Below are 57,671 nucleotides of genomic sequence, written 5' to 3' on the forward strand. Positions count from 1 at the left end.
CATAAATAATCAGGAGAAACAATAAAAATCATTTGCTCCGATTCAAATTTAGAACTTTGTGTAATTAAGACACGCGTAGTTACAAATAACAAACCATCTAATAAAATTACTTTATTTGGGTGTTCTTCATCACTCAACAATTTTATTAAAAAATCGTCTAATTTATTTTGATGAATAACCTTCTTAAAAGACTCTTGATACTTAATTCCATAGGTATTAAGCCATTGAGTGTTGTCATCATTTTTAGTAAAAATTATTTCAGAAATTAACGAAGTATTCGTTTTTTCGTAGTTTTTACTCGAATAATTAATAATAGATGATCTATTTAGAAATTCATTTTCCATTTGAATAATAATTGTAAATTTGATAGATAAAGGTACTTTTTAAATTGTAATAAATATAATAATTTATGCACATAGAACAATTAAGAGATTTCTGTATTGCTAAAAAAGGAGTAACAGAACATTTTCCTTTTGATGATGTAACCTTGGTTTTTAAAGTGATGGGAAAAATGTTTGCTTTAGTAGGTTTAGAAAGATGGGAAAAAGGTGAAACTAAAATAAATTTAAAATGTAATCCAGAAAAAGCGGAAGAATTACGTGGAGAATATGAAGGAATTGAGCCAGGTTTTCACATGAGTAAAAAACATTGGAATACTGTAATTATTAATTCTTCCGATGTTTCAGATGATTTAGTAAGAGAATTAATAAACCATTCTTACGATCTAATAGTAAGAGGATTATCCAAGAAGCTACAAGCAGAATTAGAAAGTTTATAAATGAAGTTAAAAAAAAGACTGTTTAAATGAAATTCTACTTCATTTAAACAGTCTTTTTATTTTTTTTATATTTATTAATGACAGCTACAAGTAGGAGTCGTAAAACTATTCGTTTTTAAATTCACAGGAAAACCTTGGTTATAATCTTGATTTTCGAAATAGAATTGCCCTCTCTTGTTGTCATAATTTCCAACTTCATTCATTGTGTTTATGTCATATAAACGTCCATTTATCATCGTGTAAATAACAGAATTAGAGTTTTGAATGTTATCTAAAGGATTTTTATCCATAACAATTAAATCGGCTAATTTTCCAACTTGTAAAGAGCCTATTTCATCAGCTGCACCAATATATTCTGCACCATTAATTGTAGCGGCTTTTAAAGCTTCTAAATTAGATAAACCTCCTTGCTGAAGCATCCATAATTCCCAATGAGCACCTAAGCCTTGTAATTGTCCATGAGCACCTAAATTTACTTTTACACCTAATTTAGATAAATCTGTAACCGATTCAGAAACTAAAATATGTCCGTTTTTATATTCTTCCTCAGGAACCATTGTTCTGTGTCTCGAACGAGAATCTACTACATATCTTGGTGTATATTTAAGTAAGGTTTTATTTTCCCAAACATTTGATTTTTGATACCATTCAAACTCACCATTCATTCCACCATAATTTACAATTAAAGTTGGAGTGTAACCAGTTTTACTATTTTTCCAAAGCGTTAAAACATCTTTATATAAAGGAGCAACTGGAATATTATGTTCAATTCCTGTGTGTCCATCAAAAATCATACTCATGTTTGCATAAAAGTTAGAACCACCTTCTGGAACTACATTTACGCCATATTCTCTTGCAGCTTGCATAATTTGCTGACGTTGTTCTCTTCTTGGCTGGTTGTAACTTTTAACAGATTTCGCACCAAATGCTTTTGTTCTTGAAATTGCAAAACGAGCATCTTCTAAATTATTTACAACTGCTTTAAAATCGCCTTCTGCTCCATATAAAATAAATCCTGTAGAAAACATTCTTGGTCCAACAAGTTTTCCGCTTTTTTGTAATTCCTCTAAAGTAAAAGCTGCAGCTGTATTTACTGATGGATCATGAGATGTTGTAACTCCAAAAGCTAAATTCGCATAAAATTGCCAATGTTTTTGTGTACTTAAACCATTCCTAAAAGCACCTACATGTGCATGAACATCTACAATTCCAGGCATAATTGTTTTGCCTTTCATGTCATATACTTTTGCATCACTTGGAACAGCTACTTCTTTGGAAGTTCCTATTTTTTCGATTTTATTTTTATGGATGATAATGGTTCCGTTTTCAATGATTTTATCACTATTCATTGTAATTAAACGAGCGTTTGTAAAAGCAACTCGTCCATCAGGAACATCAGATTTTGTTTGCAGACCAATTTTTACGCTTGTAGCTGTTGCAGCAGATAAATTTGTTTTTGCAAAAGGATCTGTGGTATTATTAACAATCGATTTAGAAAAATATTCGTCACCCAGAGTCCAATGAACTTTTTGGTCGTTAGAAGACCAATGTAAATTTATTCCTGCATTTTCCGATAAACTTTCTACATTAAACGATTTGGTGTTAGCATCTAAATTTATTTCACTTCCATTCATAACAAATGGTGCTAAATATAATTTATGTAGATGTATAAAAGCTACCCAATTATTGTCTTTACTTGGCACTAATCTGTTAGCTAATTTAGAGGAAAAATGACTTTTTTCGTCTTTTCCATTCAAATTTACACTCTTTAATTTCTTCGTTAATCCTCCGAAAAAAGACCCTCCAGTTTGAAAAAATACACGTTCGTCATTTGCTGAAAATATAGGGAATTCTCCACTATCACTTATTTTATTTGCTCCAGAACCATCTAAATAAGCTGTGTAAATTCCAGCTTTTTTAGTGTAATCGTATCCTTGATCTCCATTTCCATTTTCTTTTCTGTAGGTTATTCTTGTACCTGCATTATTATAAGCTGGAGTTCTGTATATTCCTTTTTCTGAAGTTAATTTAGTAACTCCTGTTCCATCTATATTTACCTTATAAATTGCACCTAAATTCTCATCATTCCAAGTAACAAAAATTACTGTATTTCCATCAGGAGAAAAACTTGGCTCTGCTTCGAAATCTTCTAAAGAAGTTATTCTAATTGGAGCACCACCTGGCAATTCTTTTTTGTAAATATGTCCTAATGCAGTAAAAATAACCATGTTTCCATTTGGAGAAGTTTTTACATCTTTAATCATTTTTGATGTAAAATTAGGTTCGAAAACCTTTCTTTTTACATGATGTGTTTGTGCTAATTTAATATCTTGATTCACTTCAAAAGGAATATTTACCATCTCTTTAGAATCGATATTAATTCTGTTAATTTTTCCCTCTGACCAAAAAATAATTTCTTTATTATTTGGCAACCAAGAAAAATGAGGGTAAACTCCAAAAACAGCCCAAGCTTCTTGCTGGTCTTTACTTAAATCATAATAAATTGGCCATTCCCTTCCAGTTTCTAGTTCATGTATGTATAAAACTGTTTTTGTTCTCACACGTTTTACAAATGCCAAGAATTTACCATCTTTAGAAACAACTGGTCTTGCAGCACCTCCAGGTCCACCTGTAATTTGTTCGGTTTTTCCAGTTTCAAAATCATATTGTTTTATCACATAAATCTGTTTGTTTGGATCTTTGTTATATTGGAAAAATCCTCCAGGATACATGTCTTCTGCGTAATATAAATATCTTCCATCAGGAGAAATCGAAGGATCATTTACATCTTGTTGATCATTTTTTCTAGTTGTTAATTTTAAACCAGCATCTCCAGAAAGTGGATATTGCCACATTTCTCCAGCTCCAACAGAACGTGTAGACGTAAAATGTTTTCTAGCAACTAAAGATTTTCCATCTGGAGTCCAAACTGCGTTATTTAACAATCGAAATTTTTCTTTTGTAATGGATTTTGCATCATTCCCATCAGCTCTCATTACCCAAATATTATTTCCTCCTTCTGCATCACTTGTAAAAGAAATATATTTTCCATTTGGACTAAATCTTGGTTGTACTTCGTATGCTAAACCAGAACGTAAAATTGTTGCAGTTCCTCCAGATACAGGCATTTTGTAAATGTCTCCTAATAAGTCGAAAACAATTGTTTTTCCATCAGGACTTACATCTAAATTCATCCAAGTTCCTTCATCTGTACTTAAATTAAAGGAGTTGTATAACCAACTTTCGTGTGGATTATTTACATCCCATTTTTCTGATTTCTCTTGTGCAATTAAGGTTGAAGAAATTGCAAATAATAAGAGATATATGTGCTTTTTAATCATTATAAAATAAATTTAACTGTTTTTGAATTATAAAAATAGGGTTTATATTTTAGTCAAGTTCATAAAGTTTTCTTTAAAAACTAATTTTAAGTAAAAAATAACTTCTTTAGCGTCTTTTTTAGAAAATATAATTGGAGGTTTTATTTTTAATACGTTATTATCAGGTCCATCTGAACTCATTAAAATTCCAAAATCTTTCATTCTATTGATTAGATAATTGGTTTTTTTTGTTAGCGGTTGTAAATCTTTATTAACTAGCTCGAAACCTAAAAATAAACCTTGTCCTCGAACATCACCAATTATTGGAAATTCTTCAGATAATTTTAATAATTCTGCCTTTAGATAATCTCCAACTATCAACGCATTTTCTTGTAAATTATTGTTTTTTACAGTTTGTAAAACTTGTGTTGCAATCGCACAAGAAACTGGGTTTCCTCCAAAAGTATTAAAGAATTCCATTCCGTTTCCAAATTTTTCTGCAACTTCTTTTGTACAAGCAACAGCCGCAATTGGGTGTCCATTTCCTAAAGGTTTTCCAATGGTAACAATATCTGGAATTACATTGTGTAATTGAAATCCCCAAAATGTAGTTCCCATTCTTCCAACACCAGTTTGTACTTCATCAGAAATACAAATTCCACCAGCCTTTTTTACTTTTTGATAAGTTTTTTCTAAAAACCCTTCAGGCAATTCTACTTGTCCTCCACAAGAAATTATGGGTTCTATAATAAAACCGCCTACTTTTTTGTTTTTTTGATGAATATTATCAATTAAAAGTTGAACTTCGTTTGCATATTTATCAGCGGTATTTTCTCCTCGATATTTTCCTCTAAACGCATTCGGAATTGGGAAAACATGGGTATTTTTTGGAGTACCTTTTCCGCCTTTTCCATCAAATTTATAGGATGAAATATTTACGGTTGCATTTGTGTTTCCATGATAACCAATTTCGCTTGCGATAATCTCTTCAGAATTTGTAACTGTTTTTACCATTCTTAGAGCAAGTTCATTCGCTTCGCTTCCAGAATTTACAAAATGTAAAACTGAGATTTCTTTTGGTAAAGTTTCAAGAATTTCTTTCGCCAAATGATTTATGTTTTCATGTAAATAACGAGTATTTGTATTTAAAACTGCCATTTGTTTTTGACCAGCTTTTACAACTTCGAAATTTTCATGTCCAACATGTGCAACATTATTAACAGTGTCTAAATATTTTCTTCCAGAATAATCAATTAAACATTGGTCTAAACCACGAACTATGTGTAAAGGTTTTTTATATTGAAGACTCATTCCTTTTCCTAAATGTGCTTTTCTTTGGTTAAGAATTTCATCAGAATTATCAATTAAATTCTCTTTAAAACCAGTAACTTTAAATAATAAATTTGGGTTCGGACAAATACTTTTCCAAACATCAATTTGATTGAAATACGCAACTCCTGGAAAGTCATTTTTATAATCTAACATCGATAAAAAAACTTGGAAATGTAAATGCGGCGCCCAATTTCCATTTTCTGGATAATTCGCTAAAACCGCAATTTGTGCTCCTTTTTTAATTTTATCACCAGTTCTATGTTTTAGAACGCTTTCTGCAGTGTTGTGTCCATATAAAGTATAAAAATGAAATTCTTTTTGTTGATGTTTTAAAATGATAAAACCACCATAATCTTTGTCGCTTGAATTATTATCAGCAATTACAACTTCACCATCGAAAAGTGCATAAACAGGTGTGTTTTCTGGTAACCAAAAATCGACTCCTAAATGAATTGTTCTGCTTTCTTTTCCATAATTACCCACTTTATCATACGAAGTAGAAGTGTATAAAGAGCGAGGTTCTAAATAACCACCAGCAATTATTTTAGTTGGAACTTCCTTTTGAAGTTGTTCGATTTTAAACTGAAATAAATCTAAATTGTTAAACTCTTTTTGGTGTCCAATCCAAGAACTAGAAACACTTAAATCTAATTGTTCAATTTTATTTTTGTTGATTGTTGGAAACAATTCAGCCAAAGAAAAATCTTGTTTTCTAGCCCAATTTTCAAATTTAAGTTGATTAGGATTTGCAGAAAAACCACATGCATTTCTAAAGCTATAATGTGCAAAATCTTCAGAAACTGTTTTCCATTTTTTTAGTAATTCCCATGCAGATTTTTCACTAATTAATAGATAGGTGTTATTTGGATTTTCTTTTTTGTTAATTGCAGATTTTGTTACAGAAACAACCAAACGAATTCCGATTAAAGTATATAAAAATTCTAACTCTTTTTCTTCTAATTTAAAAGTAGAATGATAGCCTTTTATAATTGATAAACTTGCTTCTAAAGGATCGTTATGATGCATAATTGCGTAACAGCAAGTAATAGCAACATCGTTAATTATTTGCGTTTTTATAGCGTCTCCAAAATCTATAATTGAAGTTACTATTGGATTCAATACATCTTCTGAAACTAAAATATTATTGTCATTCACATCATTATGAACCACACTTTTTCGAAGTTTTTTATAGTCTTTTTGAAAATTATTAAATTGATTTAAGAAGTAAGAAACCAATTCTTTGTCCTCATTAGAAAACAAATACAAATATTCTTTTACCCAGGAAGTTTGTGCAATGTCCCAAACAAATACTCTTTCTGCTTCTTTATCATTAAAATTTATAAGTTTTTTAGTGATTTCTCCTGCTTTTAGGCCTAAACTAAATCGTAAATCGTTTAATTGCGGATTTACTCCCGACCAAATTCTACCCTCCATCCAAGAAAGCAATCGTACTTTTCTAAAGGTGCTTTTTTCTGTTTCAACTTTAGAAATAAAACTTCCAGAATTGTTTTTTATCAATTGAGGAAGCTTAGTTTTTTTATCTGAATTAGAAAGATGTAACAAGATTTTTTCTTGAAAATCTAATTCAGATTCAGATGAGTTTTCATTTGCTATTTTTAAAATATAAGTCGGTTTGTCGTCAACTTTAATTTTAAAATTAGCATCCAATTCTCCCGGTAATTTTGATGCTTTACCTTTAATGGTGTATTGTTCAAAAAGAATTTTTTCAGCTTCAGTAATTTGCATCAAAAAAACTATTTTAAGTTTTTAAAAGTTTTATTTATTTCTATAAAATCGGTTTTATTTTTATTTGAAAACGGAATTAAATAAAATCCATAAGAATATGTTTTATCAGATTTAAATTGATATTTTTCTTGTGGTTTAGAATACCAACTATCATCTCCAGCAACTCCACGTTGACCTAAATCAATATTTAATTGAACTAAGTTTTTTTCTTTAATATCAATCGTATGTTTACTCATATTAGAGTTTTTATAATCCAAACCAGCAGTGGTGTCAAAATCTTCATTTTCCATATGAAGCGCACTAAAACTCACTAAATTTTTATCTCCAGAAACTACTAAAAGTCCGTTGTTAGAATTGTTAGAAACTGCCAACCAACGTGTGTCAGTTTTATAACCATTGTCTTGTGGACGAATGTAAGGTACATATTGGTCGCTCACTTTAGAATCGTATAAATCTACAAATGCAGAAGCTTTTCTATCTTGATAGTTTTCCCAAGGCCCACGTCCAAAATAAGTAAGATTATCGAATTCTTTTTGAACCTGCATTCTCATTCCAATTCTTGGAATATCTCCTTTATAATTCGATGAATTTAAAGTGTTTTCAATCTTAATAACACCATTTTCTAAGATAAAATAAGAAGAAACAAATGTGGTTTTTACGCCAGGTAAATTGTAAGTGATGTTTACCAAAGCTGTATTGTCTTCAAGCGTTTTTGTTTCTATGTTTTTTACAGTTGCATTTAAAGAAGCATTTTTCCACTCGATATTTTTCTTATCCATTGCATTTCCAAAATCGTTGTCGGTAACAGCTCTCCAAAAATTTGGTTTTGGTCCTTTTTGATTATTTAAAAGCTCTTTATTTTCAAAAAGATAAGAAGTAATCTGCCCTTTATTTTTATCAAAATTAATTTTGAAATTATTTCCAGAAACTACAATCGAATTTCTTTTTTCTGAAATTTTAATATTGCTATTGATAATTTTTTCAGAAGCTTTTGTTACATATTTTCTGTCTAAAGAAATTTGCTCATGAGCAACTTCGAAACCTTTAGGTAATAAACCCCAATCGTTTTTTGTAATGGCAGAAATCTCGACAAAATATTCTGTATTTGGTTGAAATTGAATGTTTTTTAAAAGTACTCGAATTATTTTTCCAGTATGGCTTTCAACAGAAATATCTGTTAAAGAATTTTCTTCTAAAATTTTTCCATCGGCTTTAATTTTAATGGAGAAATTGAATTTATCTAAATTGGTAAAGTCATATAAATTTTCAAGTAAAACTCTTAATTCGTTATGTCTATTAATTCCCTTGTCTTTAAAATTGATGAATTCATGCGCTTTTTTTACTTCATACAATCCTGGTTGTGGAGTTCTATCTGGAAAAACAATTCCGTTATTTAAAAAGGTATTATCTGTTGGCATATTTTTACCATAATCACCTCCATAAGCATAAAATTTCTCTCCTTTTTCATTTGTTTTCCAAATAGATTGATCTACCCAATCCCAAATGAATCCACCTTGAAGATTGTCATACAACTCAATAATATCCCAGTAATCTTGGAAATTCCCTGTGCTATTTCCCATTGCATGTGCATATTCACTTGGAATAAAAGGACGGTCTGTTTTCGATTTTCCTATCTCTTCAAATAATCTTGGAGAAGGATATTGAGGTACAATTATATCCGTATTTGAATCCATATCAAACAACGTACTATCGTAATCTTTATAAGGTCTTTCGTATTGAACTGGTCTTTTTGTGTTGTCATTTGCTTTGATTTCAGTATACCCTTTAAAGAAATTTACACCATTTCCAGCTTCATTTCCCATAGACCAAATTACTACAGATGGGTGGTTTTTATCACGTTTTACCATGCGAACCATTCTATCTACATGCGATTTCTCCCAATTTGGTTTTTTTGCCAAAGAATATTTTCCATAATACATTCCATGAGATTCAATATTGGCTTCATCAACCACATAAATTCCGTGAATATCACATAATTCATAAAAACGTTTTCCTCTTGGGTAATGGCTTAAACGAACTGCGTTTATGTTGTTTTCTTTCCAAAGTTTTATGTCTTTTAAAATTAATTCTTCCGACATTACATGCCCAGTTTCTGGGTCTGCTTCTTGTGTATTTACACCTTTTAAGGTAATTCTTTGTCCATTAACTAACAATAAACCTTGCTTGATTTCCACAGAACGAAAACCAATTTTTGTATTCGAAACCTCTAATGTTTTTCCTTTAGAATCTTTTACTTTTATTAAAAGTGTATATAGGTTTGGATGTTCTGCACTCCATTGTTTTACATTTGGAATTGTTGTAGAAAAATTAATTTTCCCTTTCGATTTTTTAGAAATATTAGCAGTTTTATTACTTGTTTTTACAGATTGATTATTATCATCTAAAAGTTGATATTCAATGGTTGTTTCTTGTGATTTATTTATATGATTTTCAACATCGATATCTAAACTTAAAACGCCATTTTTATAAGCATCATCTAAAATCGAGGTTACTTCAAAATCTTGAATTCTAACCTTTGGCTGTGCATACACAAAAACGCTACGTTCAATTCCGCTAATTCTCCAAAAATCTTGACATTCTAAATAAGAACCATCTGTCCATCTAAAAATTTGAATCGCCAATGTGTTTTTTCCAGATTTAGCAGCATCTGTAATGTTAAATTCTGCTGGTAATTTACTGCCTTGAGAATAACCAATATATTTTCCATTCAACCATACAAAACCACCAGATTTCATAGCTCCAATATGTAAAAACACTTCTTTTTTGTTCCAGCTTCTATCAATATTAAATTCCTTAACATAAGAACCAACTGGATTGTAATTATCTGGAACATCACCTGGATTTTTTGGGTATCTTGTGTCTACCAACTCCATATCATCTGCAATCATTGCTTTATAATCTGCAAATTCGTATTGGTGATTTACGTAAATAGGAATACCAAAACCCTCTACTTCCCAATTAGATGGCACTTTTATATCGCTCCAATTTTTAGTATTGAAACCATTTTTCATAAAAGTTGTAGGTCTATCTTTCGGGTTTTTTACCCAATTGAATTTCCAAATTCCATTTAAAGATTTATAAAATTCTGGATTGTTAGTAAAACTACTTTTTTCATTAGAAAAAGATGTAAATGAAGCATGGGCATCTAATTTATTTTCACTTATAACTTGCTCGTTTTCTATATAAGATTTGTAATCTTTAATAGGGTTTTTCTGTTGAGAATTTAATTTTGAAGTAAATGCAACAAAAACAATAAAAAGGGTAAAGAAATATTTCATTAGGTTAAATTTTGCCCTAAAAGTAGCTAATTCTTATCAACCCTCAATGATTATTTGTAATTTTGAATAAACATTTTTTATGATTGTAAAAGGAAACATTGTAGATATACAAAATCAACGAATTTTTAAAGGAGAGGTTGCTATTAAAAATGGGAAAATTTCTACAATTCGTGAAGCGAGTCATACTATAGAAAATTTTATTTTACCCGGTTTTGTAGATGCACATATTCATATTGAAAGCTCGATGTTAGTTCCATCTGAATTTGCAAAAATTGCAGTTGTTCATGGAACAGTTGCAACAGTTTCAGATCCGCATGAAATTGCCAATGTTTTAGGAGTAAAAGGTGTAAATTTTATGATTGAAAACGGAAATAAAGTTCCCTTAAAATTTAATTTTGGTGCGCCAAGTTGTGTACCAGCAACTTCTTTTGAAAGTGCTGGAGCAATTATAGATTCTGACGATATTAAATTAATGATGGAAAATCCAGACATTAAATATTTAGCAGAAATGATGAATTATCCAGGAGTTTTATTTGATGATGAAGAGGTTATAGCAAAAATAGAACATGCAAAAAATAACAATAAACCAATTGATGGGCATGCTCCAGGATTAAGAGGAGATGATGTTACCAAATACATCGCTGCAGGAATTTCTACAGATCATGAGTGTTTTTCTTATGAGGAAGGTTTAGAGAAATTACAAAAAGGCATGAAGGTTCTTATTCGTGAAGGAAGTGCCGCAAAAAACTTCGAAGCTTTAATAGATTTATTACCAGAACATTTCGAAAATATGATGTTTTGTTCAGATGATAAACATCCAGATGATTTGTTGTTAGGTCATATTAATCAGCTTTGTGAACGCGCAATTGCCAAAGGAATAGATGTTTTTAAAGTTTTACAAGTTGCTTGTGTAAATCCAGTAAAGCATTACAATTTAGAGGTTGGTTTGTTGCAAAAAGGAGATGATGCCGATTTTATAATTGTGGAAGATTTACAGCAATTCAAGGTTTTAGAAACCTACATTAATGGAGAATTGGTTGCCAAAAACGGAACGTCTTTTGTAAAAGATGTAGATTTTGGAGTATTGAATAATTTCAAAACTGATAAAAAGAAAAAAGAAGATTTTAGATTCGAATCTTCAGTAGAAAAAATAAGAGTTATTGAAGCTTTGGATGGTGAATTAGTTACCAACCAAATTGAAGCAAAAAGTTTAATTGTTGATGGAAATTTAGTTTCAAATATAACAACAGATGTTTTAAAAATGACGGTTGTAAATCGTTATAAAAATGAAAAATCAGCAATTGCATTTATTAAAAATTTCGGATTAAAAGAAGGTGCAATTGCAAGTTCTGTTGGGCACGATTCGCATAATATTATTGCTGTTGGCGTTTCTGACGAAGCAATTTGCAAAGCTGTAAACTTAATTATCGAAAATAGAGGAGGAGTTTGTGCTGTAAATTCATCCGAAGAAAAAATAGTTTCCTTGCCAGTTGCAGGAATTATGTCTGATAAATCTGCACAAGAAATTGGAAAATCTTATGCTGAATTAGATAAAATGGCGAAACAAATGGGAAGTAAATTACGAGCTCCATATATGAGTTTGTCGTTTATGGCGTTGTTGGTTATTCCTTCTTTAAAGCTTTCTGATAAAGGTTTGTTTGATGGAAATAGTTTTCAATTTACTTCATTAGAAATTCAATAAAAAAATATGTTTAAAAAAGAACTTCGAAAAATATATAAGGAAAAAAGAAAGGAATTATCTCCAAATCAAAAATTAGAATTAGAGCAAGATATTTACACTCAAATTTTTGAATTGGATTTTTCTGAAATTCAAGTTGTTCATCTTTTTTTAAGCATTAGAAAATTTGATGAAATAAATACACAACCCATTATCGATTTTTTAAATAAAAAAAATAAAACAATTGTGGTGAGTAAATGCGACTTTGGGAACAATACATTACAGCATTTTATTTTCGATAAAAACACGAAATTGGAAGTCAATTCTTGGGGAATTCCAGAACCAATTAATGCCCAAGAAATCGACCCAAAAGAAATTGATTTAGTTTTAGTACCTATGCTAATTTCCGATGAAAATAACTACAGAGTTGGTTATGGAAAAGGATTTTACGATGGTTTTTTATCCGAATGCAAACCTACAGTAAAAACAATTGGGATTAATTTTTTTAAACCCATTCAAAAAATTAACGACATTCATAAATTTGATGTAGCTTTGAACCAAATTATTTATCCAAGAAAATGAGTTTACAAGAAGAGTTAGAAAACAGAAGTGGAAATAAATGCGAATTATGTACAGCAACAGATAGTTTATCTGTTTATGATGTAAAACCAACCATAACTGGTGGTGGAGGAATGGATGGAAGTTTGTTGGCTTGTGAAACTTGTATAACTCAAATCGATAATCCAGAAGAAACAGATGCAAATCATTGGCGTTGTTTAAACGATTCTATGTGGAGTGAGTTTAGAGCTGTAAAAGTTGTTGCTTGGCGAATGTTGTCTCGTTTAAGAAACGAAGGTTGGCCAAAAGATTTGTTGGATTTGATGTATTTGGAAGATGACGATTTACGTTTCGCAAAAGAATCTGGAGATCATTTAGACGAAAGCGAAAAGATAATTCATAGAGATGCAAATGGTGCTATTTTACAGGCTGGAGACTCTGTGGTTTTAATAAAAGATTTAAAAGTAAAAGGTTCTAGTTTGGTTGCCAAGCAAGGAACAGCAGTTCGTAGAATTTCTTTAGATCACGAAAACGCAAAATATATTGAGGGAAAAGTTGGCCCAACGCAAATTGTAATTATTACAGATTACGTTAAGAAAATGGCGGAAAAAGAATAGAAAGCCCCTTTTGTCTTTCAGACATTTTCCCCAAAGGAGAAAACACTCTTGCGACTGACTTAAGTTTTCATATAATTATAAAGTAAGTTTAGAGATTATATAAAGGGAAATAAAAACACATAACAGTGTCTCCCTCCTTTGGAGGGATTATGGGAGGCTTTTTACAACATTTTTTGTTGTTTTTTATAAAAAGAATCGGCTTGCAATTTCATTAAATCGCGAGCCATTTTTTGTTTATAAGCATATATTTCTTCCTCTGTTGCAATATCTTCATACACTTTTTTGTTAACAGCAATGTCTGCTTGTAATAATTGGTTTCTTTGGTCTACTTGTTGTTTTACCCAAGTTTTTATAGCAGATTCATTATCTTCTAATTTAAAATCATATTCGCCTTTTGGTGAAATTAATTTAGCAAAAATTGGTGATGTTTCTATCGCTAAAAACAATAAGAAAATAAAGAAAGATGGCAACCAGGGTAATTTGCCTAAAGCATTAATTCTTGCCATTAATCCATCGAAATTTGCAATAATGGGCTGTGTTTTACTTTCGTAGTTTTTTTGGTTTTCTATTAAAGTAGCAATATCTGCTTCTTTGTTTTTAATTTTTTCTGCGTTTTCTTTTTTCAAATTATTTAAAGCCAATAAAGAAGCGTCGTGTTTGTCTCGTTTTTCTTTATAAACAGGTCCTTTACCTAATAATTTTGTTCCTTTTCTGCCTTCAGCTTCTGCGATGTATATTTCATATAAAGCATTTGTTTTTGCTTCTTGGGTATTAATTTCTTGTTTTAAGTCTTCAATTTCTGAATTTATGCTTGCAATTTCTGGCGTAAATTGTTCAGCAATTTGAGTTTTATTTTCTAAGGTCATTTGGTTTTTCTCTGTCAATAAAACCTGATTTATTTCCTTCTCAAACAATTTTAATTCTAAAGGTTTAGAAATTACAATCGCAATAATAACAGCCAATAAAATTCTTGGAGAAGCTTGCAGGAATTCTTTCCATTTAGAATCCGATTTTTTTATTGTGGAAACTATAAATCTGTCTAGATTAAATATTAACAATCCCCAAATTAATCCAAAGAAAATAGAAGCAAAAATAGTGTCGAAAACTGTAAAAAGCGCATAACTTCCAGCAATGGTTGCCATAACTGCAGTAAAAAATACAGTGGCTCCAATACCTGCATATTTGTTTTGTTCTCCATTAGAACAGTTTTCAATTAGGTTTTTATCGACTCCAGAACAGGTGATGAAGAAATTTTTAAGCACAGGTTATAGTTTTAAATATAGAAGTACAACGTATTAAAACAGAATTTGTTACATAAAAAAACCTCGAATTTCGAGGTTTTTGATATTTTATAGAGAAAATAATTATTTGATTGTTTTTACACCATTAGAATTAATAATTAGATTCATATTCTCATCTGAAGAACCACTAATTCCTTTCCATTTGGTTTTTTTGAAGCTTTTTATGTCAAATACACCATCTTTTTACATAAATATTAAGTGAAAACCTTTTCCTGAATTACTTGGATTAACTTCGTTTAAGCCTTTTTTGTTAACTAATTGCGGAATATTTTTATTTAGAGTAAACTTCAAGGTCTTACAATTGCAACCCTATAAACATTTCATGCTACATTTTATTATATTTGTTGAATTACAAAAGAAAAACGAAAGAAATAAAATGAGAAATAAATTAATTCTACTAGCAGGAATCATTCTATTTACATCTTGTGCAACAAACAAGTTCAAAGAAAAATGGCTAGAAAAAGAAGCACCAGCAACTTTTAAAGCAAGATTTGAAACAACGCAAGGTAATTTCGATATTGAAGCAAACAGAGAATGGTCGCCAAAAGGTGTAGATCGTTTGTATCAATTAATTAAATACGGCTATTATAACGATGTTGCGATTTATAGAGTGGTGCCAAATTTTGTGGCTCAATTTGGTATTCATAATGACTCTCTAATCAATAAAAGTTGGCAAAAAGGAATTGAAGATGAACCTGTAATTATAAAAAACGATTCTATGACTATTTCTTTTGCTAGAGGAGGAGTAAATACGAGATCGAATCAGATTTTTATCAATTTAAAGGAAAATCATAGATTAGATAAATTGGCATATTCTGGTGTAACTGGTTTTCCTGTCGTTGCAAAAGTAATTGCTGGCCAAGAAAATGTTTTAAAGTTTTACGATGGTTATGGAGACAAATTAGGAAGACAACAAGGCAAAATCAATAAATTGGGTAATGTCTTTTTAAGAGAAAAATATCCAAAGGTAGATTATATAAAAAAGGCTTATTTTATAAAATAAGCCTAAAATGTCTTTTCGAGAGTAATTAATAACTCTTTTAAGACTAGATAAATTAGTTTACAATTTCTCTCAAAAAGACAAATAAATAATTTATTTATTTTTTGTATAAATATAAAAATTAGGATCTGTTTTAAAATCGTTCTTTGTTGATTTTAAACTCCTTTTTTTCCAATTGGAAGTAGGTTCTAACCATTCTTCCTTATTATTAATTGTAACTTTTATTGGCATTTTAAAACCATCTACAACATCAATCCATCTGTAATTTAAATTATTATTTTTTATAGAATATTCTAATTTAGGAATTCTTATATCTCTTAAATATTGATTGAAAAATGGTGTTAAATCCATTCCTGTTTCTTTGCTTAAAAAAGCCTCAATTTGTTGTGTGGTAACTGTTTGATGGTAGAATACTTTGTTCATTTTTCTTAGAATCATTCTCCATTTTTCATCATTATCAACCAATTGTCTTAAAGTATGTAATAAATTTCCACCTTTTGGATACATATCTCCAGAACCACCACTATTTACAAGATAATCTCCAATAATTGGGCGTTTATTTCCAATTCCATTTCTTGTACCAATTACATATTCCGACGATGCTTTTTTACCATAATAATAGTCTAAAAACAAACTTTCGGAGTAGTTGGTAAAACTCTCATGAACCCACATATCTGCAATGTCTACATAAGTTATATTGTTCGCAAACCATTCATGGCCAGATTCGTGTATAATTATAAAATCGAACTTTAAACCCCAACCAGTTCCAGATAAATCTCTTCCTAAATATCCTTGCATAAATTTATTTCCATATGTAACAGAACTTTGGTGTTCCATCCCTAAGTATGGCACTTCTACCAATTTGTAACCATCTTCATAAAAAGGATAAGGCCCAAACCAATGTTCGAAAGCTTTCATCATTTTTGGAGCTTCTTTAAAATGTTCTTTTGCTTTCTCTAGATTGTCTTTTAATACATAATAATCCATATCTAAAGGTCCTTTTTCCCCATAAAAAACTTCAGAAAAATGAGCATAATCGCCAATATTAATATTTACTCCATAATTATTAATTGGATTGTCTACATACCAATTGTATGTTTTTGTAGCCCCATTATCTACAACACTTTCTAATCTTCCATTAGAAATATCTGTTAAATTTTCAGGTACAGTAACACTAATTCGCATGTTCTCCACTTCGTCATACATATGGTCTTTACAAGGCCACCAAACACTTGCGCCCAAACCTTGACAAGAAGTTGCTACAAAATGATTTCCGTTTTTATCTTTTTTCCAAGAAAAACCTCCATCCCAAGGAGCTCTAATTGCTTCTTTTGGGTTTCCTTTATAATAAACTACTATACTTTCTGTTCTACCAATTTGTTGCTTTTTTAGAAGTTGAACAAAATGAGCATTTCCATTATGAATAACTTCTAATTCTTTATCATCTTGTGTAACTTTAGTAATTTTTAAAGGTTCTTGTAAATCGATTTGCAATGTTTGATATTCATTTAAAACGGTATATTTAATCGTATTTTTTCCTGAAATAAATTTATCATCAGGTTTTACTTCTACATCTAAATGATAATAGGTTAAATCCCACCAAATTCTTTCTGGAGTTATGGAACCTCTAAGTGTATCTTGTTTTGTAAACTTGCTTCTTTCGCTAAGCAATCCTTGTGCTTTTGCAGATGAGAATCCTAAGAAAAGGAATATTATTAAAACTGTATTTTTCATTTATTTTAGTTTGAAGTCTTTGGCTGGTTTTGCATTTAAAAGATGTGTAACGAAATAATCCCAACGTTTTCTTGTCATATATTTTGTCATGTCTCCATATCCATGTCTTTTATTTGGAAATAAAATCATATCGAAATCTTTATTCGCTCTAATTAATGCCTCTACAACCAACATTGTGTTAGAAGGAGGTACATTGTTATCCATAGCACCATGTGTTATTAATAATTTTCCTTTTAAATCTTTTGCAATTAATTGGTTTGCTTGATTATCGTAATTTGTTGTACCTTTCTTATTGCCTTCTACCAAAAGTCCTTGCCATTTTTCACCCCAATCTGCTTCGTAATTTCTGTTATCGTGGTTTCCTGCACCTGAAACTGCAACATCATAAAATTCTGGATATGCAAAAACAGCTCTTGTAGATGCAAAGCCTCCACCTGAATGTCCCCAAATTCCAACACGATCAATATCCATTCCTTTATATTTTTGCGCTAATTGTTTAATAGCGGTAATATTATCTGGCAAACCATTATCGCCCATGTTTCCATAATAAGCATCATGAAAAGATTTAGAACGCATTGGAGTACCCATTGCATCTACAGCAACAACAGCGAAACCAAGTTCTGCTACTGCTTGAAAGTCACTCCAAACAGCTCTAAAACCATAATTTCCAACACTTCCAGATTGTGGTCCTGGATAAATATAATTTAAAACAGGGTATTTTTTATTTTCATCATAATTACTAGGTAAAAACAGAACTCCATAAATAGCTGTTTTTTTGTCCCTTGCTTTTACAGAAAATTCAATTGGTTTTTGCCAATTATTTGCTTTTAATTCAGAAATATCTGCAGTTTCTAAATCCATGATTTTTTCTCCATTTCCATCTCTTAAAACAGAAACTGGTGGAGTAGTGGTTGTAGAATATGTGTCTACTAATATAGAATAATCTTCAGAAAAAGTTACAGAATGTGTTCCTTTAGAAGGTGTTAAGTTGGTAAGATTTGTTCCGTCGAAATTTACTTTGTAAAAGTAATTATGGTAAGGATTTCCTTCTTCTTTTCCACCAGCTGAAAAATAAATTTGTCTATTTTCTTCATCAATATTTTTAACTTGTTTTACGAGCCAATTTCCAGTGGTAATTTGGTTTTTTAATTTTTTTGTTGCTAAATCATACAAATAAATATGACCCCAATTTGTTTTTTCTGAATACCAAATAAATTCGTTAGAATCGAATAAAACTTTCCAATTTTCTGTATTAACACCAGATTCGTAATATGTATCTACTACTTCTTTGTGAATAGATTTTACATTTCCAGAATTTGCATCTGCAATTTGTAAATGTGCAATTTTATGATCTCTAGAACCAGAAACAAAAGCAAATTTTGTTCCTTCTTTATTCCATTGAGCATCTAATAAAGTATTGTCCCAATCCGCAATATGGTCTGTAGTAGAACCTCTTTGGAAATCTTTATCCATTTTTAAACGAACCGTTTTTGGTTTTTTACCTAAATGAATTATTACTCTTTCGATTGTAAAAATTTTCTCATCTCCAGGAAGTGGGTGTTTCCATGCCTCTAATCTTGGATGCCCAACATTTGTAGAGGTTAAATACATCATTCCAACATCTCTTGCATCTTGTTGAAACGTAGCAATTTTATCAGAATTTGGAGACCATTTTAGTACAGCACCATCACTTTTAACCCAACCAGCATTGTTGATAGCATATCCATAATCTTCTTTACCATCGAAAGTAATTTGTGTTTTTTTATTAGTCTCTAAATTACGAATCCAAAGATTATTATTATCGATAAAAGCTACTAATTTCCCATTTGGAGATACATGTTCATTTCTGCCTGCTTTATTTTTTTTTGATGCTGTTTTAGATATAGTATTATCATCTAAATTGTAAGAATATTGTTCTCTATTTGCAGAAAATAATATCGTTTTTGAATCATTAGAAATAGAAACTCCATAAATTGGTAAATAGTCTGATTTTATTTCCTTATCGAATTCTTTAGAAAGTAAATTGGCTAATTTTTTATGATCGAAAGCATCTTCTTTCGTTTTAGAGTCTGTATTTACCAGTACAAATCTTTTTCCATCTTTATTCGTAGTAGCATATAATACTGAATTTTTTCCAACAAAAGACCCCCCAGAAACTTGATTGTATACAAGACTGTATAAACTCCTGTCCATATGTTTTGCAGCAGCTTCATATTCTGCTATTGTAAATTCTTTTTGTTTTTTTTCTTTTGTGCAGTTAAATATTAAAAGCGACAAGCAAGTTGCAACTGTAATTTTTAAAACTTTTATTTTCATATATGTTAATTTTATTGTTGTTGGTGTAGGTCTGTAAAGTAAGTATAAAAGTAAGGAATTGTTTCGATACCTTTTAAGTAATTCCAAACACCAAAATGCTCGTTTGGAGAATGAATAGCATCCGAATTTAAACCAAAGCCCATTAAAATAGTTTTACTTTTTAATTCTTGTTCGAAAAGCGCAACAATAGGTATACTTCCTCCACTTCTTTGTGGAATTGGTGTTTTACCAAAAGTGGTTTCGTATGCTTTGCTAGCAGCTTGATATGCGATATTATCTATAGGAGTAACATAACCTTGCCCTCCATGATGTGGAGTTACTTTTACAGAAACCGCTTTCGGAGCAATACTCTCGAAATGATTTTTGAATAATTCGGTAATTTCTTTCCAATCTTGATTTGGAACCAAACGCATCGAAATTTTAGCGTAAGCTTTGCTTGCAATTACTGTTTTTGCGCCTTCACCAATATACCCTCCCCAAATTCCATTTACATCTAAAGTTGGTCTTATAGCGTTTCTTTCGTTTGTAGAATATCCTTCTTCTCCATAAACATCTCCAATTGCAATAGATTTTTTATAGTTCTCCAAAGAAAATGGTGCTTTTGACATTTCTGCTCTTTCCTCGGTTGATAAATCTTCAACATTATCATAAAAACCAGGAATTGTAATACGATTGTTTTCATCATGCAAAGAAGCAATCATTTTTGTTAAAATATTAATTGGATTTGCAACTGCACCACCATACAAACCAGAATGTAAATCTCTATTTGGTCCTGTAACTTCCACTTCCACATAACTTAAACCACGTAAACCTGTAGTTATGGACGGAATGTCGTTAGCAATCATTCCTGTATCTGAAATTAAAATAACATCATTGGCTAATTTTTCTTTATTTCTTGGAACAAACCAAGCCAAACTTTCAGAACCTACTTCTTCTTCACCTTCAATCATAAATTTTACGTTGCAAGGTAAGTTTCCAGTAGAAGTCATATACTCCAAGGCTTTAACGTGCATATACATTTGTCCTTTATCATCACAAGAACCTCTTGCGAAAATGGCTCCTTCAGGATGAATTTCTGTTTTCTTAATTACAGGCTCAAAAGGTGGAGAACTCCAAAGTTCTATTGGGTCTGCTGGTTGCACATCATAATGTCCATAAACTAATATTGTAGGTAAATCTTTATCGATAATTTTTTCTCCATAGATTATTGGATAGCCTGGTGTTTCACACATTTCAACTTGGTCGCAACCTGCTTTTTTTAAGCTTTCTAAAACAAAATCTGCTGTATTTAACACATCTTTTTTGTATGCTTTATCTGCACTAATAGATGGAATTTTTAATAAATCGACTAATTCATCTAAAAAGCGTTGTTTGTTATTTTTTATATAGGAATTTATAGAATTCATGAGCATTTGTTTTATTTAACTCAAAAATATAAAAATTATAATGAACAAGTTTGTAGTTTCTAAGGATTGTTTATATTTGCATCCCGAAATCTTCGGAAAAGTTGCAGGCGTGGTGGAATTGGTAGACACGCTAGACTTAGGATCTAGTGCCGCGAGGTGTGAGAGTTCGAGTCTCTCCGCCTGTACAATATGAAAGCTGAAGTGAAAACTTCAGCTTTTTTTATTTTTAATTAATTTTTATTTTCATGAAATTACATCCATTAAAATTTTCGCCAGTATTTAGTTATAGATTGTGGGGTGGAGAAAAATTGAAAACAGTTTTAAATAAAGAATATTCAGAAAATAATATTGGAGAATCTTGGGAAATTTCTGATGTGGAAAATAGTGAAACAGTAGTTTCTGAAGGGCCTTTTACGGGCAAAACCTTAAGAAATCTAATTAAGGAATTTAAAGGAGATTTCTTAGGAAATAAAGTTTACCAACAATTCGGGACAGAATTTCCTTTATTGATAAAATTTATTGATGCAAAAACACCTTTGTCTATTCAAGTGCATCCAAGTAACGAAATTGCTAAAGAACGACACAATTCATTTGGAAAAAATGAAATGTGGTATGTAATGGAAGCTGATGAAGACGCAGAACTTATTGTTGGTTTTGATAAAGAATTAGATAAAGAAGGATATAAAAAACATTTAGATGAAGGTTCTATTTTAGAAGTTTTACACCATGAAAAAGTTTCTGAAGGTGATACTTTTTATATTCCTACAGGAAGAGTGCATGCCATTGGAGCAGGCGTTTTATTGGCGGAAATTCAGCAAACCTCAGATATTACATACCGAATTTACGATTATGATAGAGTAGATGCTAAAACTGGTAAATTAAGAGATTTACATAACGATTTAGCTATAGATGTTATCGATTTTAAATCTCATAAAGAGTATAAGACTTATTACGAAACAGCATCGAATATTTCTAATGAATTAGTGCATTCGCCTTACTTTAAAACAAATATTTTAATTGTCGAAAATACAATTACAAAAGACTTCTCAAATTTAGATTCTTTTGTAATTTATATTTGTGTAGATGGATCTCTTGAACTAAAATTCGATAACGAAATTTATCAACTTAAAAAAGGAGAAACAATTTTATTACCTGCTTCCATAGATAAAATAGAGTTAAATACAGTATCTAAAAACAGCAAGATTTTAGAAGTTTATCTATAATTACTTCATAGGAATAATCTCGAAATCTTCAGTTTTTTCAGCTGATAAAAATAAGCTTTCAGTTTCTTTTGGTGGTACTGTAAGTTTTCTTTTTGTTAAATCTATCCAAGCTCCATAGACTTTAATTATTGCAGATAACTTCCCAGCTTCATTAAAAACTTCGTGCACTAATTTCCAACGTTCGTTATTTTCGGAAATACCACATAATTTTAAATTTACAGTAATATTTTCTCCTAAATGAATTTCTTTTCGGAACGAAGTTTCTTCAGTAAATAGAATTGGACCAATATTGTGCTTTGTAAATTCTTCGATAGAAAAATTATGTGCTGCAAAAAAACGGACACGAACTTCTGCAGCATAATCATTATAAGCTGTATGGCGCATGTGTCTGTTAGGGTCGAAATCCGACCATTTTGTAGCAAATTCAATTTTAAAATTCATAGTTTGTAGTATAAAAAAACCTGATAAAATTTTAATTTTATCAGGTTAATAAGATTGTTTGTAATTTAATTTTTTACGATTTGTGTACCGTCTTTTAATTTTAGTTCACTTAACACATTTAATGCTTCTGCAACATATACATCCTTAGCAAGATTTTTATGCCAATCTTCTCTTTTTTGCTCCAAAATAGAATCCTTTTTTAGTGAAGGAAGCTCATATTTTGGAGAATTAAAAGTTAAATTCGATTTATATTCGAAAGCTGTCTTATATTTTTTTGCAGAATTTTCTTGTTTCTTACTATCATCTGAAAATTCTTTATAATTTAAAGAAAATGAAGTATTGTCTTGGTTTTTCTTTAGCCATTTTGCATAATCGTTAATTAAATTGAATTTCGGATTATTTGCAATTCTTTCTTTACTATTATTTACAACTTCAGAAAAATTTTGATATGAATTTGTTTGTGTATATTTTGCTTGTGGAACTTTATCCCAAACCAAAGCACCTTCTAAATCGCGCTCTCCGAACTTCATATAACTATATCTATCTGGCATTGCAATATCCGAATAAACACCTTCAATTTGTGTGGAACCACCATTAACTCTATAGAATTTTTGAATTGTCATTTTTATTGCACCTAAATCATCTTCAAATTTTGGGTAAAAATTATTAATGGGAATTACACTTTGCACAGTTCCTTTACCATACGTTTGATTTCCACCAATAATTACAGCCCTACCATAATCTTGCATTGCAGCAGCAAAAATTTCTGAAGCAGAAGCAGATAGTTCATTTACTAAAACCACAACAGAGCCATCCCATTGCATTTTTGGATCTACATCGTTTTTAACAACTGGATCTTGTCCACGATATTTCACTTGAACAACTGGACCTTCAGTAATAAATAAACCAGCAATTTCGATGGCAGTTTTTAAAGAGCCACCCCCATTATTTCTTAAATCTATTAATAAACCAGAAACATTTTCGCTTTTTAAACGTTCAATTTCTTTCTCCATATCTTTCGCAGAATCTCTTGCATTACTGTCAGAAAAATCGATATAAAATCTTGGTAAATCTATTAAACCGTATTTTTTACCATTTTTTTCTACAATGGTAGATTTTACAAAAGTTTCTTCTAATTCTACAACATCTCTAATAATTGAAATTATTTCTGTAGAACCATCTAATTTTTTCTTAACCGTTAATCGTACTTCAGTTCCTTTTTTTCCTTTGATAAATTTAATGGCATCATCTAAACGCATACCAACAATATCCAAAGGTTCTTCATCTCCTTGAGCAACTTCTAAAATAATATCTCCAACTTCTAAATCTCCTTGCTTCCAAGCAGGACCTCCAGAAACTAATTCAAAAATTTCTGTATAAATTCCTTTTTTTAATAAACGAGCTCCAATTCCTTCTAATTTCCCAGACATGTCTTGGTCGAAACGTTCTTTTATTCTTGGAGCCATATATGTTGTGTGTGGGTCAAAAGCGCCAACAACACTATTTAAAAAAGTAGAAAACCAGTCTTCGTGTTCTAATTCTTCGATTCTTAAATACAATTCGTTCATGTTTTTTAGAACTTCTGCTCTTGCTTCTTTTTCTAATTCTTTAAACGATTTTGTTTTGTGTTTTTTATCTTTTTTAAGTTTACTTTCTTGTTTTTCAAGTTTATCTTGAATTCTACTTAACGTACTTAATTTTAATTGCTTTCTCCAATAATCAATAAGTTCGCTTTCATTATTTGCAAATGGAACATTATCGTAATCGACGTCTATATTTTCATTTTTATTAAAGTTAAAAGACTTTGCTAATATATCTGCGTAATAAGATTTTGCATCTTTAATTTTTTCTGAAAAACGACCATACACTAAATTGTAAAAAGAAACATCATCCTTTAAAAGTTGATTGTCAATTTCGTATTTGAATGTAGAAAATTCTTTTAAATCTTCTTGTGTAAAATAACGTTTGCTAGGATCTAAACCGTCTATAAAATTTTTATAAACTTTTTCAGAGAAATCGTCATTCATATCTTTAACAACAAAATGGCCTCTGGTAAGAATGTTCTTTAAAACATAAATAAGAATTTTATCTTTATTGGGATCTTTAATGTTAATTTCGCTATTCGCTTGAAAACTTACGCTAGTTATTAGCATTAGGAAAGCTAATATAGAAATACTGATTTTATTTTTCTTGTTCATATATAATATGTCGTGATTTGTATTGTATAATTACTTCTTCTAAGTTTCTTGGTTACTAAAATAATGCCAAATATTTTTAAAAACGAATATTCTTCTTATTTTTATTTGGGTATTTTTAGAATCTAAAACTAATTAACACAATATTACGTAAAAAAAGACTTGGATATTCTTTACAAATTGTTAAAAAGAAACTCCAATAAATGAACTACATTTGTTTTCAAAATAACCAATTATGCAAGAAAAACCACTGATTTTAGTAACTAACGACGATGGAATAACTGCTCCAGGATTAAGAGCTTTAATTAATATAATGAATAAAATTGGCGATGTTGTAGTGGTTGCTCCAGATAGTCCACAAAGTGGAATGGGACATGCAATTACTGTAGATAATGTTCTTACTTGTAACCCAATTACGATAGACGATGGTCCACAATTAGAATATACCTGTTCTGGAACTCCTGCAGATTGTGTAAAAATGGCAGTTAATCAAATATTAAATAGAAGACCAGATTTATGTGTATCTGGTATAAACCATGGTGCGAATTCATCTATTAACGTTATTTATTCTGGAACCATGAGTGCTGCAGTTGAAGCAGGTATTGAAGGTGTTCCTGCAATTGGATTTTCTTTGTTAGATTTTAAATGGCATGCAGATTTTAAACCATCTGAAGAATTTGTAAAAAATATTACTTTAAATGCACTTTTAAACGGAATTCCAGAAGGTGTTGTTTTGAATGTGAATATCCCAAATTTAAAGAAAGAAGAAATCAAAGGAGTAAAAATTTGTAGACAAGCAAATGGTTATTGGAAAGAAATTTTCGACAAACGTAAAAGTCCGTTTGGAAAAGAGTACTATTGGCTTTCTGGCGAATTTGTAAATAAAGATAAAGGACAAGATACAGATATTTATGCATTGGAAAATGGCTATATTTCTGTAGTTCCTGTTCAATTTGATATGACTGCACATCATATGATTCAAAAATTAAATTCTTGGGAACTGTAAAGAAAGATATTTTAATTGGAGTTTTAGTATCGTTATTCGCCACTTTTGGAGGCATATTTTTATATTTAGAATACTTTTCTAGATATAATTTTAATGAAACTCTACAAATGATTCGTGAAGGAAATTTATATGGAAAAGTACTTTCTTTAGCTGCAATTCCGAATTTGTTTGTGTTTTTTGTTTTCATTAAAAAGAAACAAGATAATAAAGCAAAAGGTGTTTTAATTGCGACTATTTTAATTGCGCTAACAACACTGGTTTTAAAATTTTTCTAAAATGAAATACTACATAATTGCAGGTGAAGCTTCTGGAGACTTACATGGTTCTAACTTAATGAAAGAATTGTTTAAAGAAGATACAAATGCCGATATTCGTTTTTGGGGAGGAGATTTAATGCATGCTGTTGGTGGAACTTTAGTTACACATTATAAGGAACGTGCTTTTATGGGTTTTGTGGAAGTTTTAATGAACCTAAGTAAAGTTTTAGGCTTTATTAAATTTTGCAAAAAAGATATTGCAGCATTTAAGCCAGATGTAATTATTTTTATAGATAACTCTGGTTTTAATTTACGAGTTGCAAAATGGGCAAAAGAAGCTGGTTTTAAAACCAATTATTATATTTCGCCACAAGTTTGGGCAAGTAGAGCAGGAAGAGTGGAAGATATTAAAAGAGACATAGATAAAATGTTTGTAATTCTTCCTTTTGAAAAAGATTTTTATAAAAAATACAATTACGAAGTTTCTTTTGTTGGACATCCATTAATTGATGCAATTGCAGGTAGAACTCAAGTAAAAGAGAAGGAATTCCGAAAAATACATAGTTTAAGTAATAAACCCATTATAGCATTATTACCAGGAAGTAGAAAGCAAGAGATTTCGAAAATGCTGGCTGTAATGTTGTCTCTAACAGGAGATTTTAAAGATTATGAATTCGTAATTGCTGGAGCTCCAAGTCAAGATTTAAGTTTTTATCAAAATATAATTAAAGGTAAAGATGTAAAATTCATTAATAATAAAACACACGATTTATTAAGCGTTTCTTATGCTGCTATAGTGGCTTCTGGAACTGCAACTTTAGAGACAGCTTTGTTTAAAGTGCCACAAGTAGTTTGTTATAAAGGAAGCGCTATTTCTTATCAAATTGCCAAAAGAATTATAACACTTAAATTTATTTCTTTAGTAAATTTAATTATGGACAAAGAAGTGGTTAAAGAATTAATTCAGAACGATTTTACAACAAAAAATCTACGAAAAGAGCTAGCTAAAATTTTGGAAACAAAACATAGAGAAGAACTGTTTTTAGCATATTTCGATTTAGAGAAAAAACTAGGAGGAAAGGGAGCTTCTAAAAAAGTAGCCACAGAAATTGTAAACCAGTTTAATTAGATGAAAAAAGGTGTTTTCCTTGTTGTATTATTCTCTATGTTGATGAGTTGCTCGTCTTCGAAGAAAGTTGTTAAAACTTCGAATAAACCAATTTCGAAAGCTGATAAGATTGTTGCAAATGCCTTAAAATATCAAGGTGTTAGATATAAATTCGGAGGTACTACCAAAAGAGGAATGGACTGTTCTGGAATTGTATATGTTGCTTTTGGAGAAGAAAATGTTCAGTTGCCAAGAATTTCTAGAGATATTGCAAAAAGTGGAAAGAAAGTCCCTTTAAAAAAGGTTAAAAAAGGCGATTTATTATTCTTTAAAACCTCTAAAACTAAAAGAAGAATAAATCATGTTGGTTTAATTGTTTCCGTAAAAAAAGGAGTTATTCGATTTATTCATTCTACAACTTCTAGAGGTGTTATTGTTTCTTCATTATCAGAAAAATATTGGAAAAATGCCTTTGTAAAAGCAACTAATATTTTGTAATTTACTGTTTTATAGATGTTTGAAAAATATATAGTATCTTTAGCTAGCCATGAAAAAGCTAAAGAATTATTTACCCATGCACTTTACAGTGTTTTTAATTATTGGAATCCTTGTTCAATTTTATACGAAATTTTGGACATTTAATTTTCAAGAATCTTTCTCGATATTTTTAGTTCTTGCGCTTCTATTATTGATTAGAAATCGTTTTGTAACAACTATTTTAACCGCAATTATTTTCTTTAATATTGGAGTTTTCTCTGTTTTTATTACTGATGATACTAATTATGATAGTTATTACCAACATCATCTAAAAGCTGAGGAAAACGTTATACTTAAAATAAAAAAGATTTTAAAATCTGGAAATTATTCAGATAAATATGAAGCTGAAGTAATTCAAATTCAGCAACAAAAAACGATAGGAATAGTTTTATTAAATGTCCAAAAAGACAGTTTATATAATTCCTTAAAAGTCGATGATTTAATCGATTTAAAACCTGAGTTTTTAGCGATAAATCCACCATTAAATCCTCATCAATTTAACTATAAATGTTATTTAGCCAAACAAGGAATCCATCAACAAATATTTACAGAGAATAATCGTTTTTTAATATTAAAATCTCAAAGTACTACATTAGTGGGTTTGTCTGCAAAATTTAGAGATTTAGTACAAGAATCTTTAAAGAAATATTATTTTAAAGAAGACGAATTATCTGTAATAAATGCTTTGCTTTTAGGACAAAGACAAGGTATTTCAAAAGAATTAATTGCAAATTATTCTAGAGCAGGTGCAATTCACATTTTAGCAGTTTCGGGTTTACATGTTGGAGTAATATTGTTAATGCTTTCTTTTATCTTTAAACCTTTAGAAAGAATACAAAATGGAAAGTACCTAAAAACAATTATTATAATTTTTCTATTATGGGTTTTTGCATTTATTGCAGGACTTTCAGCATCAGTTGTAAGAGCAGTTACCATGTTTACTTTTTTAGCAGTTGGTTTAAGTTTTAAAAAGAAAAATGTTGTCTTCTTCTCGTTAGTTTCTTCATTATTTTTCTTACTAATTATAAAACCTATGTTTTTGTTCGATGTTGGGTTTCAATTGAGTTATCTAGCAGTTTTTGGTATTATTTGGGTGCAACCAAAATTGTATCAATTAATACAAGCAAAAGTGAAAATTTTAGACAAAATATGGCAATTATTTACAGTTTCAATAGCAGCTCAAATAGGAATTTTACCTTTAAGTATTTATTATTTTGAACAAATTCCAGGGTTGTTTTTGGCTTCTAATTTAGTAATTATACCTTTTCTAATGTATATTTTACTGGGTGGAATTTTAGTAATTATAACTTCGTTATTAAATATTTTACCACAATTTATGGCAGATTTATATGGAGTCGTAATTTCTTTGATGAACAATTTTGTAAGTTGGATTTCGCATCAAGAAGCTTTTTTATTCAAAGAAATATCCATCTCATTTTTATGGATGTTGGCTTGGTATGCTCTTATAGTTTTTAGTGTTGACTTTTTAATTCAAAAAAAACAAAAAAAATTAATAGCTGTTTTAATCGCGATTTTAGGAGTACAAAGTATTTATTTTTATGAAACTAAAAAAAATAAAAATAAAGAGGAATTAATTGTTTTTCATAAAAGTAGATCTTCTATAATTGGTGAAAGAACAGGCGAAAAATTATTATTACAACACGATTTAGATTCTATCGAATTTAAAGATAATTTTAGTATTAAATCTTACAGGGTTTCAGAAAGAATTTCGAAAACAAAAGCTGTAAACTTCAACAATTTCATTCAGTTTACAAACAAGAATATTTTACTGGTAGATAGTTTAGGAGTTTATCAATTTCGAGATTTAAAGAACCCAATTATTTTACTACAATATTCACCTAAAATAAATTTAGAAAGACTAATTAAAACAATAAAACCAAGTCAAATAATTGCAGATGGTTCTAATTATAAAAGTTATGTATTTAGATGGGAAGAAACTTCTAATAAACAAAAAACTCCATTTTTTTACACAGGTAAAAATGGAGCTTATATTCTAAAGTAATAACTATTTGTTCAATATTTATTCTGAAAATTCAAATTGAAATGTCTCTTGATATTTTACAAAATCTTCTTTACTTTTTATCTCTTTGTAAGCATCGCTTTTAAATAATTTTAAAAACAATTCTAATTGTTTTGGAGTTTTGTAACCAGGAATTGGAGCAATAAAATCGGCTTTTTCATCCAAGAAAACAATTGTTGGATATGCTCTCACTCCAAAATAAGCAGATAATTCGTGCCCAGAATTTCTGCCTCTTGCTTTTTTAGAATCGTAATTAGGGTTTTTATAGACCTTATCTTTAAAAGAAATTTCCTCATTTCCTTCAGCATTAAACTTTACAGCATAGTAGTTTTTATTTACGTATGCAGCAACACTTTTATTCTGAAAAGTATTTTTATCTAACATTTTACAAGGACCACACCAAACAGCATACATGTCCATCATAATTTTTTTAGGATTTGTTTTTTGAAGCTCCACAGCTTTTTCTAAAGTAATCCAATTTATTTTTTGAGCATTCGTTTGAAATACAAAGGCGGTTATTGCTATAATTGTTATTATTTTTTTCATATGAAGTAGTTCGCAAATGGTATGCCAAATTTACAAAGAATTTTAAAAATTAAATTTTAGATATTTTTAGCATAAAAAAAGCCTCACAATTTAACTTTGTGAGGCTTTTAAAATATTTTTTATTAATGAACGTTACCCATTAATTTTTTCATTAATGGAGAGAATAACAATACAATTGCTCCTGCTCCTAAGGCGTATAAAGCAATTAAGTGAAATCCATCTGTATAAACACTAAGTGTTTCAATCCCTCCAACATTTGCATCTGTACTCTCGATTGCTAATTGTTCAGAGATAAATCCTACAATTTGAAATGCGAAAGCAGATGATAAAAACCAAACTCCCATCATAAAAGCGACAATGTTTTTTGGAGATAAATCTGTAATTTTCGATAAACCTACAGGAGACATAAATAATTCTCCAATAGAAATAATAAAATACATTACTAATAAATAGGTAAAAGGAACCATCCCATTGGCATCTGCACTAGCACCACTTAAAGAAAGTATGTAAAAACTTGCACCAGCTAAAAGAAGTCCTAATCCAAATTTATAAGGAGTCCTTGGATTTAGTTTATTCTTAGCTAAATAACCCCATAAAAGAGAAATTGGAATTGCTAAAATTATAATAAACATTGAGTTTAAAGCATTTGTTTGACTTGCAGACATTATGCCATCTAAGGCAACATTTCTTGAGGCGAATAATGTAATTACACTTCCAGATAATTCATGAAAACCCCAGAATAAGGTCATAAAGAAAGTAATTAAAACTGCCATAAATAATTTCTTACGAGCAACAGAGTCTAGGCTATACATAATGTATCCTAAATACGCTAAAACTGCAAAACCAATAAACTTAAATATTCCACCAACATAATTTTGTTGCCAAGAAGAAAGTAAATATGCAATTACAGGTACAAATAATACTGCTATAATTGGGATTAATGTTTTTTGAGGTATTCCTATTATTTGTTTTTCATATATTTCCTTACTAGGTGGCATACCTTTATCTCCAAAAACGTTCTTTTTAATACCGCTCCAAAAGAAAATTAAACCTGCCATCATACCAATACCAGCCAATCCAAAACCATAATGCCATCCATATTCTGCAGCTAACCAACCACATAAAAGAGGTGCCACAAAACCACCAATGTTAATTCCCATATAGAAAATGGTAAAACCAGAATCTTTTCTAACATCTCCTTCTTCGTAAAGCGCACCTACAAATGTTGAAATATTTGGTTTAAAAAAACCATTACCAACAACAATTAAAGCAAGTGCTACGAAAAATGCAACATCATTTTCCACAGCCAACACAAAATGCCCAACTGCCATTAAAATTCCTCCTAAAAATATAGAGCTTCGCATTCCTAAAATTTTATCAGAAATCTGCCCACCAATAACAGTGGAAGCATACACCAAAGATCCGTAAGAAGCATATACAACAGCTGTTGCTGTGTCTCGCTCTGCAATTGCTTTAAATATTTCTTGAACCATGTATAGCGTTAACAACGCTCTCATTCCATAGAAACTAAAACGTTCCCATAATTCTGCAAAAAATAAGTAAAATAACCCTTTTGGGTGTCCAAACATTTGTGGATCTTCTGTAGTTGTACTAACTCCTTTGTCTAACATAATTATTATTTATTTCGGTTTGTTATTTTGTTTTATTTAGTAAATTTTCTTCTAAAAAGTTGGTCATTTTCGTATATAAATTCAAACGCATGTTTTTTCCTTTGTAAATTCCATGAGTTCTATCTGGTACAATAAATTGGTCGAATTGTTTATTGGCTTCAATTAAAGCGTTTGTCATTCTATAAGAATTTTGCACATGTACATTGTCATCTCCAGTTCCATGGACTAATAAATAGTTTCCTTCTAACTTATCTGCATAATTTATTGGAGAATTCTCATCATAACCAGCAGGATTTTCTTGTGGAGTTCTCAAAAAACGTTCTGTGTACACAGTGTCGTAAAAACGCCAAGAAGTTACTGGAGCAACAGCAATTGCAGTTGTAAAAATATCATTTCCTTTTAAAAGTGAATTTGTACTCATATGTCCACCAAAAGACCAACCCCAAATCCCGATATTATTTTTATCAATATAAGAACGTTCTGCCAACTTTTTAGCCGCTGTAATTTGGTCTTCAGATTCATATTTTACTAAATTTAAGTAGGTAGATTTTTTAAAATCACTTCCTTTAAAACCGGTTCCACGTCCATCTACACAAACCACAATCATTCCTTTTTGGGCTAACATATTATGCCAATAATCGTTACTTGCATTCCAGCGATTTGCTACTTGTTGCGAACCAGGTCCAGAATATTGAAACATTAATAATGGATATTTTTTATTTTCATCAAAATCCACAGGTTTAATCATCCACATATTCAATTCGTTTCCATTAATTTCAATGGTGGAAAATTCTTTCGGACTCATTTTATATTTCAATAAATCTTTTTGAAGTTTATTATTTTCTTTAATTGCTTTCAACATTTCTCCTTCAGCAGTATATAAAGAATAAATTGGAGGTGTTTTTGCAGATGAATAGGTGTTAATAAAATAATTTAAGTTGGTGCTAAAAGCAGCTTGATTTGTGCCATCTTTTTTACTTAATATTTTCTTGTTATTTCCATCTAAATCAATAGAATATACACCTCTATTGGTAGAGCCATTTTCTACAGATTGATAATAAATTGTTTTCTTGTCTTTATTAAAACCATAGTAATTCGTTACTTCCCATTTTCCTTTGGTAACTTGGTTGATTAGTTTTCCATAGAAATCATAGTGATAAATATGATTGAATCCGTCTTTTTCGCTCGTCCAAATAAAACTATTGTCTGCTAAAAAAGTTAAATTATCATGAATATCTACATAGGCTTTATCAGTTTCATTTAAAAGCAAAGTAGTCCTGCCATTTAAAGCATTTACTTTGTGTAATTTTAAATCATTTTGATGGCGATTCAAAGTCGTAGCAACTAAAATATTCGCATCATTAGACCATTTAATTCTTGGAATATATTCGTAATCGCCCAAAGCAATTTTCTTTGTTCTTTTTGATGAAATAGAGAACATGTGCAAAGTTACAACTGCATTTTTTTCGCCTGCTTTTGGGTATTTAAAAACTTGTTGCGTTGGGTAATTTCCAGTACCAACAATATCCATAGAAAAAGTTGGAACTTCGCTTTCGTCAAAACGTAAAAAAGCTAAATTTTTACTGTCCTTACTCCATTCAAAAGCTCTTACAAAACCAAATTCTTCTTCGTAAACCCAATCTGTAATTCCGTTAATAATACTGTTTTTTTTACCGTCTTTTGTAACTTTAATGACAGAATTATTCGCAAAATCTTTAATAAAAAGATCGTTGTTTTTTGCATAAGCAATCTTTTTATTGTCAGGAGAAAAAATAGGTTCTTGTATGTCTTTTCCAATTAAACTTAGTTTTTTGGAAGCAATATCATACGCATAAAAAGTACCTTTAAAAGAACGTCTAAATATCTTTTCGAAATTTGTTCCTAAGATTAATTTGGTTTCATCTGCATTAAAACTGTAAGAAGAAAAGCCGTCTAAATCTTGTAAATTTTTACTGTTTACAATAGTTTCTACTTTCTCTAAAGTTTGGTAACTATATTTATCTACTGTGGTTTCTTTGCTATCTTTATCGTAATTTAAAAGAGAATAAAAATCGCCATTCATGGAGTTTAAAGCGTTCATTCTATCTGTAGAAAAAGTACCATCCCAAATCTCTTCCAAAGAAATTTCTTTTGTTCCTTCACCTTCGTTAGAACTTGTTGTGTTCTTATCATTACAATTAGATAAAAGTAAAATAGTTGCTAAAATGAATAGTTTCTTCATCACAGACCTTAATATTTAATAAAAGTTTGCCAAGTTTACGGAAAAATCAACAAAAAAATGGTAAAAAAATGAGAAAAGTTGAATATAGTACGATGTTTTAGAGGATTCATTTATATTTGTTTAATATAGATTACAGAAAGATAAATGAGCAAAAAAATATCAGGTTTTTCCAAGTTTACAAAAGCGGAAAAAATCAATTGGCTAACAGAGAATTACTTAAACGAGAATCCAAATGCGAAATCTATTTTAGAACAATATTGGAATGAAGATGATGGTTTACAACAATTACATGACGATTTTATAGAAAACACCATCACAAATTTTTATTTGCCATTTGGAGTAGCTCCAAATTTTGTTATTAATAATAAAACCTATGTTTTACCAATGGTAATAGAAGAAAGTTCTGTAGTTGCAGCGGCTTCTTTGGTGGGGAAATTTTGGAGTACAAGAGGTGGTTTTACAACGGAAGTAATTTCAACAACCAAAATCGGACAAATACATTTTATGTATGCTGGCAAAAAAGCCGATCTAGAAACTTATTTCAACAAAAATAAAACAGAATTATTGGCATCAACAGCTTCCATTACTAAAAATATGGAAAAACGTGGTGGAGGAATTTTAAATATTGAATTAAAAGACAAAACCGATAAAATTGCCAACTATTATCAATTGCATGTAACGTTTGAAACCAAAGATTCTATGGGTGCAAACTTTATAAATTCCTGTTTAGAAGCGATGGCAAATGCTTTTAAAAATGAAGAAATTGAAGTGGTAATGAGTATTCTTTCGAACTACGTTCCAGAATGTTTGGTAAGGGCAGAAGTAAGTTGTAAAATAGAAGATTTAGGTGGAGAAAATCCAGAGAAATTTGCTGAAAAATTTCATCAGGCAGTACAAATTGCAGAAGTAGAACCTTATAGAGCAGTAACGCATAATAAGGGAATTATGAATGGAGTTGATGCGTTAGTTCTGGCAACTGGAAACGATTTTAGAGCTGTAGAAGCAGGAGTTCACGCATATGCTGCAAGATCTGGAGAATATACAAGTCTGTCTCATTGTTCTATTGAAAACGGAATTTTTAAATTTTGGATAGAACTTCCTTTGGCTTTAGGAACTGTTGGTGGATTAACAGGTTTGCATCCAATGGCGAAATTGTCTTTGGAAATGTTACAAAAACCATCTGCAAGAGAATTAATGCAAATTATGGCAGCAGCTGGTTTGGCGCAGAACTTTGCAGCTTTAAGAGCTTTAACTACGAAGGGAATTCAGCATGGACATATGAAAATGCACTTGCAGAATATTTTAAATCAGTTAGGAGCAAATGATACCGAAAAAGTAATTATTGAAAAATATTTCGATACTAAAACTGTTTCTCATAGTGCAGTTGTAAAAAAGTTGGAAGAATTAAGAGCTCCAAAAGTAAATTGGGTAAATTTTTTAAATTTTGAGAGTTTAAAAAACACACTTACGAACTTAAATGTGAATACGAAACCGCTTTTTGGAAAAATGAATGGACAACAAATGATAGAGCATTTGTCTTTTTTAATGAAAGTTTCTAACGGAAAAGTAAATGCAGATTTTTTTGTAGAAGATGGAAAATCGGCAAGAAGAAAAGCCTTTTTAAATACAGATGGCGAATTGAAAGTTGGTTTTAAAGCTCCAATGTTATCAGAAGAACCAATTCCTGCGAAATTTTCTACAATAAAAGAATCTATCAACGATTTATTTTTTCAAATTGAAGCTTTTCAAGATCATTTTAAAACCGCAAAAAATGAAAATCATCCTTTTTTTGGTGAGTTAGATTATGAACATTGGCAAAAATTTCATGTAAAACATTTTACACATCATTTTAAACAATTTGGGCTGGTTTAATAGTTTGTCATTCTTGTGTAGGCAGGAATCCAAAGTAAGTAAATTGATGAAAGAAAGTAGCTTATCAATATTGTAATAAAACAAATAAAATAAAAGGACATTATATTTCTTTTATTGTTTATAATTTGTATTAAATAATTTATGGTACAAATGATGATTAAAATGGGAGAATATAAAAACACCTATCTTTTTTAAAGATTGGGTTAGAAATATTTAAAGTATTAGTATGGATTCCTGCCTACTCAGGAATGACAAAAACAACTATCTTGAAAAACTATTATTCAAACGGAAAATTATTACTAACAGGAGAATATCTCGTTTTAGATGGTGCTAAATCCTTGGCTTTACCAACAAAATTCGGGCAAAATTTAATTGTTGAAAAAATTAAAGAACCAGAAATCATTTGGGGAAGTTTTACGAGCAAAGGCGAATGTTGGTTTGAAGCTATTTTCGATTTAAAAAAACTACGATTAATCTCAGCAACTTTTAATTCAGATAAAGAAGGAAGTGCAGATATAATTGCAGAAACTTTGTTAGATATTTTAAAGGAAGCCAAAAATATGAATCCAAAATTTTTGGAAACAGAAAATGGGTTTTTGGTAAAAACGGAACTCACTTTTCCAAGAGATTGGGGTTTAGGAAGTTCATCAACTTTAATAAATTCTATTGCGAGTTGGGCAAATGTAGATGCTTTTCAACTGTTATGGAATTCTTTTAAAGGAAGTGGTTACGATATTGCTTGTGCGCAAAATGATACACCAATATTTTATCAAATTAAAAGAGATTTCTCGACTTCGCTCGAAATGACACCGAAAGTAGAACAAGTTGAATTTAATCCGAGTTTTAAAGAAAATTTGTTTTTTGTGCATTTGAATCAGAAACAAGATTCTAAAGAAGGAATCGCAAAATTTAGAGAAAGTGGAGATGATTATCAGAAAGAAATAGAAAGAATTTCTGCTATTTCTGATGAGTTTTTAGAAGCAAAATCAATATTAGAGTTTAATAAATTAATTATTGAACACGAGCAAATTATCAGTTCAATTATCAAATTAAAACCAGTAAAAGAAAAATTATTTCCAGATTATTTTGGAGAAATTAAAAGTTTAGGAGCTTGGGGTGGCGATTTTGTAATGGTTACAGGAAATTCAACAACACCAGCTTATTTTAAAAATAAAGGATTTCAAACAATTCTTTCGTATTCAGAAATGATTAAGCCCACCTTAATCCTCCCAAAGGGAGGAAACTCAAACGTGAGTTAAAAACATATAAAAATTATAATTAAAGTTTTTGGTGGAGTTTTGATACAAAATCATAATATTTTTAATTGAAAGCATTCGTAAAACATGAAAATAGAAAATAAAGATAAAAGCAAGAGTGAATTTTCCCTTTTGGGGAATAAAAAGGGGCTCATTGTTATTATTGGAGGAGGAGCAGCAGGATATTTTACAGCAATAAATGCGAAAGAAAATAACCCAGATTTAGACATTATAATTCTCGAAAAAGGGAAAGATGTTTTACAAAAAGTAAAAATTTCTGGAGGAGGAAGATGTAATGTTACGCATGCATGTTTTGAACCAAAAGAATTGGTTAAATTTTATCCAAGAGGAGAAAAAGAGTTATTGGGTCCTTTTCATCAATTTATGACAGGAGATACTTTTGAATGGTTTGATGATAGAGGAGTTCCATTAAAAATAGAAGATGATAATCGTGTTTTTCCAGAAGCAAATACGAGTCAGGCAATTATAGATTGCTTCCAAAAAGCTGTTGATAAGTTGCAAATTAAAGTGTTGACAAACAATGGTGTAAATTCTGTTTATGAACAAGATAATCAATGGGTTGTTAACACAAAAGAGCAGGTTTTTAAAGCAGATAAATTAGTAATTGCTGCTGGAAGTTCCAAAAAAGTGTGGGAGTTATGTGAAACTTTAGATCATTCTGTAATTGAGCCTGTTCCGTCTTTATTTACGTTTAATATCAACGATAAAAGAATTGTAGATTTATTAGGAATCGCGGTTCCAAATGCAACTGTTAATATTGTGGGCACAAAATTAGAAGCGTCAGGACCTTTGTTAATTACACATTGGGGCATGAGTGGTCCAGCAGTTTTAAAATTGTCTGCTTTTGGCGCGAGAATTTTGGCAGATAGAAAGTACCAATATAATATTGAAGTAAATTGGCTCTCAAGACCCACTGATAAAATATTAAACGTTTTACTAAATTTAAAAAAGAAAGAACCTCGAAAAACGGTAATTTTAAAATCGCCTTTTGCAGAAATCTCAAAAAGATTGTGGGAACGTTTTGTAAAGTTTTCTGAAATCGATGCAAACCAAAATTGGGCAGATTTAAATTCTCGTCAATTAGAAAATTTGGCAAATCAATTAACAAAAGGGGTTTACAATGCAAATGGTAGAACTACTTTTAAAGATGAATTTGTTACTGCTGGAGGAATCGATTTAAAAGAAATAAACTTTAAACGTTTTGAAAGTAGAAAACACAAAAACCTCTTTTTCGTTGGCGAAGTTTTAAATATTGATGCTGTTACTGGCGGTTTTAACTTCCAAAATGCATGGACAGGTGGTTTTATTTGTGCAAAAGCATTGGCTGAAAAATAACGTCATTACGAAAGAGGTACGATTGAAGCAATCTGTTAATCTAATTAAAAGATTGCTTTGCACCTCGCAAAGACTTTAGAGATTACTAATACTTAAATCCCTAACCACTAAAAACTAATTATGGCATTAACAGAATCAAACAATTTTTCAATTGGAGCAAAAGCACCCGATTTTACTCTACGAAATACAGTAAACGATAAAATGGTTTCTTTAACCGAAGTAAAAGGCGCAAAAGGAACTGTAATTATGTTTATTTGTAATCATTGTCCGTTTGTAATTCATGTAAATGCTGAGTTGGTAAAAATGGCGAATGAATATCAACAAAAAGGCATTGGTTTTATAGCAATTAGTTCTAATGATATTGAAAATTATCCTCAAGATGCACCAAAATACATGAAGCAAGTTGCAGAAAAGCAAAATTATCCTTTTCCGTATTTGTTTGACGAAACTCAAGAAATAGCAAAAGCTTATGATGCAGCTTGTACACCAGATTTTTATGTATTTGATAAAAATTTAGAATCTGTTTATCATGGACAATTAGACAATTCTAGACCCAATAATGGAGTGCCAATAACTGGAAAAGATATTAGAAATGCTTTAGATAATTTGCTGGAAAATAAAGTTGTTATAGAAAACCAAAAACCAAGTGTTGGTTGTGGGATTAAGTGGAAGTGATTTTTGAGTTTCGTTAGCGTATTTATGTTTTGGAAAGTTGCGATTTTTAAGAACGGCTAATTTTCCGCAGAATAATTAACGTTTGCAAAAATGAAGCGACTTTTTGGTTAAGCTAAAAACAAGCAATTTTTTTACGGTGTTGTATGCAGTTTTTTTATTCGAAAATCAGTTTTAATTGTCCATTTTCAGGAATTAAATTCCACTTTTCGCATAGTTGGTCAAATTCCAATTTCATTTTTTCAATATCTGTTAAGTTCATTTGCGGAACTCTAATTCCGTTAATACTTTGAGCTTCCCAATTTATTAATTCAATAAATTGTTCAGTTTTCGCTGCACCAGAACCAACAGATTGAAGGTTTCTCGCCATAATTTCAGATAGCCAAGTTTCAGAGCCCAAATTTCGAATTATTTCTTTATCTGATAATTCTTCTATAGTCATTCCAGATTTAACCTTTCCGTAAAAACCTTTTTCCAATTTGAATTTTTTTTCAACAAGATAGTGAGCAATGTCGTGATTTGGAAAATCAGGTCCAAGATTCGCACTTGTTAATGTTCCATCCTTTCTTTTACAAGTTAGAGTATTTCTATTTTTACCTTTTGTGAATATTATTTCCATTTCTCAAATTTCACTTAACTTAAGACGATTATGACGTTGTTTTAATGTCTTAATAATCGGTCTTAGCGAAATTATAAGAAAATAAGTTTAGATACAAACTAAATTATTCTACTAAAACTCTCTTTTATACTTTGTAACTTTGTAATTCTGAAACTAAAAAAAATGAACATAGAAAACGCACAAAAACAAGTAGACGATTGGATTAAAAATCACGGAGTTCGTTATTTTAATGAATTAACAAACATGGCACAATTAACGGAGGAAGTTGGTGAAGTTGCTAGAATTATTGCAAGACGTTATGGAGAGCAAAGTGAAAAAGAATCGGACAAAAATAAAGATTTAGGAGAAGAATTGGCAGATGTGCTTTTCGTAGTTTTGTGTTTGGCAAACCAAACAGGAATCGATTTGCAAGATGCTTTTGAGAAGAAATTAGATATTAAAACGAAACGCGATCACGATCGCCATCATAACAATCAAAAATTAAAATAAAATGACTTTATTAGAAAAAATAAAACAACCATTATTCTGGTCTAATTTTGTAAAAGTTGCCATTCCTTTTTTTATTTTGGTAACTTTAATTTCGTTATTTATGAACTCTTGGCAAGAAATTTTTGCTGGCGATTTCGCAAAAGTGAATGAAATAAATTTCGCTGGCGATAAATGGAAAACTTTTTGGGGATTAAAAATTGTAATAAGTACTTTTTATGGTATTTGGGTTACGAATAAGAAGATGAAATAAGTAATTTGTCATTCCTGCGAAGGCAGGAATCCAAAGAGACTCTTCAAAATATTCAAAAAGTCACTTCAAAAAAAGGTAATTATTTTACAGAGGTTTTACAGCTTTATTTATTTACTAACTATGATTTCCTGCTGGAGTTTATCTTGAGCGAAGTCGAAAGGCAGGAATGACAGAAAAGAAAAGTCAGTTCTAAAAATTTAGAACTGACTTTTTTTATAAATTTATAATATAAATCCTAATCCAACTGAATCAAATCAATATCACTTTCTTTTACTTTTAGGTTTAACTCTCTCACTCCATTTACAAACAAAGCATTTAGTTTTGCCAATTCTGCATCAATGTCTTTGGTGATTGCATTTTTAAAATCAATGGCTTGTTGTGTTGGAGCATAATTTCCAATTCTGGTTAAAGAATTTAAATGAGCCAATTTATTATTCAAACGAATTGGGTAATTTAAAGGGTCTTGTCCGCTTTTAGATTTTGTTTGATACAATGTTTCTTCAATTTTGGTCATGTCTTTTACTAAAGTATCAGCATAGTCTAATAAAGCTTTGTGCTTTTCTTTATCTTTAATAGATTTCTTTAACAACCCAACTTGACTTCTAATTTTCTTTACATTTTTTAATGCTTTGTGTATTTCCGTCATTTTTGTGTTGATATCGTTAATGAAATCGAACTGAGCTTTCATATCACTTTCTGTAGCTTCCGAAGTTGGGTTTCTCAAAATATTAAAATCTTGAGTCATTTTTTTATCATTCACAGCCAATTCCACTTTGTAGTTTCCTGGCAAAGCCATTGGTCCGCTTAAAGATGCCCACCAAAGAATCATTCCTTTTACAGATTCAGCTCCAGGATACATCATGTTCCAATAGAAAATATTATTTCCGTCTTTTACATTTAAATTTTCTTCCTTCTTTTCTTTATCTGGTTTTGTAGAATATTTTTTGATAAGGTTATCATTTGTGTCATAAAAAGATAAAGAAACTACCTCTTTTTCTCCTTTTTCTTTAATAAAATAATTTACAGCAACACCTCCTGGATGATTCGTTCCAGCAGTTCTCGAAGTTCTTCCACGACCACCACTCATATTATAAGCATCTTTTGGCTTGTATAAAACAATTTCTTCTTTTAAAGTTGATGAATTTAGTTGATGAATTGGTGTTAAATCGTCAATAATCCAAAGCGAACGACCTTGAGTTGCAGCAATCAAATTATCATTTTTAATCGCCAAATCTGTAATAGGTACAATTGGTAAGTTTTGCTGAAAAGATTCCCAATCTTTTCCATCATTAAAAGAAATATACATACCTTTTTCTGTTCCAGCATACAACAAATCTTTACGTTTTGGGTCTGCTCTTAAAGCTCTTGTAAAAGCTTCGTTTTCAATTCCATCTACAATTAATTTCCACGATTTTCCGTAATTTTCTGTTTTGTAGATATAAGGTTTGTAATCTCCAGACTTGTATTTCGTTCCTACAATATAAGCCCCACCTTTTGTAAAAGGATCTACTTCAATGCAGTTAATCATCATCCATTCTGGCATTTTATTCGGAGTTACATTGTCCCAAGAAACGCCATTATTTTTAGAAACGTGCACCAAACCATCATCTGAACCCGTCCAAATTAAGCCAGCTTCATAAGGCGATTCTGTTGCTGCGAAAATAGTTCCATAATATTCTACACCAGTATTATCTTGTGTAATTGGTCCACCAGAAGATTTTAAAGTTTCTGGGTCGTTTCTTGTTAAATCCGGACTAATTAATTTCCAAGATTGTCCTTCATCTTCTGTAACGTGTAAATGGTTAGAAGCCGCATACAAACGTTTTTTATTATTTGGCGAAAAGAAAATAGGAAAATTCCACTGGAAACGATATTTAAAATCTTCGGCTCCATGTCCCATAGGATCGTCTGGCCAAACATTTATCGCTCTTGTCTCTCCAGTTTTATGATTTTGTCTTGTTAACAAACCTCCATAACTTCCTCCGTAAACAATATCATTATTTAAAGGATCTACAGCAATATGAGCACTTTCTCCACCAGCAGTAGATTCCCAATCCGATTCTGTTATAAATCTTCCAGCAGTTCTGTGAGATATTCTAACGGTTGAATTGTCTTGTTGCGCGGCTAAAATTCTATATGGAAAATGATTATCTGTAGTAACTCTGTAAAATTGAGAAGTTGGCTGATTCATATATGTACTCCAATTCTCTCCAGCATCAAATGAAACTTGCGCTCCTCCATCATCTCCAATAATCATTCTTTGGTTGTCTTCTGGTGCAATCCATAAATCGTGATGATCTCCATGAGGTGCATTATAAGTAGAATATGTTTTTCCTCCATCTGTAGATTTATGGTAGCGAACATTCAACACATATAAAATATCTTCATCTTGTGTATCTGCATACAAACGTGTGTAATACCAAGCTCGCTGACGTAATTTTCTTTCAGAATTTATCAAACGCCAATTTTTTCCAGCATCTGTAGATTTGTAAATTCCACCTTTCTCATTTTCAATTAATGCCCAAACAATATCGGAATTTACAGGAGAAACTGTAACACCAGAAATTCCCCAAATGCCTTTTGGCAATCCTTTATTTGTAGAAATGTTTGTCCAAGTTTCTCCTTCGTCTGTACTTTTAAACATGGCAGAGCCTTTACCTCCTGAAGATAAACTGTAAGGAGTTCTGCGAACATCCCAAGTAGTTGCGTATAAGATCCTTGGATTATTTGGGTCGATAATTAAATCGATAACTCCAGAGTTTTCATCCGAAAACAACACTTTTTTCCAGTTTTCTCCACCATCAATAGATTTGTAAACACCTCTTTCTTGGGTTGGTTTGTATAAATCTCCCATAACTCCTGCAAAGACGATATCTGGGTTTTTAGGATGAATTCTCATTCTTGGAATATGGCGTGAATTTTTTAAACCCATGTGTTTCCAAGTTTTTCCTGCATTTTCCGATTTCCAAATTCCATCTCCAGAAGAAACATTTCCACGAACGGTTTTTTCTCCCATTCCAACATACATTACATTATTATCCGATTCAGAAACTGCTACAGAACCAACAGAACCTCCGAAAAATCCGTCGGAAATATTCTGCCAAGTATTACCAGCATCTGTAGTTTTCCAAACGCCACCACCAGTTGCGCCCATGTAAAAAAGATTCGCTTTCCCAGAAACCCCAGTAACAGCAGCACTTCTTCCTCCTCTAAAAGGGCCAATATTTCGCCATTCTACTGCGCTAAAATATTCGTTAGAAACTTTGTTAGCATTTTTTTGTGCATTAACTTTGGCGTTCACAGAGAAAATCATGCAAATTGCCAGAAAAAGATATTTTTTCATGTTTGGTAAGTTGTAGTTTTGAGGTTTAAAAATAAGAATTAAAATCAAGTTTTAGAATGGACATATTGTTAAATGTTTTAAAGGATAAAAAAATAAAGGAAGAAATAACAATTTCTGGTTCTAAAAGTGAATCTAATAGATTACTTATTTTACAAAACTTATTCCCTGAAATTACAATTGAAAATTTATCAGATTCAGACGATTCTATTCACATGCAACATGCATTATCAACAAAAAAAGAAATTGTAGATATTGGGCATGCAGGAACAGCAATGCGCTTTTTAACATCTTATTTTGCAGTAAAGGAAGGTAGAGAAACTGTGCTTACAGGTTCCGAAAGAATGCAAAACAGACCTATCGAAATCTTGGTAAATGCACTTAAAGATTTAGGCGCAGATATTTCTTACGAAGATAAAGTTGGCTATCCACCAATTCGTATTAAAGGAAGAAAATTAATAGCGGATAATGTCCAAATTAATGGAAATGTTAGTAGCCAATATATTTCTTCTTTATTATTGATTGCTTCAAAATTAGAAAACGGATTAACTATAGAATTGGTAGGCGAAATTACCTCAATCCCATATATTAATATGACATTGAGTTTATTACATCAATTAAATATTGAAGCAAATTTCGAAGGAAATATTATAAAAGTATTACCAAAGAAAGAAATTGAAAAACAAACAGTTGTAGTAGAAAGCGATTGGTCTTCTGCAAGTTATTTTTATTCGATAGTTGCATCTGCTGAAATTGGTTCAGAAATAAAATTATCAGCATATAAAAAAGAAAGTTTACAAGGCGATTCTTGCTTGGCAGAAATCTATCAACATTTTGGGGTTTCAACAACTTTCGGTGAGAATTTTATCAACCTTAAAAAAGAAAAAGCATCCAATAAAGAAGTTTTAGAAATCGATTTAAGAGATGCACCAGATATTGCACAAACAATTGCAGTAACATGTTTTTCTGAAGGAATTTCTTGTAATTTAACAGGTTTACACACCTTAAAAATTAAAGAAACAGATAGGTTAGAGGCTTTAAAAGAAGAATTAACCAATTTAGGCGCTTCAATATCTGTAACGAACAAGAGTTTGCGTTTAGAGGAATCAGTAGAGATTAACGAAAATATTTCTATAAAAACCTATAACGATCATCGAATGGCAATGGCATTTGCACCTTTAGCATTAAGAGTTCCTATTAATATATTAAATGCGGAAGTTGTTACAAAATCGTTTCAGAAATTTTGGGATGATATGCAACAAATTGGTATTAAAATAGATAAACTGTAAATTAATAGACGAAACACTTGACAACGCCTATTCGCATATCGTATATTTGCAACCTTTATAGCAAAATATATATATGAAATTATCACATTTTGAATTTGAGTTACCAGAAGAGTTACTAGCAGTTTATCCAGCAGAACACAGAGACGAATCTCGTTTAATGGTTTTGGATAGAAAAACTCAAACTATAGAACACAAACAATTTAAAGACGTTATAAATTACTTCGATGAAGGTGATGTTTTAATGTTAAACAATACCAAAGTTTTTCCTGCAAGAATGTTTGGTAACAAAGAAAAAACAGGAGCAAGAATAGAAGTTTTCTTATTAAGAGAATTAAATGCAGAAAATAGATTGTGGGATGTTTTAGTAGATCCAGCAAGAAAAATTAGAATTGGAAACAAATTATTTTTTGGAGAAGACGATAGTTTAGTAGCAGAAGTAATAGATAATACTACATCAAGAGGAAGAACTTTACGTTTTTTATTCGACGGTTCTTACGAAGAATTTAGAGCAAAACTATTAGAATTAGGTCAAACTCCATTACCTAAAGAAATAAATAGAGAGGTAGAAGCAATCGACGAAGAGCGTTACCAAACTATTTTTGCGAAGCACGAAGGAGCTGTAGCTGCACCAACTGCAGGTTTACATTTTTCGAAACATTTAATGAAGCGTTTAGAAATTAAAGGAGTCGATTTTGCAGAAATGACGTTACACGTTGGTTTAGGAACTTTTAGTGCAGTTGAAGTAGAAGATTTATCGAAACACAAAATGGATTCTGAGCAAATTGTAATTCCAGCAGCAACTGCAGATAAAATTAACAAAGCGAAGAAAGAAAAAAGAAGAATTTGTGCTGTGGGTACTACTGTTATGAGAACTGTAGAATCTTCGGTTTCTTCGAAACAAGAGTTAAATGCGTTCGAAGGTTGGACCAATAAATTCATTTTTCCACCACACGATTTTAGTATAGCAAACGCGATGATTACAAATTTTCATCCACCAAAATCTACTTTAATGATGCAATCTGCCGCATTTGCAGGATACGATTTCTTAATGGATGCTTATAAAGAAGCGATAAAAGAAGGTTATAAATTCTCGACTTACGGAGACGCAATGTTGATAATCTAATTTATTCTATAAAAGAATAATATAAAATTTAAAGACTGACGATGTATAATTGTCAGTCTTTTTGTTATTTGGGCGTTCCCTAAAAAGGTCACGCTTTCCATTATATCTTTTTAAATAAGTTATTGCGAATAAAGCTTTTTTTGCTTTATGTGGCAATCTCATTATAAAATACACCAATTATTTCCTCATTTAAAAAGGATGCCATTTCAATCGCTAACGCACCTATTTGCAAGCTTTAGCCATAACTTCAAATTATATGCGTATTTTTGCAACTGTAATATTTTAACTTTTCAAAATTATAGAAAACTTGACTAAAAAGAAAGACATAAGAGCCTTAACAAAAGAACAATTAAGAGATTTTTTTGTGGAAAATGGCGACAAAGCATTTCGTGGAAATCAAGTTTATGAATGGCTTTGGAGCAAATCTTTACATACTTTTGAAGCAATGACAAACATTTCTAAAGAAACCAGAGAAATGTTAGAAGCAAACTTCGTAATCAACCATATTAAGGTAGATTCTATGCAGAAGAGTAAAGATGGAACCATAAAAAACGGAATTAAATTACACGATGGTTTAGTGGTAGAATCCGTTTTAATTCCAACTCCAAAAAGAACAACAGCTTGTGTTTCGAGCCAAGTTGGTTGTAGTTTAGATTGTAAATTCTGTGCAACTGCACGTTTAAAAAGAATGCGAAATCTAAATCCAGACGAAATTTACGATCAAGTTGTAGTTATCGACAAACAAAGTAGGTTATATCATAATAAAAAACTGACCAACATTGTTTTTATGGGAATGGGAGAACCATTAATGAACTATAAAAACGTGCTAAAATCTATTGAGATGATTACCTCGCCAGAAGGTTTAGGTATGTCGTCTAAAAGAATAACAGTTTCCACTTCTGGGGTACCAAAAATGATTAAAAAAATGGCCGACGAAGAAGTGAAATTCAATTTAGCAGTTTCGCTACATTCAGCAATAGATGAAGTTAGAACTTCAATTATGCCTTTTAATGTTAATTTTCCATTAGCAGATTTAAGAGAATCTTTAGAATATTGGTACGAAAAAACACAACGTGCAATTACGTATGAATATATTGTTTGGGGAGGAATTAACGACCGAAAAGAAGACATAAAAGCATTGGTAGAGTTTTGTAAATATGTGCCTTGTAAAATTAACTTAATAGAATATAACCCAATTGACGATGGTGAGTTTCAACAAGCAAGTCCATCTGCAATAAATAATTACATTTCAAATTTAGAAATGAATGATATTACTGTAAATGTTAGGCGTTCTAGGGGAAAAGATATAGATGCCGCTTGTGGACAGTTAGCAAATAAATCGTAAAAATAAAATAATTACTTTTACTCTGTGAAACCAGTAGAACTTATAAAACTTCCCATAAAAAACGAAATGGAACTCTTTGAAGAAAAGTTCAAAGAATCTATGCTTTCTAAAGTTCCGTTATTAAACAGAATTACATATTATATTGTTCGTAGAAAAGGAAAACAAATGCGACCAATGTTTGTTTTTTTAGTAGCAAAAATGGTTTCTAATGGTGGTTTCGACGAGCGAACTTACAGAGGAGCATCTGTTGTAGAATTAATACACACAGCAACCTTGGTACATGATGATGTTGTAGATGATTCTAACAGACGAAGAGGTTTCTTCTCTATAAATGCACTTTGGAAAAATAAAATTGCTGTATTAGTGGGTGATTTTTTGTTATCTAAAGGGTTATTGCTTTCTATAGATAATGAAGATTTTGACTTGTTAAAACTTATTTCTATTGCAGTTCGTGAAATGAGTGAAGGGGAATTACTTCAAATTGAAAAAGCTCGAAAATTAGACATTACAGAAGCTATTTATTTTGATATTATTCGTAAGAAAACAGCTACTTTAATTGCCGCTTGTTGTGGAATTGGAGCCGCTTCTGTTGGTGCAAACCAAGATTGTGTACAACAAATGCGAAAATTTGGAGAATATATTGGTGTTGCTTTTCAGATTAAAGACGATTTGTTCGATTATTCTGATGAGAAAATAGGAAAACCAACTGGAATTGATATTAAAGAGCAAAAAATGACATTGCCTTTAATTCACACTTTAAATAATTGTTCTAAAAAAGAAAAAGCGTGGTTAATTAGCTCTATAAAAAAACATAATAAAGATAAGAAACGTGTGAAAGAGGTTATAGCTTTCGTAAAAAAGAATGGTGGTATTGAATACACAACCAACCAAATGAACGACTACAAGAACAAAGCAATTGCTATTTTAGAAAACTACCCAAATTCCGAGTATAAAAAATCGTTACTTACTATGATTGATTATGTTGTAGAACGTAAGATTTAATTACCTGTTTAGTTTACCTAATTTTTCAATTTTGTATAACCAATTTTCCCTATAACTATCTTTAGAATTTCTTAAAGAACCAATTGTTGTAAATTTCACAGGTTTTATGCCCACAAAATCACAAGTCAGTTTTTTGATTGAATTGTAACTTGGTTGATTGTTTATCCATCTGTAATACCAGGCAGGTTGGTCTAAAGTAGAAATAACTCTTGCAGATTTTCCAGTTAAATATTTATCCCACCAAACTGAATTTTCTCTTTTTTTGAAAGCAAAATTGGGCAGAAATACACGATCTATAAAACCTTTTAAAATTGCAGGATAAGAACCCCACCAAACAGGATACACCCAAACAATATGGTTTGCCCATTTAATTAATTTTTGAGCTTTTAGCAAGTCTGGCTCTAATTCCATTCTTTTTCGATAACCAAATTCTAAATTCGGATTAAATTCTAAATCACGAATATGAATCTCTTCAAAAATAGCATTAGAATTTAGTACCCCTTTTTTATAAGCTTCAGCAATACCAAAACAAAAACTTTTTTTATCTGGATGTCCATTAATAAGTAGAATTTTCTTTTTTACCATTGAAATGTTTTTCTACATCAAAGGTATTTCACAAATAATAAGTTCTACTTGACAATTGTCAAGAAATTACTTTGCTCTAATTCTGCTAAAAGTTTCTGGGGTCATTCCTAAATAAGAAGCGATGTGTTTAGAGGCGACTCTTAAGAAAAGTCGAGGTCTTTTCTCTAATAGAATTTCATAACGTTCATGTGCCGTTTTTAGTTGTAAATCGTCTATTCTTTCTACCAAATCAATATAAATTTGCTGTAAAAATAAACGTCCAAAACGTTCGAATTTTGGATTCGATGCAAATAAGTTTTCTAAATCTGAATGTGCTATTTTAAAGACTTCTAAGTCCTCTAAAACTTCAATATTATATTTGCTTGTTTTACGCTGAATAAAACTATCTATTGCAGTAATACTTTCTTGTTCTGAAGCAAAATGACATGTAATATCTTTATCTTCTTTATAATAAAAAACTCTTGCAACACCAGAAATTATAATATACATATGGTTACAAATTCTACCACTTTCGTGTAAAATATGTTGTTTTGGATATTTTTCGAAAGTCATTATTTTTTGAAAAGCCTCAGCTAATTCTGGGTTTTCTAATAATAATGATGCATTTTTTTCGAAGAAAGCGTGCATTTTAAAGTTTTAAAAGTTCCTCTACAAACTCTCTAGAATTAGAAAGTCTTGGTACTTTGTGTTGGCCACCCAATTTTTTCTTTTTCTTTAACCAACTGTAAAATAACCCTTCTTTTGCTTTGTGAACTTTTGGCGCCATCAACGTCATGTTTTGATAACGTTTCGCTTCATAATCAGAATTTATTGCCTTTAATGCATTGTCTAACATTTCTGTAAAAAAGGAAAGATTTTTTGGTGTTTTTTCAAATTCTATAATCCATTCATGTCCACCTTTTTCTTTTCCTTCCATAAAAATTGGGCCGACTGTGTAATCTTTAATAGTTGCTTCTGTTTTCTCACAAGCCAACCTTAAAGCTTCTTCTGCATTTTCGATAATTAACTCTTCACCAAAAACATTTATATGATGTTTTGTACGCCCAGTAATTTTAATTCTGTGTGGATCTAAATTTGTAAATTTCACAGTATCACCAATTAAATAACGCCACAAACCACCATTTGTAGTAATTATTATGGCATAATTTACATCTTTTTTTACTTCAGAAAGAGGAATTGCAACAGAGTTTTCTCCATTATAAGTATCCATAGGAATAAACTCATAGAATATTCCGTAATCTAACATTAACAATAATTCTTTAGAACCATTTCTGTCTTGAATTGCGAAAAAACCTTCGGAAGCATTGTAAATTTCGTAATATTTAAATTCCTTTTTTGGAATTATTTTTTTGTATTGTTCGCGGTATGGATTAAAATTTACACCACCGTGAAAATAGACTTCTAAATTTGGCCAAACTTCCAGGATATTGTCTTTTCCTGTTCGTTCTAAAATTCGGTTTAATAAAACGAGCATCCAACTTGGCACACCTGCCAAACTAGTAATGTTTTCGTTGATTGTTTCATCGATAATGGCATCCATTTTGGTTTCCCATTCGCCCATTAACGCAACTTCTTGACTGGGAGCAGAACTAAAATCCGCCCAAAAAGGCATGTTTTCTATAATTATTGCAGACAAGTCTCCAAAATAAGAATCGTTATCTCTGTAAACGTCGGAACTTCCTCCCAAACGCAATCCTTTTCCAGTAAATAACTGCGTTTTTGGGTTGTTGTTAATGTACCAACACAACATGTCTTTTCCTGCTTTCATGTGGCAATATTCCAAAGCCTCGTCACTCACAGGAATAAATTTACTTTTCGAATTTGTAGTTCCGCTCGATTTTGCAAACCATTTTATAGGCGAAGGCCAAAAAACATTTTGTTCTCCTCTTCTGGAACGTTCGATTAATGGCTCAAAAGTTTCGTATTTCTGAATGGGAACTTTATCTGAAAAATCTCTGTAGTTTTTTATTGATGAAAACTCTTTTAGTTTTCCAAATTCGGTGTTTTTAGAGGAACTAATCAGTTTTAATAAGAGTTCGTTTTGAACATCAATTGGATATTTAAGAAACAGCTCTATTTGATGTTTTCGTTTCTTTAAAAACCAAGAAATAATAGAATTGATAATTTGAAACGCCATAGAAATTCGTAAGTTTGTTTAGTTGGATTTTAAAAATAAGCACTTTAAAACCGAAGTTTAAAAATACTAAAATTTGTGAGATGACATACCAAGGAGTTTTAAAAAAAATGAAAACGGAAAATGCTGAAGAAATTCAGTATTATTTAGATATGAATTCCGATTTTTTAAACATGAATCAGCTGTTAAATAAGGAATTTACGATTTCTTTCGTGAAATACGAATGTTTAAACTGTCATTTAGAAAAAGAAATTTACAGACAAGGTTTCTGTAAATCTTGTTTTTTTGACATTCCTTCTGCTGGAGATTGGATTATGAGACCCGAATTAAGTACAGCACATTTAGATCAAGAAGACCGTGATTTGGTATATGAAAAATCGGTGCAATTACAACCACATATTGTGTACTTGGCAAATTCGAGCAACGTAAAAGTGGGTGTTACAAGAAAAACACAAGTCCCAACTCGTTGGATAGACCAAGGTGCACATGAAGCCATAGAAATTGTAGAAGTGCCAAATAGGTATTTAGCAGGAATTACAGAAGTTGCATTAAAAGAGCATGTTGCCGATAAAACCAATTGGCGAAAAATGCTAAAGAATGATGTAGATGATGAAAATTTGGTCGAATGGCGAAATAAATTAGAACAATATATTCCTGAGGAAGCCAAAGAATATTTTATCAATAGTAATTCGGAAACCAATTTAAAATTTCCTGTTGTAAAATATCCAGCAAAACCCAAAAGTCTAAATTTGATAAAAACACCAAATTACAAAGGAAAGTTAGTCGGAATAAAAGGACAATATTTAATTTTTGATGACGAAACCGTTTTTAATATTAGAAGTAATGAAGGTTTGGTGGTGAGTATTGAAGTGTAGAAAAGAAAATTATTAAAGTTTTTTTGTTTCTATAGATAAATTATATTTTTATGAAAAACAACTTATTAAAAGTAGCATTAGCACAAATTTCTCCAGTTTGGTTAAATAAAGAAAAGACAATTCAAAAAATTGAGAAATCAATTTTAGATGCATCTAAAGAAAACTGCGAACTCATTGTTTTTGGAGAGGCATTATTGCCTGGTTATCCATTTTGGATTTCAATAACAAATGGTGCAGAATGGAATTCTAAAACTCAGAAAGAAATTCATGCACATTATGTAAGAAACTCAATAACAATAGAAAAAGGCGAATTAGATTCCATTTGTAAATTGGCAAAAGACAACAAAATTGCTATTTATTTAGGAATTATGGAACGCGCACAAAATAGAGGAGGACACAGTATTTATGCTTCTTTAGTGTATATAAACGAAGAAGGAGAAATAAAATCTGTCCATAGGAAATTACAACCAACTTTTGACGAACGTTTAACTTGGGCTCCAGGAGATGGAAATGGTTTACAAGTGCATCCATTGAAAGAATTTACTTTGGGTGGTTTAAATTGTTGGGAAAATTGGATGCCTTTACCAAGAACAGCTTTATATGGTTTAGGCGAAAATTTACACATTGCAGTTTGGCCAGGAAGCGATTATAACACCAAAGATATTACACGTTTTATCGCGAGAGAATCGCGTTCTTTTGTAATTTCTGTTTCCAGTTTAATGGCAAAAACAGATTTCCCAAAAGATATTCCACATTATGATAAAATTGTAAAAGATGCACCAGAAGTTTTAGCAAATGGAGGTTCTTGTATTGCTTCTCCTGATGGAGAGTGGTTAGTAGAACCAGTTTTACATAAAGAAGGTTTAATTATAGAAACGTTAGATTTTAATCGTGTTTTAGAAGAAAGACAAAATTTTGATGTTGTTGGACATTATTCAAGACCAGATGTAACCAAGTTGCATATAAATAGAGAAAGACAAAGTACGGTTTCTTATGAGGATTAATTTTTCCTGCAAGGTTTTAAAAAGCTTATAGGTATTGGTAACTTACAATATTTTCAACCCTTTAGGGTTCTTAGAGAAAACCTCTGTGAATCTCTTTGTAATAACTATTTCTTAATTTGAACCAACTCCTCCAAAACTCTCTCAACACCAAGATCATTATTGCTTTTTGTCTCGTAATTTGCAATTTCTTTAATGTCTTTATGTGCATTTTCCATCGCAAAACTAAACTCAGCTTCTTGTAGCATTTCAATATCATTGTGGTAATCGCCAAAAACCATTGTCTCTTCCTTCGTTACATTTACCATTTTTTGAACTTCTCTTAAGGCGTTTCCTTTATTAGCTTTACCTGTAGATATATCCAACCAATTTTGTCCGGAAACTTTCAGTAAATAATCGTTTTTTAAATGCTTTATTTCTGGATAAATAAAATCTTCTGAAGAATTAAAATGATATACTGCAATTTTTAAAACAGGAGTTGTTTTTGCAACTTCAATCAAATCGTCTACAACTTGATAACTGTAATAATATTCTTGAAATAAGTTTATAAATCGAGCATCTTTACTTTCTATATATGCTGAATCTTGCGAACACAAGACCATATTTGCTCCATCAATTTTTCTTAAAGTTGGAATGATGTCAATGATTTTATCTGAATCTAAAGAATTTAAAAGCAAAACTTCATCCCCTTTTTTAGCAATTGCACCATTTTCTGCAATCACATAAATTTCATCTTTAATAGGTGCTAATTTATCTACAATACTATTGTATTGTCTTCCACTTGCTGCGCAAAAATGAATTTTTTTTTCTTTTAGTTTCTGAAAAAGTTCAAAAAAAAGTGGACTTACTTCATTATTAGAGTTTAGTAACGTTCCATCCATATCAGAAACGACTAACTTTATTTTTTCTAAATTCATAAATGGAATTCTTGTCGATAAAAAGTGGTTGGAATTATCCTTTTTTTGTAGAATTACGCTCTACTAAATCGGTTTTAATAATAACGGTTTGTGGTGCTTCTTTTGTATCGGATTTATCTTCCAATCTGTTAATTAGCATTTCTGCAGCAGTTGCTCCCATGATTTCTCCATGCTGACTTACAGTTGTTAATTTTGGGCTTGAGTGTCTTGCCAGAATTCCGTTAGAAAAAGAAACTACAGAGAAGTTTTCTGGTATTTTACGCCCATTTTTCTGTGCAACTTTCATTGCTGCAATTGCAGAAGATTCGTCTGTTGCAATTACAGCATCAATTTTATTAGTATCGAAAATTGGTTTTAGAATACTTTCGTAGGTTTTATAATCTTCATTAACAATATTAATAATTATATTGTTATCGACTGCTAGATTAGCGTCTTCTAAACCTTTTAAATATCCCTGATGTCTTTTTTTACCAACCTTTAAATTACTAATGGTAGAAATAAAAGCAATGTTTTTGCTTCCCGTTTTTGCTAAATATTTAACGGTTTTTGCAGCTCCATCAAAATCGTCTGTAATAACTTTATCACATTTTATAGATTCTGCAACTCTATCGAACATTACAATTGGAGTACCATTATCTATTAAATCCTCTAAATGTTTAAAATTGTTTTTTAAAACTGTTTCCTCTGCAAGGGATAAAATAAAACCATCGATACTTCCATTGGAAAGCATTTCTATAGTTTCCACTTCTTTTTTAAAAGATTCATTGGAAATACAAGAAATAATTTTATAGCCTTTTTCATTGGCTACTTTTTCCATTCCATTAAAAACTTGTGCGAAAAAATAGTTTAACATGTTTGGAATTAAAATTCCAATTGTTTTCGTTTGCCTATTTTTTAAGCTTAACGCGTTAAAATTAGGTTTGTAGTTGTTCTCTTTAGCGTATTTCTGTATTTTCTCTTTCGTACTTACACTAATTTCATAACTATCATTCAACGCTTTAGATACAGTTGAAATGGAAACATCAAATTCTTTAGCAATGTCTTTTATGGTAAGTCTTTTCATATATGATAAAATATAAGCTACTAAAATACAAAAATCTCATCAGAAATAGAGAATACTATAAAGATTTTACAATTTCTTTATTTTATAATTTCGCTGAAGCTCATATATTAGGTAGGAAAAAACAACTAAATATTCTAAAGCCACAAACCATAAATTTTCTTTCCATGGATTATTTCCATACGCTTGGTAGGTTAAAACGATTACAAAGGTCCAAACTATTGGAAATTTATATTTTGTAAAAACTGATAAAATTAAAGGGGTAGCTAAATACCAAGGATGAACAGTTGTAGCTGTAAAATAGTAAAAACACAAACCAAATAACATGGCAGTTATCAATTGTTTTAGATGGCTGTTTTTTCTGAAAAATGTGATGAAAATTAGAAATAAAATCGTTAAAATCGGAGTGATTTTGCCAATAATTGCAATTTCATTATAACCTCGAAATAAGTACCCAATTTCTCTAAAAATATAGTAGAAACTTGCATTAAATTCAAAATTTCGAAACCACAAACCAACCGAATTGGAATAATTTGCGATTAATTCTGAAGAATAAAAAGGTAGAAATAGTAGGAGCGTGGTTGCTAAAATTATGGTGTAAAAAGCAATTAGCTTTAGTAAATGTTTCGTTCTCGACTGTTCTTGAATTAAAGTTGAATTTTTCTCTTTTTTCAAGTTGAAAAGCGGAACAAACCATTGAAAAAATAAGGGCAAAAATAACAGTGGAATCAATTTAATGGAAACAGAACAAGCGATTAAAACTGCTGCCCAAATCCATTTTTTTTGATGTAATTTATACAAACCCCAAACCAAGAAAAACAACATTACAGATTCGAAATGTAAATTACCAGTCATTTCTATGATTATGAAGGGATTCAAAACATACCAAAAGATATTTTTAATAGGTAAGTTGAATCTTTCCAACAGTTTTTTTCCGAAGTATAAAATACCAATATCAGCTAAAATAATAATACTTCGAAGCACAATTACAGAACCAAAAATGCTTTTACTCACAAAAATTGCTGCAATTAAAAAACACAACTGATTTAATGGTGGGTAATTCGTATAATGGCTTCCATTTAATTCGCCCATTCCACGATACAATTCCACAGCATCTGTAACTGGTATTAGGTTTTGTTGCATAAAGGTTTCTGGCAATGATAAATATGGGTTAAAACCATTAAAAATCATGCGACCATCCCAAATAAAACGATAAAAATCTTGTGATAAATTCGGAATAGAAAACAGGAAAACAATCCTGAAAAGCACCATTATTCCTGCGTAAGTGGAAAAAGGAATGCTTTTATTTTTCAATAAAAAATAGAAACAACCGAATAAAGAAAACCAAAGAAATAAAAGCGGATAAAAAGCAGTTCTTTCTAAAAAATAAGCAAAGAAAAAATACAGAATTACACTAATGCTAATTAAAAAAATGGCTTTATTTTTTTCTGACAAAGGCATTATGCTTTAGAAAAAATAGATTTGAAAAAGACGTAACTAAAACCAATAAAAAGCATTAAATGGAAAGGAAAAAGACCGAAATCGCCACCTTCATTTCCAACAATAAATGCGCTGTACATTCCATATGCAAAATAAATGGCTAAAATACCCTCGATAATTACATGTCCAGAAGGTTTTTGCTTGATGTATTTATTGGTTTTCCAAGCATCTTTTATGTTTTTTATGTTGAATTTTGGGGTTCTTACAAATTCACTTTTCTTACCAAAATGACCTTCCAAAACTGCAATTGTGTTGTGTAAAGAAAAGCCCATTGCAATTGAGAAAAATGTAAAAAATGCACCAATATATTTTATGAAATTTAAGAATCCACCTCCATAAATGTTTTTGTACATGTGCCAATAGCAGATAAAAAATATAAAAGAACTAATTATGAAAAAGCTCATCACATAAAAATAAATTTTTAAATGTTCGAACTCATTTTTAATGTATAACATTGGAATACTTAAAACTGCAACTAAAAATATACAGGTAAACATAGAGCTATTTAGCAAGTGTAAAACACTGTGTATTTTTGTTTTAAAAGAAATGTTTTTGCTACGAATTACGCGACGCATCATTTTTTGAAAATTCTCTGCACCACCTTTGTTCCAGCGAAATTGTTGCGATCTTGCAGCGCTAATAACAATTGGTAATTCTGCAGGCGTTTCTACATTTTCTAAATACTTAAATTCCCA

The 57,671-nt window shown here is 30.5% G+C and carries 45 protein-coding genes, 1 tRNA gene and 1 pseudogene (2 of these 47 cut by a window edge); 25 read left to right on the plus strand and 22 right to left on the minus strand.

Going from position 1 to position 57,671, the window contains the following annotated elements; all coding sequences use genetic code 11:
* Positions 1-344 carry the 5' portion of a CorA family divalent cation transporter gene (locus tag H9I45_RS13430; protein ID WP_088353969.1) on the minus strand. It extends 637 nt beyond the left edge of the window, so only the first 344 of its 981 coding nucleotides appear in the window; the start codon lies at positions 342-344; the stop codon falls past the left edge of the window.
* A gap of 65 nt (positions 345-409) precedes the next feature.
* On the opposite strand from H9I45_RS13430, the gene H9I45_RS13435 reads away from it, so the two are divergent.
* The gene (locus tag H9I45_RS13435; RefSeq protein ID WP_088353970.1) at positions 410-778 is read left to right on the plus strand and encodes an MmcQ/YjbR family DNA-binding protein; all 369 of its coding nucleotides are present in this window, start codon (positions 410-412) and stop codon (positions 776-778) included.
* A gap of 74 nt (positions 779-852) precedes the next feature.
* On the opposite strand, the gene H9I45_RS13440 is transcribed toward H9I45_RS13435, so the two are convergent.
* From H9I45_RS13440 to H9I45_RS13450, 3 genes are read right to left on the minus strand one after another with little or no spacing between them, the layout of a single operon-like run.
* Positions 853-4,119, minus strand: a complete 3,267-nt coding sequence (locus tag H9I45_RS13440; protein ID WP_088353971.1) for an amidohydrolase family protein — start codon at positions 4,117-4,119, stop codon at positions 853-855.
* 42 nt (positions 4,120-4,161) lie between these two features.
* Positions 4,162-7,176, minus strand: a complete 3,015-nt coding sequence (locus H9I45_RS13445; protein WP_088353972.1) for an aminotransferase class III-fold pyridoxal phosphate-dependent enzyme — start codon at positions 7,174-7,176, stop codon at positions 4,162-4,164.
* A gap of 8 nt (positions 7,177-7,184) precedes the next feature.
* Positions 7,185-10,475, minus strand: a complete 3,291-nt coding sequence (locus H9I45_RS13450) for a glycoside hydrolase family 2 TIM barrel-domain containing protein (protein WP_088353973.1) — start codon at positions 10,473-10,475, stop codon at positions 7,185-7,187.
* A 79-nt stretch (positions 10,476-10,554) separates the two neighbouring features.
* Here H9I45_RS13450 and ade point away from each other — a divergent pair, with 79 nt between their 5' ends.
* Genes ade through H9I45_RS13465 form a run of 3 tightly spaced genes read left to right on the plus strand, consistent with a single transcriptional unit; the run spans position 10,555 to position 13,328 of the window.
* A complete protein-coding gene (gene ade / locus H9I45_RS13455; protein ID WP_088353974.1) occupies positions 10,555-12,177 on the plus strand; it encodes an adenine deaminase in 1,623 nt (540 codons plus the stop codon).
* Positions 12,178-12,183: 6 nt separating this feature from the next.
* Positions 12,184-12,735, plus strand: a complete 552-nt coding sequence (locus H9I45_RS13460) for a 5-formyltetrahydrofolate cyclo-ligase (protein WP_088353975.1) — start codon at positions 12,184-12,186, stop codon at positions 12,733-12,735.
* The gene (locus H9I45_RS13465; RefSeq protein WP_088353976.1) at positions 12,732-13,328 is read left to right on the plus strand and encodes a PhnA domain-containing protein; all 597 of its coding nucleotides are present in this window, start codon (positions 12,732-12,734) and stop codon (positions 13,326-13,328) included. Before H9I45_RS13460 ends, H9I45_RS13465 begins: the two co-directional genes overlap by 4 nt.
* Before the next feature lie 161 nt (positions 13,329-13,489).
* Here the strand turns inward: H9I45_RS13465 and H9I45_RS13470 are convergent, their stop codons facing one another.
* Complete coding sequence (locus H9I45_RS13470; protein ID WP_088353977.1) at positions 13,490-14,590, minus strand: DUF4407 domain-containing protein; 1,101 nt, start codon at positions 14,588-14,590, stop codon at positions 13,490-13,492.
* A 415-nt stretch (positions 14,591-15,005) separates the two neighbouring features.
* Here H9I45_RS13470 and H9I45_RS13475 point away from each other — a divergent pair, with 415 nt between their 5' ends.
* Positions 15,006-15,632: a peptidylprolyl isomerase gene (locus tag H9I45_RS13475; protein WP_088354046.1), complete on the plus strand. Its 627-nt coding sequence runs from the start codon at positions 15,006-15,008 to the stop codon at positions 15,630-15,632.
* 90 nt (positions 15,633-15,722) lie between these two features.
* Here H9I45_RS13475 and H9I45_RS13480 read toward each other — a convergent pair whose 3' ends face one another.
* Genes H9I45_RS13480 through H9I45_RS13490 form a run of 3 tightly spaced genes read right to left on the minus strand, consistent with a single transcriptional unit; the run spans position 15,723 to position 21,085 of the window.
* Entirely contained in the window at positions 15,723-17,363 is a 1,641-nt protein-coding gene (locus H9I45_RS13480; protein ID WP_088353978.1) for a M1 family metallopeptidase, read from the minus strand.
* A complete protein-coding gene (locus H9I45_RS13485; protein ID WP_088353979.1) occupies positions 17,364-19,679 on the minus strand; it encodes a S9 family peptidase in 2,316 nt (771 codons plus the stop codon).
* An 11-nt stretch (positions 19,680-19,690) separates the two neighbouring features.
* Complete coding sequence (locus H9I45_RS13490; RefSeq protein WP_088353980.1) at positions 19,691-21,085, minus strand: dipeptidase; 1,395 nt, start codon at positions 21,083-21,085, stop codon at positions 19,691-19,693.
* Between the two features lie 103 nt (positions 21,086-21,188).
* On the opposite strand from H9I45_RS13490, the gene H9I45_RS13495 reads away from it, so the two are divergent.
* Positions 21,189-21,270: transfer RNA gene (locus tag H9I45_RS13495), tRNA-Leu, on the plus strand.
* A gap of 60 nt (positions 21,271-21,330) precedes the next feature.
* Entirely contained in the window at positions 21,331-22,308 is a 978-nt protein-coding gene (locus H9I45_RS13500; protein ID WP_088353981.1) for a type I phosphomannose isomerase catalytic subunit, read from the plus strand.
* Here the strand turns inward: H9I45_RS13500 and H9I45_RS13505 are convergent, their stop codons facing one another.
* Positions 22,309-22,749, minus strand: coding sequence for an acyl-CoA thioesterase (locus H9I45_RS13505; RefSeq protein ID WP_088353982.1), 441 nt, complete (start codon positions 22,747-22,749; stop codon positions 22,309-22,311).
* Positions 22,750-22,814: 65 nt separating this feature from the next.
* Complete coding sequence (locus H9I45_RS13510) at positions 22,815-24,947, minus strand: carboxy terminal-processing peptidase (protein WP_088353983.1); 2,133 nt, start codon at positions 24,945-24,947, stop codon at positions 22,815-22,817.
* A 232-nt stretch (positions 24,948-25,179) separates the two neighbouring features.
* Between H9I45_RS13510 and surE the strand changes: the two genes are divergently transcribed.
* Genes surE through H9I45_RS13535 form a run of 5 tightly spaced genes read left to right on the plus strand, consistent with a single transcriptional unit; the run spans position 25,180 to position 29,875 of the window.
* Positions 25,180-25,950: a 5'/3'-nucleotidase SurE gene (gene surE / locus H9I45_RS13515; RefSeq protein WP_088353984.1), complete on the plus strand. Its 771-nt coding sequence runs from the start codon at positions 25,180-25,182 to the stop codon at positions 25,948-25,950.
* Positions 25,938-26,225 carry a hypothetical protein gene (locus H9I45_RS13520; RefSeq protein ID WP_088353985.1) on the plus strand — a complete coding sequence of 96 codons (288 nt, stop codon included), beginning with the start codon at positions 25,938-25,940 and terminating at the stop codon, positions 26,223-26,225. Before surE ends, H9I45_RS13520 begins: the two co-directional genes overlap by 13 nt.
* Before the next feature lies 1 nt (position 26,226).
* The gene (gene lpxB / locus H9I45_RS13525) at positions 26,227-27,336 is read left to right on the plus strand and encodes a lipid-A-disaccharide synthase (protein ID WP_088353986.1); all 1,110 of its coding nucleotides are present in this window, start codon (positions 26,227-26,229) and stop codon (positions 27,334-27,336) included.
* Entirely contained in the window at positions 27,337-27,813 is a 477-nt protein-coding gene (locus tag H9I45_RS13530; RefSeq protein WP_088353987.1) for a C40 family peptidase, read from the plus strand.
* A 49-nt stretch (positions 27,814-27,862) separates the two neighbouring features.
* The gene (locus H9I45_RS13535) at positions 27,863-29,875 is read left to right on the plus strand and encodes a ComEC/Rec2 family competence protein (RefSeq protein WP_088353988.1); all 2,013 of its coding nucleotides are present in this window, start codon (positions 27,863-27,865) and stop codon (positions 29,873-29,875) included.
* 18 nt (positions 29,876-29,893) lie between these two features.
* Here H9I45_RS13535 and H9I45_RS13540 read toward each other — a convergent pair whose 3' ends face one another.
* From H9I45_RS13540 to H9I45_RS13550, 3 genes are all read right to left on the minus strand, one after another.
* Positions 29,894-30,439, minus strand: a complete 546-nt coding sequence (locus H9I45_RS13540; protein WP_088353989.1) for a thioredoxin family protein — start codon at positions 30,437-30,439, stop codon at positions 29,894-29,896.
* A 122-nt stretch (positions 30,440-30,561) separates the two neighbouring features.
* The gene (locus H9I45_RS13545) at positions 30,562-32,070 is read right to left on the minus strand and encodes a peptide MFS transporter (protein WP_088353990.1); all 1,509 of its coding nucleotides are present in this window, start codon (positions 32,068-32,070) and stop codon (positions 30,562-30,564) included.
* A gap of 22 nt (positions 32,071-32,092) precedes the next feature.
* A complete protein-coding gene (locus H9I45_RS13550) occupies positions 32,093-34,291 on the minus strand; it encodes a S9 family peptidase (protein WP_088353991.1) in 2,199 nt (732 codons plus the stop codon).
* A 144-nt stretch (positions 34,292-34,435) separates the two neighbouring features.
* On the opposite strand from H9I45_RS13550, the pseudogene H9I45_RS13555 reads away from it, so the two are divergent.
* The 5 genes and pseudogenes from H9I45_RS13555 to H9I45_RS13570 form a co-directional block, all read left to right on the plus strand.
* Positions 34,436-35,701: pseudogene (locus H9I45_RS13555) on the plus strand (hydroxymethylglutaryl-CoA reductase, degradative); the annotation flags it as partial.
* 252 nt (positions 35,702-35,953) lie between these two features.
* A complete protein-coding gene (locus H9I45_RS16500; RefSeq protein WP_496559629.1) occupies positions 35,954-36,163 on the plus strand; it encodes a DUF1569 domain-containing protein in 210 nt (69 codons plus the stop codon).
* A gap of 266 nt (positions 36,164-36,429) precedes the next feature.
* On the plus strand, positions 36,430-37,422 hold the full coding sequence (locus H9I45_RS13560) for a GYDIA family GHMP kinase (RefSeq protein ID WP_254712585.1): 993 nt from the start codon (positions 36,430-36,432) through the stop codon (positions 37,420-37,422).
* A gap of 84 nt (positions 37,423-37,506) precedes the next feature.
* Positions 37,507-38,775, plus strand: coding sequence for a BaiN/RdsA family NAD(P)/FAD-dependent oxidoreductase (locus H9I45_RS13565; RefSeq protein ID WP_088353994.1), 1,269 nt, complete (start codon positions 37,507-37,509; stop codon positions 38,773-38,775).
* A 120-nt stretch (positions 38,776-38,895) separates the two neighbouring features.
* Positions 38,896-39,450, plus strand: coding sequence for a thioredoxin family protein (locus H9I45_RS13570; RefSeq protein ID WP_088353995.1), 555 nt, complete (start codon positions 38,896-38,898; stop codon positions 39,448-39,450).
* A gap of 154 nt (positions 39,451-39,604) precedes the next feature.
* Here H9I45_RS13570 and H9I45_RS13575 read toward each other — a convergent pair whose 3' ends face one another.
* Positions 39,605-40,066, minus strand: a complete 462-nt coding sequence (locus tag H9I45_RS13575; protein WP_088353996.1) for a hypothetical protein — start codon at positions 40,064-40,066, stop codon at positions 39,605-39,607.
* A 162-nt stretch (positions 40,067-40,228) separates the two neighbouring features.
* Between H9I45_RS13575 and H9I45_RS13580 the strand changes: the two genes are divergently transcribed.
* Positions 40,229-40,555: a nucleotide pyrophosphohydrolase gene (locus H9I45_RS13580; protein WP_088353997.1), complete on the plus strand. Its 327-nt coding sequence runs from the start codon at positions 40,229-40,231 to the stop codon at positions 40,553-40,555.
* Position 40,556: 1 nt separating this feature from the next.
* Positions 40,557-40,805: a hypothetical protein gene (locus H9I45_RS13585; protein ID WP_088353998.1), complete on the plus strand. Its 249-nt coding sequence runs from the start codon at positions 40,557-40,559 to the stop codon at positions 40,803-40,805.
* Positions 40,806-41,040: 235 nt separating this feature from the next.
* Here H9I45_RS13585 and H9I45_RS13590 read toward each other — a convergent pair whose 3' ends face one another.
* The gene (locus H9I45_RS13590) at positions 41,041-44,148 is read right to left on the minus strand and encodes a VPS10 domain-containing protein (RefSeq protein ID WP_088353999.1); all 3,108 of its coding nucleotides are present in this window, start codon (positions 44,146-44,148) and stop codon (positions 41,041-41,043) included.
* Between the two features lie 56 nt (positions 44,149-44,204).
* Between H9I45_RS13590 and H9I45_RS13595 the strand changes: the two genes are divergently transcribed.
* From H9I45_RS13595 to H9I45_RS13610, 4 genes are all read left to right on the plus strand, one after another.
* Positions 44,205-45,434: a 3-phosphoshikimate 1-carboxyvinyltransferase gene (locus H9I45_RS13595; protein WP_088354000.1), complete on the plus strand. Its 1,230-nt coding sequence runs from the start codon at positions 44,205-44,207 to the stop codon at positions 45,432-45,434.
* A 73-nt stretch (positions 45,435-45,507) separates the two neighbouring features.
* Positions 45,508-46,557, plus strand: coding sequence for a tRNA preQ1(34) S-adenosylmethionine ribosyltransferase-isomerase QueA (gene queA / locus H9I45_RS13600; RefSeq protein WP_088354001.1), 1,050 nt, complete (start codon positions 45,508-45,510; stop codon positions 46,555-46,557).
* 307 nt (positions 46,558-46,864) lie between these two features.
* On the plus strand, positions 46,865-47,902 hold the full coding sequence (rlmN, locus tag H9I45_RS13605) for a dual-specificity RNA methyltransferase RlmN (protein ID WP_088354002.1): 1,038 nt from the start codon (positions 46,865-46,867) through the stop codon (positions 47,900-47,902).
* Positions 47,903-47,926: 24 nt separating this feature from the next.
* Entirely contained in the window at positions 47,927-48,904 is a 978-nt protein-coding gene (locus H9I45_RS13610; protein WP_088354003.1) for a polyprenyl synthetase family protein, read from the plus strand.
* Here the strand turns inward: H9I45_RS13610 and H9I45_RS13615 are convergent, their stop codons facing one another.
* The 3 genes from H9I45_RS13615 to H9I45_RS13625 all read right to left on the minus strand — a co-directional run bounded on the left by H9I45_RS13615 (position 48,905) and on the right by H9I45_RS13625 (position 51,626).
* Positions 48,905-49,489 carry an NAD(P)H-dependent oxidoreductase gene (locus tag H9I45_RS13615; protein WP_088354004.1) on the minus strand — a complete coding sequence of 195 codons (585 nt, stop codon included), beginning with the start codon at positions 49,487-49,489 and terminating at the stop codon, positions 48,905-48,907.
* Positions 49,490-49,555: 66 nt separating this feature from the next.
* Positions 49,556-50,116 (minus strand): Crp/Fnr family transcriptional regulator, encoded by a 561-nt coding sequence (locus tag H9I45_RS13620; RefSeq protein ID WP_088354005.1) that lies wholly within the window; start codon positions 50,114-50,116, stop codon positions 49,556-49,558.
* 1 nt (position 50,117) lies between these two features.
* The gene (locus tag H9I45_RS13625; protein ID WP_088354006.1) at positions 50,118-51,626 is read right to left on the minus strand and encodes a GH3 auxin-responsive promoter family protein; all 1,509 of its coding nucleotides are present in this window, start codon (positions 51,624-51,626) and stop codon (positions 50,118-50,120) included.
* A gap of 80 nt (positions 51,627-51,706) precedes the next feature.
* Between H9I45_RS13625 and H9I45_RS13630 the strand changes: the two genes are divergently transcribed.
* The gene (locus H9I45_RS13630; RefSeq protein WP_088354007.1) at positions 51,707-52,498 is read left to right on the plus strand and encodes a DUF2797 domain-containing protein; all 792 of its coding nucleotides are present in this window, start codon (positions 51,707-51,709) and stop codon (positions 52,496-52,498) included.
* A gap of 50 nt (positions 52,499-52,548) precedes the next feature.
* A complete protein-coding gene (locus H9I45_RS13635) occupies positions 52,549-53,502 on the plus strand; it encodes a carbon-nitrogen hydrolase family protein (RefSeq protein WP_088354008.1) in 954 nt (317 codons plus the stop codon).
* A gap of 104 nt (positions 53,503-53,606) precedes the next feature.
* Here H9I45_RS13635 and H9I45_RS13640 read toward each other — a convergent pair whose 3' ends face one another.
* From H9I45_RS13640 to H9I45_RS13655, 4 genes are all read right to left on the minus strand, one after another.
* A complete protein-coding gene (locus tag H9I45_RS13640) occupies positions 53,607-54,416 on the minus strand; it encodes a Cof-type HAD-IIB family hydrolase (RefSeq protein ID WP_088354009.1) in 810 nt (269 codons plus the stop codon).
* A gap of 34 nt (positions 54,417-54,450) precedes the next feature.
* Positions 54,451-55,479: a LacI family DNA-binding transcriptional regulator gene (locus H9I45_RS13645; protein ID WP_088354010.1), complete on the minus strand. Its 1,029-nt coding sequence runs from the start codon at positions 55,477-55,479 to the stop codon at positions 54,451-54,453.
* A 66-nt stretch (positions 55,480-55,545) separates the two neighbouring features.
* On the minus strand, positions 55,546-56,937 hold the full coding sequence (locus H9I45_RS13650) for an MptA/MptB family glycosyltransferase (RefSeq protein ID WP_088354011.1): 1,392 nt from the start codon (positions 56,935-56,937) through the stop codon (positions 55,546-55,548).
* Positions 56,937-57,671, minus strand: partial view of a cellulose synthase family protein gene (locus H9I45_RS13655; protein WP_088354012.1) — the final stretch only. 765 nt of this gene lie beyond the right edge of the window; 735 of the gene's 1,500 nt are visible here — the last part of the coding sequence; its start codon lies off the right edge, out of view; its stop codon occupies positions 56,937-56,939. The genes H9I45_RS13650 and H9I45_RS13655 overlap by 1 nt, the downstream gene beginning before the upstream one ends.

The organism is Polaribacter haliotis (assembly GCF_014784055.1).
Lineage (GTDB): Bacteria > Bacteroidota > Bacteroidia > Flavobacteriales > Flavobacteriaceae > Polaribacter > Polaribacter haliotis.

Coding starts and splice junctions, on each gene's coding strand:
- H9I45_RS13580 (WP_088353997.1), top strand. CDS start 40,229: ATGAACATAGAAAACGCACAAAAACAAGTAGACGATTGGATTAAAAAT.
- H9I45_RS13595 (WP_088354000.1), top strand. CDS start 44,205: ATGGACATATTGTTAAATGTTTTAAAGGATAAAAAAATAAAGGAAGAA.
- H9I45_RS13635 (WP_088354008.1), top strand. CDS start 52,549: ATGAAAAACAACTTATTAAAAGTAGCATTAGCACAAATTTCTCCAGTT.
- H9I45_RS13440 (WP_088353971.1), bottom strand. CDS start 4,119: ATGATTAAAAAGCACATATATCTCTTATTATTTGCAATTTCTTCAACC.
- H9I45_RS13535 (WP_088353988.1), top strand. CDS start 27,863: ATGAAAAAGCTAAAGAATTATTTACCCATGCACTTTACAGTGTTTTTA.
- H9I45_RS13480 (WP_088353978.1), bottom strand. CDS start 17,363: ATGAAAAATACAGTTTTAATAATATTCCTTTTCTTAGGATTCTCATCT.
- H9I45_RS13460 (WP_088353975.1), top strand. CDS start 12,184: ATGTTTAAAAAAGAACTTCGAAAAATATATAAGGAAAAAAGAAAGGAA.
- lpxB (WP_088353986.1), top strand. CDS start 26,227: ATGAAATACTACATAATTGCAGGTGAAGCTTCTGGAGACTTACATGGT.
- H9I45_RS13530 (WP_088353987.1), top strand. CDS start 27,337: ATGAAAAAAGGTGTTTTCCTTGTTGTATTATTCTCTATGTTGATGAGT.
- surE (WP_088353984.1), top strand. CDS start 25,180: ATGCAAGAAAAACCACTGATTTTAGTAACTAACGACGATGGAATAACT.
- H9I45_RS13510 (WP_088353983.1), bottom strand. CDS start 24,947: ATGAACAAGAAAAATAAAATCAGTATTTCTATATTAGCTTTCCTAATG.
- H9I45_RS13445 (WP_088353972.1), bottom strand. CDS start 7,176: ATGCAAATTACTGAAGCTGAAAAAATTCTTTTTGAACAATACACCATT.
- H9I45_RS13450 (WP_088353973.1), bottom strand. CDS start 10,475: ATGAAATATTTCTTTACCCTTTTTATTGTTTTTGTTGCATTTACTTCA.
- H9I45_RS13650 (WP_088354011.1), bottom strand. CDS start 56,937: ATGCCTTTGTCAGAAAAAAATAAAGCCATTTTTTTAATTAGCATTAGT.
- queA (WP_088354001.1), top strand. CDS start 45,508: ATGAAATTATCACATTTTGAATTTGAGTTACCAGAAGAGTTACTAGCA.
- H9I45_RS13435 (WP_088353970.1), top strand. CDS start 410: ATGCACATAGAACAATTAAGAGATTTCTGTATTGCTAAAAAAGGAGTA.
- H9I45_RS13565 (WP_088353994.1), top strand. CDS start 37,507: ATGAAAATAGAAAATAAAGATAAAAGCAAGAGTGAATTTTCCCTTTTG.
- H9I45_RS13640 (WP_088354009.1), bottom strand. CDS start 54,416: ATGAATTTAGAAAAAATAAAGTTAGTCGTTTCTGATATGGATGGAACG.
- H9I45_RS13590 (WP_088353999.1), bottom strand. CDS start 44,148: ATGAAAAAATATCTTTTTCTGGCAATTTGCATGATTTTCTCTGTGAAC.
- H9I45_RS13490 (WP_088353980.1), bottom strand. CDS start 21,085: ATGAATTCTATAAATTCCTATATAAAAAATAACAAACAACGCTTTTTA.
- H9I45_RS13575 (WP_088353996.1), bottom strand. CDS start 40,066: ATGGAAATAATATTCACAAAAGGTAAAAATAGAAATACTCTAACTTGT.
- H9I45_RS13550 (WP_088353991.1), bottom strand. CDS start 34,291: ATGAAGAAACTATTCATTTTAGCAACTATTTTACTTTTATCTAATTGT.
- H9I45_RS13465 (WP_088353976.1), top strand. CDS start 12,732: ATGAGTTTACAAGAAGAGTTAGAAAACAGAAGTGGAAATAAATGCGAA.
- H9I45_RS16500 (WP_496559629.1), top strand. CDS start 35,954: ATGTTATCAGAAGAACCAATTCCTGCGAAATTTTCTACAATAAAAGAA.
- H9I45_RS13625 (WP_088354006.1), bottom strand. CDS start 51,626: ATGGCGTTTCAAATTATCAATTCTATTATTTCTTGGTTTTTAAAGAAA.
- H9I45_RS13585 (WP_088353998.1), top strand. CDS start 40,557: ATGACTTTATTAGAAAAAATAAAACAACCATTATTCTGGTCTAATTTT.
- H9I45_RS13500 (WP_088353981.1), top strand. CDS start 21,331: ATGAAATTACATCCATTAAAATTTTCGCCAGTATTTAGTTATAGATTG.
- H9I45_RS13570 (WP_088353995.1), top strand. CDS start 38,896: ATGGCATTAACAGAATCAAACAATTTTTCAATTGGAGCAAAAGCACCC.
- H9I45_RS13545 (WP_088353990.1), bottom strand. CDS start 32,070: ATGTTAGACAAAGGAGTTAGTACAACTACAGAAGATCCACAAATGTTT.
- H9I45_RS13630 (WP_088354007.1), top strand. CDS start 51,707: ATGACATACCAAGGAGTTTTAAAAAAAATGAAAACGGAAAATGCTGAA.
- H9I45_RS13645 (WP_088354010.1), bottom strand. CDS start 55,479: ATGAAAAGACTTACCATAAAAGACATTGCTAAAGAATTTGATGTTTCC.
- H9I45_RS13620 (WP_088354005.1), bottom strand. CDS start 50,116: ATGCACGCTTTCTTCGAAAAAAATGCATCATTATTATTAGAAAACCCA.
- H9I45_RS13615 (WP_088354004.1), bottom strand. CDS start 49,489: ATGGTAAAAAAGAAAATTCTACTTATTAATGGACATCCAGATAAAAAA.
- H9I45_RS13475 (WP_088354046.1), top strand. CDS start 15,006: ATGAGAAATAAATTAATTCTACTAGCAGGAATCATTCTATTTACATCT.
- ade (WP_088353974.1), top strand. CDS start 10,555: ATGATTGTAAAAGGAAACATTGTAGATATACAAAATCAACGAATTTTT.
- H9I45_RS13505 (WP_088353982.1), bottom strand. CDS start 22,749: ATGAATTTTAAAATTGAATTTGCTACAAAATGGTCGGATTTCGACCCT.
- H9I45_RS13540 (WP_088353989.1), bottom strand. CDS start 30,439: ATGAAAAAAATAATAACAATTATAGCAATAACCGCCTTTGTATTTCAA.
- H9I45_RS13485 (WP_088353979.1), bottom strand. CDS start 19,679: ATGAAAATAAAAGTTTTAAAAATTACAGTTGCAACTTGCTTGTCGCTT.